The organism is Limnohabitans sp., from assembly GCF_031539105.1.
GTDB lineage: Bacteria > Pseudomonadota > Gammaproteobacteria > Burkholderiales > Burkholderiaceae_C > Limnohabitans.
In genome coordinates, this window is record NZ_JAVKLM010000035.1 from 1 (window position 1) to 53,882 (window position 53,882).

The 53,882-nt window shown below is 56.6% G+C and carries 63 protein-coding genes and 1 pseudogene (1 of these 64 running past the window's edge); 34 read left to right on the forward strand and 30 right to left on the reverse strand.

Going from position 1 to position 53,882, the window contains the following annotated elements; all coding sequences use genetic code 11:
* Positions 1 to 144: 144 nt before the first annotated feature.
* The 3 genes from groES to RMR24_RS09000 form a co-directional block, all read right to left on the reverse strand.
* On the reverse strand, positions 145 to 432 hold the full coding sequence (gene groES, locus RMR24_RS08990) for a co-chaperone GroES (protein ID WP_104796635.1): 288 nt from the start codon (positions 430 to 432) through the stop codon (positions 145 to 147).
* Positions 433 to 614: 182 nt separating this feature from the next.
* Positions 615 to 998, reverse strand: coding sequence for a hypothetical protein (locus tag RMR24_RS08995; RefSeq protein WP_310614741.1), 384 nt, complete (start codon positions 996 to 998; stop codon positions 615 to 617).
* Positions 999 to 1,098: 100 nt separating this feature from the next.
* Complete coding sequence (locus RMR24_RS09000; RefSeq protein ID WP_310614742.1) at positions 1,099 to 3,141, reverse strand: transglycosylase SLT domain-containing protein; 2,043 nt, start codon at positions 3,139 to 3,141, stop codon at positions 1,099 to 1,101.
* 13 nt (positions 3,142 to 3,154) lie between these two features.
* On the opposite strand from RMR24_RS09000, the gene RMR24_RS09005 reads away from it, so the two are divergent.
* Positions 3,155 to 3,730, forward strand: a complete 576-nt coding sequence (locus tag RMR24_RS09005; protein WP_310614835.1) for a 5-formyltetrahydrofolate cyclo-ligase — start codon at positions 3,155 to 3,157, stop codon at positions 3,728 to 3,730.
* Positions 3,731 to 3,761: 31 nt separating this feature from the next.
* Here the strand turns inward: RMR24_RS09005 and RMR24_RS09010 are convergent, their stop codons facing one another.
* Positions 3,762 to 4,652, reverse strand: coding sequence for a DUF6279 family lipoprotein (locus RMR24_RS09010; RefSeq protein ID WP_310614743.1), 891 nt, complete (start codon positions 4,650 to 4,652; stop codon positions 3,762 to 3,764).
* Here RMR24_RS09010 and glmU point away from each other — a divergent pair.
* From glmU to RMR24_RS09025, 3 genes are read left to right on the forward strand one after another with little or no spacing between them, the layout of a single operon-like run.
* Complete coding sequence (gene glmU / locus RMR24_RS09015) at positions 4,642 to 6,048, forward strand: bifunctional UDP-N-acetylglucosamine diphosphorylase/glucosamine-1-phosphate N-acetyltransferase GlmU (RefSeq protein ID WP_405023331.1); 1,407 nt, start codon at positions 4,642 to 4,644, stop codon at positions 6,046 to 6,048. The two genes, RMR24_RS09010 and glmU, sit on opposite strands and share 11 nt — an antisense overlap.
* Positions 6,049 to 6,096: 48 nt before the next feature.
* On the forward strand, positions 6,097 to 6,348 hold the full coding sequence (locus RMR24_RS09020) for a type II toxin-antitoxin system Phd/YefM family antitoxin (protein WP_310614744.1): 252 nt from the start codon (positions 6,097 to 6,099) through the stop codon (positions 6,346 to 6,348).
* Entirely contained in the window at positions 6,335 to 6,751 is a 417-nt protein-coding gene (locus RMR24_RS09025; RefSeq protein ID WP_310614745.1) for a putative toxin-antitoxin system toxin component, PIN family, read from the forward strand. The genes RMR24_RS09020 and RMR24_RS09025 overlap by 14 nt, the downstream gene beginning before the upstream one ends.
* On the opposite strand, the gene RMR24_RS09030 is transcribed toward RMR24_RS09025, so the two are convergent.
* The gene (locus tag RMR24_RS09030; protein ID WP_310614746.1) at positions 6,748 to 7,239 is read right to left on the reverse strand and encodes an Lrp/AsnC family transcriptional regulator; all 492 of its coding nucleotides are present in this window, start codon (positions 7,237 to 7,239) and stop codon (positions 6,748 to 6,750) included. The two genes, RMR24_RS09025 and RMR24_RS09030, sit on opposite strands and share 4 nt — an antisense overlap.
* Positions 7,240 to 7,374: 135 nt before the next feature.
* On the opposite strand from RMR24_RS09030, the gene glmS reads away from it, so the two are divergent.
* Entirely contained in the window at positions 7,375 to 9,312 is a 1,938-nt protein-coding gene (gene glmS, locus RMR24_RS09035; RefSeq protein WP_310614747.1) for a glutamine--fructose-6-phosphate transaminase (isomerizing), read from the forward strand.
* A 29-nt stretch (positions 9,313 to 9,341) separates the two neighbouring features.
* Here glmS and RMR24_RS09040 read toward each other — a convergent pair whose 3' ends face one another.
* The 4 genes from RMR24_RS09040 to RMR24_RS09055 are packed head-to-tail and all read right to left on the reverse strand — an operon-like array spanning position 9,342 to position 13,793.
* Complete coding sequence (locus RMR24_RS09040) at positions 9,342 to 11,765, reverse strand: xanthine dehydrogenase family protein molybdopterin-binding subunit (RefSeq protein ID WP_310614748.1); 2,424 nt, start codon at positions 11,763 to 11,765, stop codon at positions 9,342 to 9,344.
* The gene (locus tag RMR24_RS09045) at positions 11,762 to 12,256 is read right to left on the reverse strand and encodes a 2Fe-2S iron-sulfur cluster-binding protein (RefSeq protein WP_310614749.1); all 495 of its coding nucleotides are present in this window, start codon (positions 12,254 to 12,256) and stop codon (positions 11,762 to 11,764) included. The genes RMR24_RS09040 and RMR24_RS09045 overlap by 4 nt, the downstream gene beginning before the upstream one ends.
* A 13-nt stretch (positions 12,257 to 12,269) precedes the next feature.
* Positions 12,270 to 13,139: a xanthine dehydrogenase family protein subunit M gene (locus tag RMR24_RS09050; protein WP_310614750.1), complete on the reverse strand. Its 870-nt coding sequence runs from the start codon at positions 13,137 to 13,139 to the stop codon at positions 12,270 to 12,272.
* A gap of 9 nt (positions 13,140 to 13,148) precedes the next feature.
* Entirely contained in the window at positions 13,149 to 13,793 is a 645-nt protein-coding gene (locus tag RMR24_RS09055) for a carbon monoxide dehydrogenase subunit G (RefSeq protein WP_310614751.1), read from the reverse strand.
* A gap of 99 nt (positions 13,794 to 13,892) precedes the next feature.
* Here RMR24_RS09055 and RMR24_RS09060 point away from each other — a divergent pair, with 99 nt between their 5' ends.
* From RMR24_RS09060 to RMR24_RS09110, 11 genes are all read left to right on the forward strand, one after another.
* The gene (locus RMR24_RS09060; RefSeq protein ID WP_310614752.1) at positions 13,893 to 14,570 is read left to right on the forward strand and encodes a TetR/AcrR family transcriptional regulator; all 678 of its coding nucleotides are present in this window, start codon (positions 13,893 to 13,895) and stop codon (positions 14,568 to 14,570) included.
* 2 nt (positions 14,571 to 14,572) lie between these two features.
* On the forward strand, positions 14,573 to 15,031 hold the full coding sequence (locus RMR24_RS09065; protein ID WP_310614753.1) for a VOC family protein: 459 nt from the start codon (positions 14,573 to 14,575) through the stop codon (positions 15,029 to 15,031).
* Positions 15,032 to 15,074: 43 nt separating this feature from the next.
* Complete coding sequence (locus RMR24_RS09070) at positions 15,075 to 16,313, forward strand: ABC transporter substrate-binding protein (RefSeq protein ID WP_310614754.1); 1,239 nt, start codon at positions 15,075 to 15,077, stop codon at positions 16,311 to 16,313.
* Between the two features lie 69 nt (positions 16,314 to 16,382).
* A complete protein-coding gene (locus RMR24_RS09075) occupies positions 16,383 to 17,267 on the forward strand; it encodes a branched-chain amino acid ABC transporter permease (protein WP_310614755.1) in 885 nt (294 codons plus the stop codon).
* 4 nt (positions 17,268 to 17,271) lie between these two features.
* Complete coding sequence (locus RMR24_RS09080; RefSeq protein ID WP_310614756.1) at positions 17,272 to 18,252, forward strand: branched-chain amino acid ABC transporter permease; 981 nt, start codon at positions 17,272 to 17,274, stop codon at positions 18,250 to 18,252.
* Positions 18,249 to 18,995, forward strand: coding sequence for an ABC transporter ATP-binding protein (locus RMR24_RS09085; RefSeq protein ID WP_310614757.1), 747 nt, complete (start codon positions 18,249 to 18,251; stop codon positions 18,993 to 18,995). The genes RMR24_RS09080 and RMR24_RS09085 overlap by 4 nt, the downstream gene beginning before the upstream one ends.
* Positions 18,996 to 19,004: 9 nt before the next feature.
* Complete coding sequence (locus tag RMR24_RS09090; protein ID WP_310614758.1) at positions 19,005 to 19,709, forward strand: ABC transporter ATP-binding protein; 705 nt, start codon at positions 19,005 to 19,007, stop codon at positions 19,707 to 19,709.
* Positions 19,710 to 19,756: 47 nt separating this feature from the next.
* A complete protein-coding gene (locus RMR24_RS09095) occupies positions 19,757 to 20,236 on the forward strand; it encodes an SET domain-containing protein-lysine N-methyltransferase (protein WP_310614759.1) in 480 nt (159 codons plus the stop codon).
* A 16-nt stretch (positions 20,237 to 20,252) separates the two neighbouring features.
* Positions 20,253 to 20,633, forward strand: coding sequence for a hypothetical protein (locus RMR24_RS09100; RefSeq protein ID WP_310614760.1), 381 nt, complete (start codon positions 20,253 to 20,255; stop codon positions 20,631 to 20,633).
* Positions 20,634 to 20,642: 9 nt separating this feature from the next.
* Positions 20,643 to 20,855 carry a DUF3820 family protein gene (locus RMR24_RS09105; protein WP_310614761.1) on the forward strand — a complete coding sequence of 71 codons (213 nt, stop codon included), beginning with the start codon at positions 20,643 to 20,645 and terminating at the stop codon, positions 20,853 to 20,855.
* A gap of 74 nt (positions 20,856 to 20,929) precedes the next feature.
* Positions 20,930 to 21,121, forward strand: coding sequence for a hypothetical protein (locus tag RMR24_RS09110; protein WP_310614762.1), 192 nt, complete (start codon positions 20,930 to 20,932; stop codon positions 21,119 to 21,121).
* Between the two features lie 8 nt (positions 21,122 to 21,129).
* On the opposite strand, the gene RMR24_RS09115 is transcribed toward RMR24_RS09110, so the two are convergent.
* Both RMR24_RS09115 and RMR24_RS09120 read right to left on the reverse strand, forming a co-directional pair.
* A complete protein-coding gene (locus RMR24_RS09115; protein WP_310614763.1) occupies positions 21,130 to 21,525 on the reverse strand; it encodes a YkgJ family cysteine cluster protein in 396 nt (131 codons plus the stop codon).
* Positions 21,522 to 22,481 carry a class I SAM-dependent methyltransferase gene (locus RMR24_RS09120; protein WP_310614764.1) on the reverse strand — a complete coding sequence of 320 codons (960 nt, stop codon included), beginning with the start codon at positions 22,479 to 22,481 and terminating at the stop codon, positions 21,522 to 21,524. The genes RMR24_RS09115 and RMR24_RS09120 overlap by 4 nt, the downstream gene beginning before the upstream one ends.
* A gap of 121 nt (positions 22,482 to 22,602) precedes the next feature.
* On the opposite strand from RMR24_RS09120, the pseudogene RMR24_RS09125 reads away from it, so the two are divergent.
* Both RMR24_RS09125 and RMR24_RS09130 read left to right on the forward strand, forming a co-directional pair.
* Positions 22,603 to 23,880 (forward strand): annotated as a pseudogene (locus RMR24_RS09125) (malic enzyme-like NAD(P)-binding protein); the annotation flags it as partial.
* Positions 23,881 to 23,890: 10 nt separating this feature from the next.
* Entirely contained in the window at positions 23,891 to 24,112 is a 222-nt protein-coding gene (locus RMR24_RS09130) for an HNH endonuclease signature motif containing protein (protein WP_310614765.1), read from the forward strand.
* A gap of 6 nt (positions 24,113 to 24,118) precedes the next feature.
* Here RMR24_RS09130 and RMR24_RS09135 read toward each other — a convergent pair whose 3' ends face one another.
* A complete protein-coding gene (locus RMR24_RS09135) occupies positions 24,119 to 24,697 on the reverse strand; it encodes a lipocalin family protein (RefSeq protein ID WP_310614766.1) in 579 nt (192 codons plus the stop codon).
* Positions 24,698 to 24,718: 21 nt separating this feature from the next.
* A complete protein-coding gene (locus RMR24_RS09140; protein ID WP_310614767.1) occupies positions 24,719 to 25,279 on the reverse strand; it encodes a YggT family protein in 561 nt (186 codons plus the stop codon).
* Positions 25,280 to 25,336: 57 nt separating this feature from the next.
* Between RMR24_RS09140 and RMR24_RS09145 the strand changes: the two genes are divergently transcribed.
* Together RMR24_RS09145 and queC are read left to right on the forward strand one after the other, a co-directional pair.
* Positions 25,337 to 25,939, forward strand: coding sequence for a TIGR00645 family protein (locus RMR24_RS09145; RefSeq protein ID WP_310614768.1), 603 nt, complete (start codon positions 25,337 to 25,339; stop codon positions 25,937 to 25,939).
* Positions 25,940 to 25,987: 48 nt separating this feature from the next.
* Positions 25,988 to 26,701: a 7-cyano-7-deazaguanine synthase QueC gene (queC, locus tag RMR24_RS09150; RefSeq protein ID WP_310614837.1), complete on the forward strand. Its 714-nt coding sequence runs from the start codon at positions 25,988 to 25,990 to the stop codon at positions 26,699 to 26,701.
* Between the two features lie 14 nt (positions 26,702 to 26,715).
* Here queC and RMR24_RS09155 read toward each other — a convergent pair whose 3' ends face one another.
* From RMR24_RS09155 to gspG, 13 genes are read right to left on the reverse strand one after another with little or no spacing between them, the layout of a single operon-like run.
* On the reverse strand, positions 26,716 to 28,533 hold the full coding sequence (locus RMR24_RS09155) for an ABC transporter ATP-binding protein/permease (protein ID WP_310614769.1): 1,818 nt from the start codon (positions 28,531 to 28,533) through the stop codon (positions 26,716 to 26,718).
* A 6-nt stretch (positions 28,534 to 28,539) separates the two neighbouring features.
* Positions 28,540 to 29,442, reverse strand: a complete 903-nt coding sequence (locus RMR24_RS09160; RefSeq protein WP_310614770.1) for a 5'-nucleotidase — start codon at positions 29,440 to 29,442, stop codon at positions 28,540 to 28,542.
* Between the two features lie 3 nt (positions 29,443 to 29,445).
* Entirely contained in the window at positions 29,446 to 30,660 is a 1,215-nt protein-coding gene (gspF, locus tag RMR24_RS09165; protein ID WP_310614771.1) for a type II secretion system inner membrane protein GspF, read from the reverse strand.
* Positions 30,661 to 30,699: 39 nt separating this feature from the next.
* Positions 30,700 to 32,109, reverse strand: a complete 1,410-nt coding sequence (gene gspE, locus RMR24_RS09170; RefSeq protein WP_310614772.1) for a type II secretion system ATPase GspE — start codon at positions 32,107 to 32,109, stop codon at positions 30,700 to 30,702.
* Positions 32,110 to 32,112: 3 nt separating this feature from the next.
* Positions 32,113 to 34,263 (reverse strand): type II secretion system secretin GspD, encoded by a 2,151-nt coding sequence (gene gspD / locus RMR24_RS09175; protein ID WP_405023332.1) that lies wholly within the window; start codon positions 34,261 to 34,263, stop codon positions 32,113 to 32,115.
* 5 nt (positions 34,264 to 34,268) lie between these two features.
* Entirely contained in the window at positions 34,269 to 35,132 is an 864-nt protein-coding gene (gspN, locus tag RMR24_RS09180; protein ID WP_310614773.1) for a type II secretion system protein N, read from the reverse strand.
* 25 nt (positions 35,133 to 35,157) lie between these two features.
* Positions 35,158 to 35,661 (reverse strand): type II secretion system protein GspM, encoded by a 504-nt coding sequence (gene gspM / locus RMR24_RS09185; RefSeq protein WP_310614774.1) that lies wholly within the window; start codon positions 35,659 to 35,661, stop codon positions 35,158 to 35,160.
* Positions 35,658 to 36,854, reverse strand: a complete 1,197-nt coding sequence (gene gspL / locus RMR24_RS09190) for a type II secretion system protein GspL (RefSeq protein WP_310614775.1) — start codon at positions 36,852 to 36,854, stop codon at positions 35,658 to 35,660. Before gspL ends, gspM begins: the two co-directional genes overlap by 4 nt.
* A gap of 7 nt (positions 36,855 to 36,861) precedes the next feature.
* Positions 36,862 to 37,821: a type II secretion system minor pseudopilin GspK gene (gene gspK, locus RMR24_RS09195; RefSeq protein ID WP_310614776.1), complete on the reverse strand. Its 960-nt coding sequence runs from the start codon at positions 37,819 to 37,821 to the stop codon at positions 36,862 to 36,864.
* Positions 37,818 to 38,498, reverse strand: a complete 681-nt coding sequence (locus RMR24_RS09200) for a prepilin-type N-terminal cleavage/methylation domain-containing protein (RefSeq protein WP_310614777.1) — start codon at positions 38,496 to 38,498, stop codon at positions 37,818 to 37,820. Before RMR24_RS09200 ends, gspK begins: the two co-directional genes overlap by 4 nt.
* Positions 38,498 to 38,851, reverse strand: a complete 354-nt coding sequence (gspI, locus tag RMR24_RS09205) for a type II secretion system minor pseudopilin GspI (RefSeq protein ID WP_310614778.1) — start codon at positions 38,849 to 38,851, stop codon at positions 38,498 to 38,500. The genes RMR24_RS09200 and gspI overlap by 1 nt, the downstream gene beginning before the upstream one ends.
* The gene (locus tag RMR24_RS09210; RefSeq protein ID WP_310614779.1) at positions 38,848 to 39,351 is read right to left on the reverse strand and encodes a prepilin-type N-terminal cleavage/methylation domain-containing protein; all 504 of its coding nucleotides are present in this window, start codon (positions 39,349 to 39,351) and stop codon (positions 38,848 to 38,850) included. The genes gspI and RMR24_RS09210 overlap by 4 nt, the downstream gene beginning before the upstream one ends.
* Before the next feature lie 20 nt (positions 39,352 to 39,371).
* Positions 39,372 to 39,812, reverse strand: coding sequence for a type II secretion system major pseudopilin GspG (gene gspG, locus RMR24_RS09215; RefSeq protein WP_310614780.1), 441 nt, complete (start codon positions 39,810 to 39,812; stop codon positions 39,372 to 39,374).
* 49 nt (positions 39,813 to 39,861) lie between these two features.
* Here gspG and RMR24_RS09220 point away from each other — a divergent pair, with 49 nt between their 5' ends.
* Positions 39,862 to 40,329 (forward strand): type II secretion system protein N, encoded by a 468-nt coding sequence (locus tag RMR24_RS09220; RefSeq protein WP_310614781.1) that lies wholly within the window; start codon positions 39,862 to 39,864, stop codon positions 40,327 to 40,329.
* On the opposite strand, the gene ilvA is transcribed toward RMR24_RS09220, so the two are convergent.
* On the reverse strand, positions 40,330 to 41,907 hold the full coding sequence (gene ilvA / locus RMR24_RS09225; RefSeq protein WP_310614782.1) for a threonine ammonia-lyase, biosynthetic: 1,578 nt from the start codon (positions 41,905 to 41,907) through the stop codon (positions 40,330 to 40,332).
* Positions 41,908 to 42,032: 125 nt separating this feature from the next.
* Here ilvA and RMR24_RS09230 point away from each other — a divergent pair, with 125 nt between their 5' ends.
* The 3 genes from RMR24_RS09230 to RMR24_RS09240 all read left to right on the forward strand — a co-directional run bounded on the left by RMR24_RS09230 (position 42,033) and on the right by RMR24_RS09240 (position 43,275).
* Entirely contained in the window at positions 42,033 to 42,359 is a 327-nt protein-coding gene (locus RMR24_RS09230; RefSeq protein WP_310614783.1) for a type II toxin-antitoxin system RelE/ParE family toxin, read from the forward strand.
* Entirely contained in the window at positions 42,352 to 42,675 is a 324-nt protein-coding gene (locus RMR24_RS09235; protein WP_310614784.1) for a helix-turn-helix transcriptional regulator, read from the forward strand. The genes RMR24_RS09230 and RMR24_RS09235 overlap by 8 nt, the downstream gene beginning before the upstream one ends.
* A 150-nt stretch (positions 42,676 to 42,825) precedes the next feature.
* Complete coding sequence (locus RMR24_RS09240; RefSeq protein WP_310614785.1) at positions 42,826 to 43,275, forward strand: OsmC family protein; 450 nt, start codon at positions 42,826 to 42,828, stop codon at positions 43,273 to 43,275.
* A gap of 7 nt (positions 43,276 to 43,282) precedes the next feature.
* Here the strand turns inward: RMR24_RS09240 and coq7 are convergent, their stop codons facing one another.
* Complete coding sequence (gene coq7 / locus RMR24_RS09245; protein ID WP_310614786.1) at positions 43,283 to 43,912, reverse strand: 2-polyprenyl-3-methyl-6-methoxy-1,4-benzoquinone monooxygenase; 630 nt, start codon at positions 43,910 to 43,912, stop codon at positions 43,283 to 43,285.
* Between the two features lie 2 nt (positions 43,913 to 43,914).
* On the reverse strand, positions 43,915 to 44,262 hold the full coding sequence (locus tag RMR24_RS09250; RefSeq protein WP_310614787.1) for a BrnA antitoxin family protein: 348 nt from the start codon (positions 44,260 to 44,262) through the stop codon (positions 43,915 to 43,917).
* 395 nt (positions 44,263 to 44,657) lie between these two features.
* Here RMR24_RS09250 and RMR24_RS09255 point away from each other — a divergent pair, with 395 nt between their 5' ends.
* Positions 44,658 to 45,881, forward strand: a complete 1,224-nt coding sequence (locus RMR24_RS09255; protein ID WP_310614788.1) for a porin — start codon at positions 44,658 to 44,660, stop codon at positions 45,879 to 45,881.
* 102 nt (positions 45,882 to 45,983) lie between these two features.
* Positions 45,984 to 46,679, forward strand: a complete 696-nt coding sequence (locus RMR24_RS09260) for an OmpW family outer membrane protein (RefSeq protein ID WP_310614789.1) — start codon at positions 45,984 to 45,986, stop codon at positions 46,677 to 46,679.
* Between the two features lie 71 nt (positions 46,680 to 46,750).
* Here the strand turns inward: RMR24_RS09260 and RMR24_RS09265 are convergent, their stop codons facing one another.
* Positions 46,751 to 47,671: a LysR substrate-binding domain-containing protein gene (locus tag RMR24_RS09265; RefSeq protein WP_310614790.1), complete on the reverse strand. Its 921-nt coding sequence runs from the start codon at positions 47,669 to 47,671 to the stop codon at positions 46,751 to 46,753.
* Positions 47,672 to 47,777: 106 nt separating this feature from the next.
* Here RMR24_RS09265 and RMR24_RS09270 point away from each other — a divergent pair, with 106 nt between their 5' ends.
* The 8 genes in view from RMR24_RS09270 to RMR24_RS09305 are tightly spaced (at most 30 nt apart) and all read left to right on the forward strand, a layout consistent with a single transcriptional unit that may run on beyond the window.
* Positions 47,778 to 48,494: a substrate-binding domain-containing protein gene (locus tag RMR24_RS09270; protein ID WP_310614791.1), complete on the forward strand. Its 717-nt coding sequence runs from the start codon at positions 47,778 to 47,780 to the stop codon at positions 48,492 to 48,494.
* A 30-nt stretch (positions 48,495 to 48,524) separates the two neighbouring features.
* Entirely contained in the window at positions 48,525 to 49,559 is a 1,035-nt protein-coding gene (locus tag RMR24_RS09275; protein WP_310614792.1) for an amidohydrolase family protein, read from the forward strand.
* Positions 49,560 to 49,580: 21 nt separating this feature from the next.
* The gene (gene ligK / locus RMR24_RS09280; protein ID WP_310614793.1) at positions 49,581 to 50,264 is read left to right on the forward strand and encodes a 4-carboxy-4-hydroxy-2-oxoadipate aldolase/oxaloacetate decarboxylase; all 684 of its coding nucleotides are present in this window, start codon (positions 49,581 to 49,583) and stop codon (positions 50,262 to 50,264) included.
* Positions 50,265 to 50,290: 26 nt separating this feature from the next.
* Entirely contained in the window at positions 50,291 to 51,277 is a 987-nt protein-coding gene (locus tag RMR24_RS09285) for a tripartite tricarboxylate transporter substrate binding protein (protein WP_310614794.1), read from the forward strand.
* Positions 51,278 to 51,298: 21 nt separating this feature from the next.
* Positions 51,299 to 52,216: an amidohydrolase family protein gene (locus tag RMR24_RS09290; protein WP_310614795.1), complete on the forward strand. Its 918-nt coding sequence runs from the start codon at positions 51,299 to 51,301 to the stop codon at positions 52,214 to 52,216.
* Positions 52,216 to 52,674, forward strand: a complete 459-nt coding sequence (gene ligA, locus RMR24_RS09295; RefSeq protein ID WP_310614796.1) for a protocatechuate 4,5-dioxygenase subunit alpha — start codon at positions 52,216 to 52,218, stop codon at positions 52,672 to 52,674. The genes RMR24_RS09290 and ligA overlap by 1 nt, the downstream gene beginning before the upstream one ends.
* Positions 52,675 to 52,676: 2 nt before the next feature.
* On the forward strand, positions 52,677 to 53,555 hold the full coding sequence (locus tag RMR24_RS09300; protein WP_310614797.1) for a class III extradiol dioxygenase subunit beta: 879 nt from the start codon (positions 52,677 to 52,679) through the stop codon (positions 53,553 to 53,555).
* Between the two features lie 12 nt (positions 53,556 to 53,567).
* Positions 53,568 to 53,882: the 5' end (the start) of a Gfo/Idh/MocA family oxidoreductase gene (locus RMR24_RS09305; protein ID WP_310614798.1), read on the forward strand. 642 nt of this gene lie beyond the right edge of the window; only the first 315 of its 957 coding nucleotides appear in the window; it begins with the start codon at positions 53,568 to 53,570; its stop codon lies beyond the right edge, outside the window.

Below are 53,882 nucleotides of genomic sequence, written 5' to 3' on the forward strand. Positions count from 1 at the left end.
ACGACCCTTAGGGCCCAAAGTCACTTTGACCGCGTTGGCCAAAATGTTCACGCCTTCAACCATGCGTGCGCGGGCTTCGCCGCCGAAAATTACGTCTTTTGCTGCCATTTTGATATTTCCTTAAATTTCTGAATCAGTGAAAACTTATTCGACGACGGCGAAGAGGTCTTCTTCTTTCATCACCAACAGTTCGTCGCCAGCCACCTTGACGGTTTGGCCGCTGTACTTGCCGAACAACACGCGGTCGCCAACTTTCACTGACAGGGCTTTGATTTCGCCTTTGTCGTTGGTCTTGCCTGGGCCGACGGCCAAGACTTCACCTTGATCTGGCTTTTCAGCAGCTGAATCAGGGATGACGATGCCAGAGGCGGTTTTTGTTTCGCTATCGATACGTTTCACGATCACGCGGTCGCCGAGAGGACGAAGTTTCATTGCATCTCCAAATAAGAGCTAAGGGTTGAAATAGGTACTGGCTAGGCGCTGTTAGCACTCCCGGCCATTGAGTGCTAATTTTGGGCCATCTAGATGGATTTCAAGTGTTGAGCCCATGAAAAAAGCACCGACGAAGCGGTGCTTTTGGGTTGGCTGGCGCTGAGCGCCAAACTTTGGTGTGCTTATTCGCTGCGGCTTTGCGCGCAACGCACGTCAGCCATCACGCGGTAGTCGGTCATGGCGCTGTTCCACATGCGGGCTTCGCGGTCGGCTTTGAGCCAAGTCATGAACTGGTTTTTGCAGTATTTGCCAAAGACCACCAAGCTCACTAAAGCGGCGGTCCACAAAATAACCCAAGCGCCCAGCTCTTGGCCTTCTTGCGATGCATCGACGATGTCATAGATAGAGGCAACCAAGCTCAATGCGCCGAACAGCAGCAAGGCTGCGGCATAGGTGCTTTCTTGTTGCAGGCGTTGAATCACTTTGCCTGCAAAGGCGTAGGCGCGTTCAAAACGAACGACGCCGGGGTGGCTGGTGGTGTAGCTGAGGTTGACGAACGTGGTCATATCAAGTTCCTTTGTTGTCTGAAGTCAGACTTTGGTAAGGCTTGAGTATAGGGTTAACCCGAATCTTGACTTGTGTCTGGGGCCATTGCCCGTCAAGGATTTAAGGAAGTTCTAAGTTTTCAGCAGGCGCAGACGCCGAGCGTGGCCCCACCAGGCCCAGCTTGGCTTTGAGCGACTGAGGCTGGCCCGTGATGAGCGCGGCGTAGTTGGTGGTGTTGGACAGCACTTTTTTCACGTAGTCGCGTGTTTCGTTGAAAGGCACGTTCTCGGCCCAAATGGCGCCTTCTAGTACGGGGCCCGTGCCGTCGTTGGGCGCACGCCAGCGGCGTGAGCGACTGGGGCCTGCGTTGTAGGCGCCTGCTGCCAAGGGCATAGAGCCCTCAAAGCTGTCGAGCACCAGTTTCAAATAGCCGGTGCCAATGGCGATGTTGGTGTCGCGGTCACTGATTTGTTCGGGCGTGAAGTTGTTCAAGCCAATTTTCTTAGCCGTCCATTTGGCGGTGGCAGGCATGACTTGCATGAGGCCCGAGGCGCCGACATGTGAGCGTGCATCAGTGACGAAACGGCTTTCTTGGCGAATCAAGCCGTACACATAAGCAGGGTCTAGGTTGATGGTTTTCGCGCGCGCAATGACGGCGTCTTTGTGTGGCATGGGAAAGCGCTGCTCAAAGTCCATGCTCAAGCGCGTGCGTTCGCTGGTGTTGATGCAGCGGTCCCACACTTGGTTGTCACAGGCGTGTTGTGCGGCGGCTAGCAGTTCGCGGTCGCTCATCATGCCGGCTTTGCCTTGGGCGTCCACCAGGTTGGTGGCGTAGTTCCACTCGCGCACGCCTTCACTGCGCAGGCCCATGCCTATGGCATAGAGCGCGCGTTGCAACGAAGGGTTGCGGCGAGCCATGTCCATCTCTTCGGGGGTGGGTGCGGGAGGGCGGGCAGGGGTGGTGACTTTGCGACCCAGTTCCTCCAGCGCGAGTTGCTCGTAAAAGCCGCGCACGCTAGCAATGCTCTCGAGTGCCGCTGTGGCCTCTTGCTGTATCTGCGGCGTCACTTTTTTGTGCGCCAACAATGCGCGTGCGTGCCAATAAATCCAAGTGGGGTCTTTGCGTGCATCGGCGCTCATGGCGTTGATGGTGCTTTCCACCACGGTCCATTTCGGGGTGTTGCCTGCACGCAGTGCGGCGCGGGCTTTCCAGCCCAGCATGTCGTCGTTCAAGTCTTTGTCATGGGCCACACGCGCAAAGTAGCTGAGCGCATCGTCTTCCAAACGCATGGCCGCTTGCCTGCCAATCACGCCCCACACCCAATGGCGCTCTTCGGTGGTGAGGTAGGTCTGCCATTTGTTGCGCATCAGCTTATCGGCTTTGTCGGCGTCGGTGGTGGCCACTTTGATGAGGGCCATGACCACCAACTCTTGGCGCACTTTTTGTGGCGCAGCAATGTGTTTGGCCAAAAACTTCTCGGCGTTGTTGATGGCTTCGGGAGCCACGCTGGCCGCATCGGGGGCGACGATTTGCACCGCGTTGCGGGCAGTGCGTGGGCGGTTGTGCTCGACCATCAGGCGGGCTTTGCGCCAAATGTCGAGAGCGCTGAATTGTTTGGTGAAGAACAGACGGTCAGCGGCCAGTGTGCAGCCGTCGTCTGCCTCTTTCATGCCCATCCAGTTTTTACGCACTTCGTCGGCAATGCTGGCGCTGGCTTGTGGCCCTTTTTCCAGCAGCTCCACGGTTAAGAAGTAGCAGCGTAGCTCGCGGTCGTCGCGCATGCGGTAGTGAGGGTGCTCGTCTGCGAGGGTGGTCCAGTCGCGGCGCTGACCCAGCAGCAAAAGCCAGTCGTTGCGCAAGCGGTCTTCTTGGTAAGTGGCGGGGTAGCGGCCAAAGAAGGCGCGCACTTCTTGGTGTGAGGCTTCGTCTAGGCGAGCCTTGAGTTCCCAGTAAGCCGCCCAAGGCTCTAGCGTATGGCCTTTGGCTTGCGGCAGCAGCGCTGTCAGGCGTTTGCGGTCCCCACGCTTGAAGGCTTGCGCCATGTCGGTGATGACGGCGTCGGCTTGCGTGCTTTGAGACGCAGGTGCGGCCAAGCTGGGTTGAGCGGCGGCCAACGTCACGAAAACGCAGGCAAACAATGACACAATGACTCGAAATTTCATGCACGGATTATCTGTGGACAAAAAGACATTGCGCCAGCAGCTCATTGAAGAGCGTTTGAACTTGCCCGATCGGCTGGAACGCGCCGACATGTTGCAACGGATGATGCGCATTTGGTTGTTCAACCGCCCCGACACTGTGGTGGGTGCTTACTGGCCCATCAAGGGGGAGTTTGATCCCCTGCCAGCGCTGCACCGCTGGAAGGAAGACGGCGAGTTGTCAGAACAGCCCCAGCGCCGCCGCATTGGTTTGCCCGTGGTGGACAAGGCGCACAAAACACTCACTTTTCACGCGTGGTACCCCGGCTGCCCCATGGAAGAAGATGCGTATGGCATCCCTAAGCCCAAAGACACCGAAGTGATCGTGCCCACCCTGTTGTTTGTGCCTTGCGTGGGTTATGGGCCTGGTGGTTTCCGTTTGGGCTACGGCGGTGGTTTTTATGACCGCACCTTGGCCACCTTGCAACCCAAGCCATACACGGCTGGTTTGGGCTTTACCCATGGCTTTTTGCCCGACTTGATGCCCGAGCCGCACGACATGCCGCTTGACGCGCTGCTCAACGACAACGGGGTGGTTTGGCCGATGGGCTAAACCTTCAGCGTTTGTCGCTAGTTAGCGCTGTTTATTTTTGCGCCATCAAACTTTTGAAATCCGCTTCGTAGCCACGCAGTGCTTCTGCCAGCCGTTGCCGTTGTGCGGGCGTGGTGCTGTTATGCAGCTTGGCAAAGCCTTCGCAGTTCTCGTTCCACAGTTCACGGTTGTACGCGCGATAGCGCTCATTGGGTGAATTAAAGCTGCGTTCGGTCAAGCCGCGCAACAAAGCTTGCGCTTGTGCCGTGGCGCTGCCTTCTTGGGCAATGCGCTGAAAGGTTTGCAGGCTGTCCGCTTGGCGGCGTTCACGCTCGGCGTAGCTCAGCTTGGGATCAAAGATGGATTCACTCAGCCACTTGCGCAGTGCGTCGCGTTGCGGTTTATCGAGGTGCCCATAAAAGTCTTCAAGGCGGTTGGTGGCCAGCTTCGTGCGGTAGCGCAGGCGATCTTCGGCATTGGGGTCTAGCCAATCCTCTTTCCAGGTCTTGTTGGTCTTGTCGAAGCGTTTGCGAATGCTGACGAATTGTTCGGGTTTGAGTTGCGAGGTCAGCTTGGTGTTGGCGGGCTCTACAAAACGCAGCAGGGTGACAAAGCTGCTTTTCATATCCTCGGTCACCGCACACACTTGTGCGGGTGTGATGTCGTTGGGGACCATGGTCTGCATGCGTTTGAGCAAGGCCACGTATTCGGGCAGCTGTTGCTGGCGATGCCAGCGTTGCAAGTCGGTCAGCGCATCGCGCGTGAATTGCTTTTGGCTGTCTTGCAAATCGGCGTAGCTGTCGAGCCACCAGTAAATCACGTCATCGCTGTTGTTGTAGACCACTTTGATGGTGCTGCAAGCACTTAAGCTCACGAGTGCGGCCAGTGCTAGCCAGACAGAGGCATGGCGGATAATTCTGCGCAAGATAAGGATGAATGACATGAAGGCTTTGGATGTGGTGATCATGGCTGCCGGCAAAGGCACCCGCATGAAGAGCAGTATGCCTAAGGTTTTACACCGCCTCGCGGGTAAGGCCTTGGTGCAGCATGTGATCGACACCGCACGCGCCTTGAAGGCGCGCCACACCATCGTGATCACCGGTCATGGTGCGGAGCAAGTCGAGTCCGCCCTCACCAGCGCCAATACCGCAGACAAATTGCAATTTGCCCGCCAAATGCCCCAGCTCGGTACCGGCCATGCCGTGCAACAAGCCGTGCCTTTGTTGGCCAATGACGGCGTGGTGGTGGTGTTGTCGGGCGATGTGCCCTTGACACAAGCCGACACGCTGCAAGCCTTGCTCGACCTGTGCGATGGCAAACAACTCGCACTCCTCACCATCGACTTTGCCGACCCCACAGGCTATGGCCGCATTGTGCGCAGCCCCAGCGGCCAAGTGCACGCCATCGTCGAACACAAAGACGCCAACGCTGAGCAGTTGGCGATCCACGAGGTTTACAGCGGCATCATGGCTGTGCCCGCCAAGTTGCTCAAGCCTTGGTTGGCGCGCCTAGATAACAACAATGCGCAGCAAGAGTTTTATTTGACCGATGTGGTCAAGTTTGCCGAGGCCGACGGCGTGCCTGTGGTGGCCCACAAAATCAGCGATGCCGCGCAAGTGGCGGGCGTCAACAGCCCCACGCAACTGGCCGAGCTAGAACGCGCGTTTCAGCTGCGCCAAGCTCACGCTTTCATGGCCGACGGTGTGCGCATCATCGATCCCGCACGCTTTGATGTGCGCGGCCATTTGGTCTGCGCACAAGACGTGGAAATTGATGTGAACTGCATCTTCCAAGGCCATGTTTCATTGGGCCAAGGTGTGAAGATTGGCGCGAACTGCGTGATTGCCAACTGCACCATCGAAGCTGGTGCGGTGATTCATCCCTTCACCCACATCGATGGCGAAAAGCTGGGTGTGACGGTTGGCGAGGGCTCGCTCATTGGCCCATTTGCCCGCTTGCGCCCCGGCGCGCAACTGGCGGCCGAAGTGCACATCGGCAACTTTGTGGAAGTCAAAAATTCCACCATGGCCAAAGGCTCAAAAGCCAACCACTTAGCCTACTTGGGCGACGCCACCGTGGGCGAGCGCGTCAACTACGGTGCTGGCAGCATCACCGCCAACTATGACGGCGCCAACAAGCATCGCACCGTCATCGAAGCTGATGTGCATGTGGGCAGCAACTGCGTGTTGGTCGCGCCCGTCACCCTTGGCGCGGGCGGCACGGTCGGCGGTGGTTCGACCATTACCAAGAGCACCGAAGCCGGTGCACTGAGCGTGGCGCGGGGCAAGCAGGTGAGCATCGCCAACTGGAAGCGGCCTGAGAAAAAACCGAATCCCTGAAATTAGCACCAATCGAACGATTCATTCGTTTCGTGTTATATTTTATAGATGCAAACCTTTTCTGCCAACGAAGCCAAAACCCAATTTGGGCAGTTCATCGACCTCGCTCAGCGCGAACCCGTGCGTGTGATGCGTCGTGATCGCGTGGTAGGGGTCATGGTGTCGGCGCAAGACTACGAAGCTATGCGGGAGTTCTATGCCAACCGACTTCAACACACATTGGTCCACACGGCAGCGCAAGCAGAACGTGCTGGCATGACGCCAGAGCTGTTGGAAGAGTTGCTACGTGACGAGTCTTAACCTGGTCATCGACACCAACATCTTTATCAGTGCCGCGCTCTCATCAAAAGGTGCTCCGGCTAAGTTGGTTCAGGAGGCATTGGCGCATCACCGATTGGTGTTTTCGCAAGCTACGTTTGATGAGTTGCGAACGCGGCTTTTTCGTCCCAAATTTGATCGCTACATCAGCCTTGAACTACGTGAAAGTTTGCTGCACGATTTGAATGCGTCTGCGGTTTGGGTGGACATCGGTGAATCTGCCTTTTATTGCCGCGACCGCGATGATGACAAGTTCATCGAGACTGCGCTCAAGGCGCAAGCGCATTACCTGGTCAGTGGCGACAACGATTTGTTAGAGGTCGCACCTTTGCCCACCTTGCAAATCATTTCTGCCCAACAAGCGTTGGTCGTGTTGGGCATTTAGGACTGACGCAACAACGGCCAAGTGCTGGTGAACTTCGCCCGTTTGGTCGCAAAAAACGCTTTCACGTTGCGCACATTCGCGTCCTGCGTGAGCAGGCGTTGCGTGATGGCTAGGTAGTCGGGCATGTCTGCAGCTTGCACCACCAACACAAAGTCAGGGCCGGGTGACACACGCCAACACTGCTGCACGGCGTTGTCTGCGCAGGCGCGTTGCTCGAAGGCGTCTAGGTGCTCAGCCCCTTGCGCGTCTAGCGTTACTTCCACCAAAGCCGTTAGTCCGTGGCCCAGTGCATTGCCCAATTTGTCGGAACTCAGTATGGCAATTTGTCGCTCAATCCAACCTTCATCGGTCAGTCGCTTGACACGCCGTAGGCAGGTGGGTGGCGAGATTTTGAATCGTTCAGCCAAGGCCACGTTGCTGAGCGTGGCGTCGTGCTGCAAAGCATCAAGCAGCTTTAAATCTGTTGCGTCTAGAAATTCTTGTTTCATATGTTCTATTAATTTGAAATTAAATTCTAAAAAAATTAATATGTGGAATTTTCGTTCAAATAATAGAAAAATTAAAGAAGTAATTTCTATTCGAGTTGCTTAATATCTCGGCAACCCAATTTAGGAGTGATCTTTATGTGTGGCATCGTCGGCGCCGTTTCTACCCGCAACATCGTTCCCATCCTTGTGCAAGGTTTGCAGCGGCTGGAATACCGTGGCTATGACTCTTGCGGTGTCGCAGTGCACTCGGCCAGTTTGGGCGGCAAACAAGGCGCCATTCACGGTGGACTCCAACGCGCACGCAGCACGGCACGCGTGTCTGAGCTGATGGACCAAGTCAAGGCCGACCACATCGAAGGCGGCACAGGCATTGCGCACACACGCTGGGCCACGCACGGTGCGCCTGCGGTTCACAACGCGCATCCGCATTTCAGCCACGGCACAGGGGCTGGCGCCGGTGTTTACACAGGCGGCTCGCCAGCCCAAGTGGGTCAGAACGAGAAAGCCACCCCGAACAAGCCGGGGCGGGTCGCCTTGGTTCACAACGGCATCATCGAAAACCACGACGAACTGCGCGCCTCGCTGCAAGCCAAGGGCTACGAATTTTTGAGCCAAACCGACACCGAGGTCATTGCCCATTTGGTGGACAGCCTCTACAACGGCGATTTGTTTGAAGCCGTCAAAGCCGCCATCGTTCAGCTGCACGGCGCGTACGCCATTGCTGTGTTTCACAAAGACGAACCTCACCGCGTCATTGGCGCACGCGCAGGCTCGCCGCTCATCTTGGGCGTGGGCAAAGAGCACAGCGAAACTTTCCTCGCCAGCGACGCCATGGCCTTGGCCGGTGTGACCGACCAAATCGTTTACCTCGAAGAGGGCGATGTGGTGGACATTCAAATCGGCAAATACTGGGTGCAAGACCGCCACCACAAAGCCGTCACACGCGAAGTCAAAACCGTGCAGGCGCACAGCGGCGCAGCCGAGTTGGGGCCTTATCGCCACTACATGCAAAAAGAAATCTTCGAGCAGCCGCGCGCCATTGCCGACACGCTGGAAGGCATTGAGGGCATCACGCCCGAGTTGTTTGGCGACGGTGCTTACTCGGTGTTCAAAGCCATTGACAACGTGCTCATTCTCGCTTGCGGCACCAGCTACTACAGCGGCTGCGTAGCCAAGTACTGGATTGAAGCCATTGCCAAAATCCCTTGCCAAGTGGAGATTGCCAGCGAGTACCGCTACCGCGAATCGGTGCCCAACCCCAACAGCTTGGTGGTCACCATCAGCCAGTCGGGTGAGACGGCAGACACCTTGGCTGCGTTGCGCCACGCGCAAGGCTTGGGTATGGACAAAACGCTCACCATTTGCAACGTGTCCACCAGCGCCATGGTGCGCGAGTGCAAGTTGGCCTACGTCACGCGCGCGGGCGCTGAGATTGGCGTGGCTTCCACCAAAGCCTTCACCACGCAGCTGGCCGGTTTGTTCTTGCTCACCTTGGCCTTGGCGCAAACCAAAGGTCGTTTGAGCGATGAAGAAGAAGCCGCGCACATCAAAGCCATGCGCCACTTGCCCGCTGCCCTGCAAGCTGTGCTGGCGCTGGAGCCGCAGCTCATTGCTTGGTCGCAAGACTTTGCCAGCAAAGAAAACGCTTTGTTCTTGGGCCGTGGCACGCATTACCCCATCGCGCTGGAAGGCGCGTTGAAGCTCAAAGAAATCACCTACATCCACGCCGAGGCCTATGCCGCCGGCGAGTTAAAGCACGGCCCCTTGGCCTTGGTCACCAGCGCCATGCCCGTGGTGACGGTGGCACCGAACGACGCTTTGCTGGAAAAACTCAAAAGCAACATGCAAGAAGTGCGCGCCCGTGGCGGCGTTTTGTATGTGCTGGCCGATGGCGACACCAAGATTGAAAGCAGCGAAGGCGTGAACGTCATCCGCATGCCCGAGCACTATGGCGTGCTCTCACCCATCTTGCACGTCGTGCCTTTGCAGCTACTCAGCTATCACACGGCGTGTGCGCGGGGGACGGATGTGGACAAGCCGCGTAACTTAGCTAAGTCGGTTACGGTGGAGTAAGTTGGCAAGGGGGTATTTCGAATTGCTTTTCAAATATGCCCCAATGCTTTCAGAATTTTTTCAGGCGTCACGGGCTGTGACCAAACCTGCGCATGCAATGGACGCAAGGCGTCGTTGATGGCATTCACCACAGCAGCTGGGGCACCCGCAGTCCCGGCTTCGCCAGCACCCTTGGCACCTAAGATTGAGCTACGCGTGGGTGTTTCAACGTGGGCCACCACAATGTCTGGCATCTCCCCAGCCATGGGTACCAAATAGTCAGCCATCGAACCGTTTTGCATGAGGCCTTGATCGTCATACAGGCACTCTTCAAACAGCGCACCGCCAATGCCTTGAACAATCGCACCGCGAATTTGCTCATCCACCAGCTTGGGGTTGATGACGCGACCGCAGTCTTCCACCGCCCAGTGCTTGAGCAGTTTGACAAAGCCTGTTTCCACGTCCACCTCAACATACGAGGCTTGCACCCCGTTGGTGAAGATGAAGGGGTAATCGCGCTGCGCGTAATGGCGTGTCACCATCAATTCAGATGTAAAGCCTGCCGGCAGCGTGTCAGGGCGGTAGTAGGCAACCCGGCCCAGTTCAGCCAGTGGCAACAACTCTGCGCCAGTGACCGCATGTTTGACAACGCCATCCTCCAGCCTGAGTTCTTCCAAGGGTTGGTTGAGGATGGCTTGGGCCACCTTCAAAATGTTGGCACGCAAAGCCAAGCCAGCTAACAAAACCGCTTCACCGCCAACGCCTGCACCACGCGATGCCCATGTGCCACCGCCGTAAGGCACAGCATCGGTGTCGCCTGTGAGCAAGCGCACTTGTGCCATAGGCACACCTACGGCGTCTGCAGCGATTTGCGCATAAATGGCTTCGGTGCCTTGGCCTTGTTCGCCCACACTCACCATCACCGCCACACCGCCCGCGGGCTCTAAGCGAAGCGTCGCACCGTCTTGCGAGGAAATGCGTGCACCGCCCACGCCATAAAAGGCGGCGCTGGGGTTGGTCAACTCAATCAACGCCGCAAAGCCAATGCCGCGATAAATACCTTTTTGACGCAAAGCGGCTTGCTCAGCCAGCAAGGCGGGGTAGTCCATCAGCGACTCAATTTTGCGCAGGCATGCCTCATGCGACAGCACTTCCAGTTTGATGCCCGAAGCGCCTGTGGCGGGGTAAGCATCGTCTGGAATGACGTTGCGTTTGCGCATGGCCAGTGGGTCCATCCCCAACTTGGCGGCAGCCAAATCGACCAAGCCTTCAGTCACTGCGCAGGCGATGGGGTGGCCCACGCCGCGGTATTGGCAGGTGGGTGTTTTGTTCAAAAACACCACGTCGAGTTTGGCGCGATACGCCTTGTGCTTGTAGGGGCCGCCCGTGAGGTTGACCACTTGGTTGCCCTCAATGCCGCTGGTGCGCGGGAACATCGAAAACGGACCAATGCCCGTGGTGTCTTTGATTTCAAACGCCAGAATGTCACCCTCAGCCGAGGCTGCAATGCGTCCTTCAATGCGGTGTTCGCGCGCATGGATGTCACTGGTGAACGACTCAAGTCGGTCAGCCACAAACTTGATGGGGCGTTTCAGCAAGATGGAAATCGCCACGGTGGCAAAGTCATCCGGGTACGCATGCACCTTGATGCCAAATGAACCGCCCACGTCTTTGCAAATCACACGGATGTTGGCTTCGGTCAAATCGAATTGACGCGCATACAGGTCTTGCATCATGTGCGGTGCCTGTTGCGAGTGGTAAACCGTGAGTTGGGTGCTGGCAGGGTTGTAGTCTGCAATTTGGCAGCGCGGCTCTAGCGTCACACCCGTGTGGCGACCAAAGTCAAACGTGGCCTCTGCTACCACCGCTGCGTTAGCAAATGCCTCGTCTACGCCGCCGGTGTCTAGGCTTCGAGTGAAGCACAGGTTGTCGCCCAGTTCGGGATGAATCACGGCTGTGTTCGGGTCGAGTGCCGTGTTCATGTCCAGAGCAGCGGGCAAGTCTTCCCATTCCACTTGGATGTACTGCAACGCATCTTCCGCTTCTGCGCGTGTTTTGCCCACCACGGCCACCACAGGCTCGCCTTGCCAATGCATACGGTCAATGGCCATCGGGTATTGCGGTGCTGATTTGATGCCAGCCAAATGCGTGAGGGTGCCCACCCAAGGTTTGCAAACGGCTGCCAAGTCGTGTCCTGTGTAGACGGCCAAGACGCCAGGCATCATGCGTGCATAAGCGCTTTCGATGTGCACGATGCGCGCATGTGCCACCGGCGAGCGCCAATACACGACATGCGCCATGCGCGGCAATTCGATGTCATCCACATACTGGCCGCGCCCCTCGACCAAGCGCTCGAGGTTTGGGCGTGGAATGGCTTGGCCAATGTGTTTGGCGCCGGCCATCTCGCCTGTGAACGGTGCCGCGTGCGGCACGTCATGGCTGGCTTTGAGAAATTTATTTTCTGGGGCGTTCATGCGCTCACTCCTTGACGACGTGCAGCCAAAACTTCGCACACCGCATCGACGATGGCTTGGTACCCCGTGCAGCGGCAGTAATTGCCAGACATCCACTCACGCACTTGTTCGCGGTTGGCATTGGGCTGCTGGGTGAGCAGTTCGCTCGCAGCCATCAACATGCCCGATGTGCAAAAGCCACATTGCAAGGCGTTGTGGCGAATAAAGGCGGCTTGCAGATCTTTGATTTCACCGGTTTCGCTCAAGCCTTCAATCGTGTCGACTTGGCCGCCATCTGTTTGCACAGCCAGCGTCAAACAGCCGCGCACGATTTGGCCGTTGACCCGCACCGTGCAGGCGCCGCAAACACCATGCTCGCAACCGAGGTGAGACCCTTTAAGCCCTAATTCATCGCGTAAAAAATCAATCAAATGTGTGCGGGGTTGAACACCGCAGCGTTGGTTCTGGCCATTGACCGTGATGTTCACGGTGTGTGCATGTGGGGCAGTCATGGTCGATTCCTGTTCAAGCCACGGTGGCCGTCTGGTTCAAGGTGTGGAGTGCGCGTTTGAGCATGACACCCGCAAGGTGTGATTTGGCAGCGGCGCTGTGGGTCAAGTCGGCATCGGTCAGCATTTCGTCCTTCAGGCATTGCATTGCTTGCGTGATCAACGCATCGCTGAGCACTTGGCCTTCCAATAAGGCCTCGGTCTTCGTGCTGCGGTAGGGCTGACTCACGGCACCTAGCCATGCAAGGCGCACTTCGTGAAGTCCAGTGGCGTTGGTGCTGGCGGTCGCTGCAAGGCCCACCACGGCGTAGTCACCATGGCGGCGTGCGAGTTCGTCAAATGCAAAGGCGTGTGCGCCTGTGCGTAGAGGCAGCTCGCACGCGAGGATGAGTTCATCCTCTTGCAAGTCGGTGCTGTACAGGCCCGTGAAAAAATCTTGTGCCTTAATGCGTCGCTCGCCACGCGGGCCAACAGCCACCACTACACCATCAAGTGCCAGCAGACATGCTGGCCACTCAGCGGCTGGATCGCCATAGGCAATGGAGCCTCCAAAGGTGCCGAGGTTGCGAATGGCACGGTGCGCAATATGCGGCACCGCTGCGCTCAGCAAGGGCAGGTGTTTTTTGATCAAGGCAGAAGTTTCAATCTCGGTGTGCGTCACCATGGCGCCGATGCGCAAGACGTCACCCACACGCTCAATGCCTTTGAGTTCGTTGACCGCTTGCAGATCGATGAGGATGCTTGGTTCTGATAGCCGCATGTTGAGCGTGGCGTGCAGGGTTTGTCCACCAGCTAGCAATCTGGCTGCTTCGCCGTGTTCGGTCATGAGTGACATGACTTCAGCCAAACTGATGGGGCGTGCGTAGGAAAAAGCGGGCGCTTTCATGGGGATCCTTTATTTCAACAAGCTTGCGCCAAGCCACACGCCAATCGAGGTGGACACCACGCCTGCAGCAAACCAGAGCATGCGAATCTTTTCGAGTGCAAACAAGTCAGATGTTGGGGCTTGCGTATGTGTGTGTGTGTCCGTAGGCGAGTGATGCAAGCTGGGCAGTTGTGAGTTGGCAGTCATTGGCCGCGCGTCATGGCTGACAGGACCGCCATGCGCGATGTGATTTTTGAGAGCCGTGAAAAACTTTTCTGATAGTTGACGTGCCGAAGCATCGATCATGCGCCCGCCAATTTGCCCGAGTTTTCCAGCGATTGATGCCTTGGCTGTGTAGGTGAGTTGTGTGCCTTCTGGTGCCTCAGTCAAGGTGATGACTGAGCTGCCCTTCGCAAAACCTGCACTGCCACCCGAGCCTTCAAAGTTGAGGGTGTAGCCCTGCATCGGCACGATGTTGGTCATGCTCACCTTGCCCACAAACGTGGCACGCACAGGACCCATTTTGATGACCACGCGCGCCTGCATTTCGCTGGGCGACAGAGCTGTGATTTCTTCGCATCCTGGAATGCAAACACGCAGCACTTGCGGGTTGTTGAGTGCTTGCCAAACCACGCTAGGTGGTGCGGCCAAAATCACGTTGCCTTGTAAGTCCATGGGGGTCCTTTTTTGTTTGAACAAGCTCTGCGGGTTTGTCCCGATTTGTGGCTTATTGACCAAGCGTTAAATTAGATATGAATATCAATCAATGTTGTGATGCCTTCCATTCGGAAAAACCCTAGCGCCCAACAAGCCCCAGCGCCTGTTCGCCGCCGCATGCCACCCGGAGAGCGTGAGCAGCAGTTGGTGGACGGTGCCATTCGGTTTTTCTCGCGCCACGGTTTAGATGGTCAGCTGCGAGACTTGGCGCGCGAATTGGGCATCACCCACACATTGCTGTATCACTATTTCCCCACCAAACAAGCGTTGCTAGAGCGCGTCTACAAAGACATTTTTGAGGGCCGATGGCGCGGCGAGTGGGAGACCTTGCTGGACGACAAACGCATTGAATTGCCCGAGAAGTTAACGCGCTTTTATGTGTCCTATGCCCAGGCAATTTTTAAGCCAGAGTGGGTCAGGATCTTTGTGTATTCTGGCTTGAGTGACCGATTCATCACTGACCGTTACTTTGCGATGTTGCATGAAAAGCTTTTCCCACGCATTCACCGCGAAACTTTGAAATATGTGGGTAGCCGTTCACGCAAGCCACCGTCAGCGCGCGCGATGGAATGTATTTTGGGTTTGCATGGCAGCGTCTTCTACATGGGTATGCGACGCTGGGTCTATGGCTTTGATCCAAACTTAGACATCTCGGCATCCAGCGAAATGGATGCCTCTTACATTGAAGACCGAGTCATGGCCTACTTGGCCAGTGTGCAACCTACGAAAGCTTAATCATGACCCTTGCGCTGAATCATTTCTCTATCCGCACCACGGACATGGACCGCACCCGCACTTTTTACGAAGCTGCACTGGGTTTGACAGTGGGCCCTCGGCCTGCTTTTCCCTTCCCCGGAATTTGGCTCTACAACGGATCACATGCCGACATGGCCAACGCCATGGTGCATGTGATTGGGATGGACCTGAACGATCCTGAAGGACTCAAACAGTATTTGGGTGATCGTGACATCAGCAGCCTGACTGGCTCAGGCGCCGTGGATCACATTGCCTTGTTTGCCACAGGGTTGCAGGTTAAGTTAGAGCATCTGGCCAAGCTCGGCATCGCTGTGCGCGAGCGCACGGTGCCCTCGATTGGGCTCCATCAACTCTTCTTGGATGACCCCAATGGGGTGGTGATTGAACTCAATTACCCTGCGGCAGAGAAGGCGGCGCTAGACGCCAGTCGGGCCTCGTAATCGACGATGAAGTTATCAACTAAACCAAACTGAGGAGACAAGCATGACAGAGTCAACCAACCTAGGGCGTCGGACATTGATCGTGGGTGGCGCAGCAGCAGTAGTGACACCAGCGTGGCTGAACTTGGCGCACGCGCAAAACACCCCAATCAAAATCGGTTTCCCCGTGCCGCTGACTGGCGCTTTTTCTGCCGAGGCGCAAGACCAAGTTCGCGCGGCTGAAATCGCCATCAAAGAGTTCAACGACAGTGGCGGTTTCAATGGCCGCAAAGCTGAACTTTTGGTACGTGACGACAAGCTCAACCCAGGCGAGGCTGCCACGCGTACCCTTGAGTTGATTGAAAAAGACAAAGTTGATTTCGTGGTCGGTTCTTTGTCAGCCGCCACACAGCTGTCGATCAACGCTGTTTGCCGCGATCGCAAAATCATCTTCAACTCCATCAGTCAGTCTGACGCCATCAACGAGGCCAAAGACTGGAGCCTCTACACCTTTCATGAAGCACTGAACCCTCACCTCACCGCAGGTGCCGTAGGCCGTTACGCCTTCCCAAGGTTTGGCAAAAAAGTGGTGTACCTCACGGCCGACTACGCCTATGGTCATGAAATGGTGCGTGGTTTTCAGCGTGCGGGTCAGTCTTTGGGTGTGCAAACTTTGGCAGACATTCGTCATCCGATTGGCGCTGCCGATTACTCTGCTTTCTTGCCTCGTATTCAAGCGCTCAAGCCCGATATCTTGGTGTTGTGCAACTTCGGTCGCGACTTGGTGAACTCGGCCAAGCAAGCCACCGACTTTGGCATCAAAGCCAATACCAAAATCATTGCGCCCGTGTTGCTGTACACCGCACGACAAGCCGGTGGTGCTGAAGCCTTTGAAGGTATCTTGGGTGGTACGTCTTATTACTGGGGCATGGAAGACAAGATTCCGGCAGCCAAGGCGTTCAATGACAAGTTCCGCAAAGCCAACGGCGGTGCTGTCCCGTCGGATTACGGCGCCTTGGGTTATGCCGGTGTGCGCTCGGTGTTGCAAGCCGTGCGTGAAGCCAAGTCCACCGAATCACTGAAGGTCAGCATCGCGTTGCGTCAGCTGCGCTACAACTGGTACAAGGGTGATCAGTTCTACCGCAAGTGCGATCACCAGTCTGTGCAGTCGGTGGTCATCGTCGAGTCGAAATCTAAGAACATGAAAGACAAGTACGACGTGTTCAACGTGTTGTCGATCGAAGCCGCCGAAGAGAAAAATCTGCGTACCTGTGACGAAATGGGTCACAAGATTTCAACTTGATCTTCATCGTTTAGGCTCTTCCCGCAGCCTTAAGGCTGCGGGCCTATTTCTGTTTTGTAAGTGAACTTGATGTTTGACATCTCACCTCAACTCTTTGCGTTACAACTGATGACCGGTATTGCCTTGGGCGCTGTGTATGCGCTGCTGGCCATCGGTCTATCGTTGATTTTTGGCATGCTGACCGTAGTTAACTTTGCCCATGGCGCGTTCTTCATGGTGGGCGCTTTCTTAGGTGTTTACAGCCTGAGTGTGACGGGCAGTTTTTGGTTCAGTTTGTTGTTGGTGCCCTTAGCTACGGGGGCCATTGGTCTTCTGTGCGAGCGGTTTTTAGTGCGTCCGCTTTATGGCCGCGGTATTGATTACCCTCTGCTGCTGACTTTTGGTTTGTCGTATGTGCTGATTGATGTGATGCGTTTTGTCTTTGGCATTGAAGGCTTGCCCAGTTCAACACCTGCCGCACTGCGTGGTGCAGTTGACTTGGGTTTTGGGCATTTCCCTTTGTACCGTTTATTCTTGATTGCAGCCACCGCTCTGATTGTGTTGGTCCTGTGGCTTTTCATTGAGAAAACCCGCTACGGCTTGATCATTCGGGCAGGTTCTCGAGACTCTGAAATTGTCAAAGTCTTAGGCATCGACATCGCCAAAGTGTGGTTGTTGGTGTTCGGCATCGGTACGGCCATTGCAGGTTTGTCGGGTCTACTTGCCGCGCCCACGCGCGCAGTCAATCCAGAAATGGGAATTCCTATCTTGGCTGAATCGTTCGTGGTGACGGTGGTCGGCGGTATGGGTTCTTTGCCGGGGGCTGTGGTGGCGGGTTTGTTGGTAGGCGTAGTCTTTGCCATGACGTCGTTGCTGGCACCCGAGTACGCCGAGTTGTCTATTTTTGTGCTCATGGCCGTTGTCCTTTTGTGGCGACCCCAGGGCTTTTTCGGCAAAGCCGGTTTGATGAGCTAACCCTATGAACGCTTTGATTGATCTGGCACGCGTGCACCGCGTCGCGGCCGTGCTTTTATTCTTGTTGGTCTTTCCGTTCTTGATGCCTTATGACGCTTTGTCCGTCAACATTTTGATTTTTGGTTTGTACGCAGTCGGTTTCAATTTGTTGTTCGGCTACACCGGCATGCTGTCTTTTGGGCATGCGGCGTTTTTAGGCGTGGGCTCATATTTGGCTGGCATTGCCGTGGTCAGTGGCGGCTGGCCTTGGTGGGCGGCGATATTGACGGGCGTGGTGGGCGCAAGTTTGGTCGGCTTAGTGATGGGCTACATGGCCATTCGCACCCGCGGCATTTACTTCAGCATGGTCACGTTGGCATTGGCGCAAATCATCTATTACGTTTTCTACAAGGCCGATGGTTGGACCGGTGGTGAAAACGGTCTGCGCGGCGTCAAAGTGGAGACGATCGACCTCATGGGTTTGAGCATCGATTTCATGGACCCATTGAACAAGTACTACGTGATTTTGGTTTTTGTCGCCTTGGCCTTGTGGTTTGTCTCCAGGGTATTGAACTCGCCTTTTGGCGCGGTGATTGAGTCCATTCGAGAAAACGAAAAACGCACGGCTGCTTGTGGCTATGACGTGGCACGTGCGAAGCTGTTGGTGTTTGTGTTGTCGGCTGCCATTTGCGGTTTGGCGGGCGCTTTGCGTGCCTTGCATTTGTCTGTGGTGCCGATTGATTCGTTGCACTATTTGCAAAGCGGCCAGGCGGTCATGATGTGTTTGCTAGGCGGCATGGGCACTTTCTTTGGACCGTTTGTAGGGGCTGCCGTGTTCTTGTATCTTGAAGACGTGGTGACCAACCTCACGCGCTACTGGATGGGCGCTGTGGGCTTGGTGTTCATGGTGTTTGTTTTGTTTTTCCCCAAAGGTGTTTGGGGTACGTTCTTGGACGGTGTGGTGCGTTATCAAAAGCGCAGCTCAAATAAGCAGGAGGGTGTATGAGTACCAACCCAATCCTTGAAGTTCGTCACGCCACCCGTGATTACGGCAAATTCCGTGCACTCAACAATGTCAGTGTGAGTTTTCAGCCAGGGGAGTTGACGGCCATCATCGGTCCCAATGGCGCGGGAAAGAGCACGTTCTTCAATGTGATCAGTGGCGGTGTCCCTCCCAGCTCGGGGCAAATCTTGTTTGAGGGGCGTGACATCAGCCGTGTGCCAGCGCATGCATTTGCCCGCATGGGGATTGCCAAGAGTTTTCAAATCACCAATGTTTTCAAGCAACTCAGCGCCCATGAAAACGTGCGGGTGGCGCTACAAATGCAAGAGACCAAATTTGAGCTTTGGCGATCGCGTGCGTCTTATGTTGGTCTGATCGACGAGGCAGATGCTTTGCTTGAGCGTGTGGGCCTTGCCGATGTACGCAACAAACTGGCCGCTGATTTGGCGCATGGCCAACAGCGCAGCTTAGAGGTTGCCATGGCTTTGGCGTGTCATCCCAAATTGTTGTTGATGGACGAGCCAACAGCGGGCATGTCGCCTGAGGAAACCACGGTCATGATGGACCTGATCACACAACTGGCCCAAGAGCGCACCGTGATTTTGGTGGAGCACAAAATGAAAATGGTCATGGGTCTGTGTAAGCGCTTGATCGTGTTGCACCACGGTGAGTTATTGGCTGAAGGCACGCCTGATGAGATTCGCCAGAACTCAGAAGTCAAGCGTGTGTACCTAGGCCAGCATTAAGGAACAAACATGTTGAAGGTTGAGCAACTTAACGCCTGGTATGACCACAGTCATGTGATTCAGGGATTGGACTTCCATGTGGCGCGTGGCGAAATCGTCACCCTCATGGGACGTAATGGCGCGGGAAAAACCACAACCTTGCGCAGCATCATGGGCTTGTTATCCAAGACACGCGGCCAAGTGATGTTTGATGGTCATGACCTTTTGAGCATGCCTTCCCACCAGCGCTACCACTTGGGTTTGGCCTACGTGCCAGAAGAGCGGCGCATTGTTCCGGGCTTGACCGTGCTTGAAAACTTGCAACTCGGATTGCTGGCGAGTGCGCAGCGCGGCGAGATGAACGCCATGATTGACGAGATTGCACAAACTTTTCCGCGCCTCAAGGAGCGCTTGCACCAAGAGGGCACCTCGCTCTCAGGTGGCGAGCAGCAAATGCTGGCCATCGCGCGCGCCATGATGGCCAAGCCGCGGATGATTCTGCTGGATGAACCTTCCGAGGGCATCATGCCCATCTTGGTGGATGAGATGTTTGAGCTCTTTGCACGCATGAAGCAGCAGGGCATTACCATTTTGTTGGTTGAGCAAAACGTGGAACGCGCCTTGGGTATCTCAGACCGCGCCTACATTCTTGACCAAGGGCAAATCGTGCACCACGGCAAGGCCACCGACTTGTTGGCAGATGCTCAGATTCAGGAAAAATACTGCGCGGTGTAAAGCAACGAGGACATGGTTGTCAACCTAGTATGCTTTTGGGCATGCCCATGCCTAAGCTCAAAATCCAGTCCAGCCTGCCAGATTTGAATCAGCCTCCAAGGTTTGCGGTGTTTCAGTCCGAGGTGCACGGCAAAGGCGTGTTTGCTTTGTGCCCCATGGCCGCAGGTGAAAAAGTCATCGAATACGTGGGTGAAATTATTTCCATGGCCGAGGCATTGCGCCGTCACCCGCACGACCCCAGCAATCCCGAGCACACGTTTTACTTTCACATCGACGACGCGCGCGTGATTGATGGTCTTCACGGAGGCAATGCGTCGCGTTGGATCAACCACTCTTGCCAACCCAATTGCGAGCCTGTGGAAATCAAAGGCCGTGTGTTTATCCAAACCCGCCGTCAAGTGTGGCGCGGGGAAGAGCTGACCTTCAACTATGGGTTGGTGAGTGACGAGCCTTTGACCGATGCGCTCAAAGCCAGATACGCCTGCCGCTGCGGCGCGAAGAAGTGCAAAGGCACAATGCTGGCCTAAGCAAACAATGAACATGATGAACCAAATGACAGACGCGCCAGCGCAATGGAACAAGGCTTGTAAAGCCTTGGACGAAGAGTTTCAACTCAGCGCCAGTGAATTGCCGACGATAGAAACCGCGCAGGCTTTGTTTTTGCAGCTGGTGGGGCGTCGCGAGATTTCTCAAGAAGCAGCCAACGCGCTGATGTTCAGCTTGTATTTTTCGGGCTACCTCAGCATGTTGGTGGCGTTCAAGGAGCAGTCCCCCAGTTTTGAAGTGCCCGATTATTTGCACACGCATCCCGTGCTGGAGGCGTCTAACCGTTGGGCCCAGCAAGCGGTGGACGGCCATTTGTTGTTGCAGTTGGCGCAGCCCATCATTCGCGACACGCAAGACTTGCTAGATGCCTTGAACTAAGCCCGTGCGATGAACCCAGAGGATTTGCAAAAGCTGGTCACGCTGCGCATGCCGTTTGGCAAACACCAAGGCACGCTGCTGGCCGACCTGCCTGGTAACTACCTGAACTGGTTTGCGCGTGAAGGTTTTCCCAAGGGCGAAATTGGCCGCTTGCTGAACCTCATGCACGAGATAGATCACAACGGCTTGAGTGATTTGCTGACGCCACTCAGACAGCGCTAATTAGTCATACGCCAATTGGCGTATTGATGTAGGGCGCAATGCCCTAGAAAATCAAAAGAATTGATTTTGATTTTATGAACGACACATTGAAAAAAGACTTAGAGCAGCAGGTTCAAAACTTATACGGACCGTTAGAGGCTGCCAATATTGCTCTGTACAACAGCAACAGCGTTGAGGATGCACGGGTGGTGCAAGCTTTAGAGGAGCAAATCAACACACTGGTTGATGCATTGATTGCCATAGACGCCCAAGAGCTTCAGCGCTGACCCTCTTCTTAGCGCACTGCCCCATAGGGGCAATACCCCGGCCTAGGCCCCACTTGCGGATGCAGTCGGCAGGTGTTGGGCCTTTTTTCATACACATTGCAACGGCGTGTTTTGGCATCTAAGTTTTGGCAATCGCCATTGGCGCGGCGCGACAGGGTGAAGATGCTGTTCTTGAAATTGAAGTGTTCGATCACACCCATTTTTTGCAGGCGTTTGGCGATTTGCTTAGGCTCTTCGTGTTCCGCTTCAAATGGGTCCACCAGCTCTAGGCGAACCAAGTCGGGCAGCTTCACCTCCACGGGCATGGTGCAGCAGTTGGCGGCGCAGGTGCTGCACAGGCCATTGCGATAGCGGGTCCAGGTGTCGCAGTTGTCCACGTTGACGATGGCGATGTGAGACCTCATGCTGCGTTCTCCAACGACTCTGGCAAACGCGGCATTTGGTACGCCAACACTTTGAGCGAACGCTCGGGCGAGACATCGGCAAACGTCGCAGGATTCGCCACACGTTCAACAAATTTCAGTTCGGGAGCCAGCTCTTGCATTTGGTCTTGTAAGAAGGCCAAGCCTAGTTCGGGTGCATTCAAACACAGCAGCGCATAGCCGCCTGGGGCCAACAGTTCAGGCAAACGTCGCATGAGCTTGGCGTAGTCTTTGGTGGCAATGAAGCTGCCTTTTTGGTAGCTGGGTGGGTCGACGATGACCAAGCCATAGGGCCCGCTGCGCGTGATCTTGCCCCACGTTTTGAAGATGTCGTGCATCAAAAAAGTCGCACCCGTGCTGATGCCGTTCAAAGGATGGTTTTGCTGGCCGATGGCCATCGCACCGTGGCTCATGTCCACGTTCACCACTTGCTTGGCGCCCGCCTGCAGTGCCACCACCGAGAAGGCGCAGGTGTAGGCAAACAGGTTGAGCACCTTCAGGCGTGGCTGATCAGCTGCATAGTCGCGCACCATCTTGCGCACCCAGTCGCGGCCTTCGGCCATGTCCAAAAATAGGCCGTGGTTTTGGCCTTTGAGCACATGCACGCGAAAGCTAGCGCCGTTTTCGGTCACCACATGCGGGTCAGGTACGGCGCCGCTCATCAATCGGGTTTCTTGGTGGCCTTCGGCGCGGCATTGAAACACCCAGTTCAGCGGCTGGTCGGGCGCAATTTGTGCCCAGCGTGTCGACAGTGCGACACCGATCGTGCTGAGTTCTTCGTCACTCACCGATTGAAAACTGGTCAACACCAGCACAGGCGGGAATGCATCAAGTGACCACTGTTCGCAGCCCGCAAATAGGCCGCCACGCCCGTGGAACAGGCGTTGTGCGTCGGTGGGCATGGCCATGGCGGCGATGACATTGAGCAAAGGTTGCATGGCGTGATGTTCGTGATTCAGGGCAAGAGTGCGTAAGTGTAGGCACTTGCCCGTGAAGCCCTAGGGGAAAGGCGCTCGCGTTAGGATGTGGGCCCTTTTAAAAATACAACGGACTCAAGACATGACGCCAGCAGAACAAGAACTACGCACAGCCGCACTTGACTACCACCGCTCGCCCACCAAGGGCAAGATTCGCGTGGAGCCAACTCACCCGCTGGACAACCAGCACGACCTGAGCTTGGCTTATTCACCTGGTGTTGCGTACCCTTGTTTGGAGATTGAAAAAGATCCACAAATGTCTTACGAATACACCAGCCGTGGCAACTTGGTTGGCGTCATTACCAACGGCACCGCGGTGTTGGGCTTGGGCGACATCGGCGCCTTGGCCGGCAAGCCTGTGATGGAAGGCAAAGGCTGTTTGTTCAAAAAGTTCTCTGGCATTGACGTGTTTGACATCGAACTCGACGAACACGATGCCGACAAATTGGTTGACATCATCGCCGCCATGGAGCCCACCTTTGGTGGCATCAACCTCGAAGACATCAAAGCGCCTGAGTGCTTCTACATCGAGAAGAAACTGCGCGAGCGCATGAGCATCCCCGTCTTCCATGATGACCAACACGGTACCGCCATCATCTCGGCTGCCGCCATGTTGAACGGCTTGGAGCTGGCAGGCAAAGACATCGCCAACATCAAGATCGCTGTGTCGGGCGCAGGTGCTGCAGCCTTGGCTTGTTTGGATGTGTTTTTGGGCTTGGGCGTGAAGGCCGAGCACATCTTTGTGTGTGACTCCAAAGGCGTGATTTACGAGGGCCGCCCCGGTGGTTACGACGAGTCCAAAGCCCGCTTTGCACAAACCACCGATGCACGCACCTTGGCCGATGCGGTCAACGGCGCTGACGTGTTCTTGGGCTGCTCAGCCCCCGGCGTGTTGACGCAAGACATGGTCAAGACCATGGCTGACAAGCCGCTCATCTTGGCCTTGGCCAACCCCGAGCCAGAAATTCGCCCTGAATTGGCCAAAGCCGTGCGCCCCGATTGCATCATTGCCACCGGTCGCTCGGACTACCCCAACCAAGTGAACAACGTCTTGTGCTTCCCGTACATCTTCCGTGGTGCTTTGGATTGCGGCGCGACCAAAATCACCGAAGAAATGAAGATTGCCTGCGTGCGCGAAATCGCTGACCTCGCCAAGCTTGAAGTCACCGCCGAAGTGCAATCGGCTTACCCCGGTTTGGATTTGACGTTTGGTGTGGACAACATCATTCCTAAGCCATTCGACACACGCCTTATCCAGCGCATCGCGCCTGCGGTGGCACGTGCCGCTGAAGCTTCGGGTGTGGCCAAGCGTCCCATCAAAGACTTTGACGCTTACGCCAAAACCTTGGCAGCTTGGGTGAAGTAAAACTTTGAGCCGCCTCAAGCTCACCCGCGACAAGATTTACAAAACGGTATCGCGCCAATTGCATGGCGTGGTGCCGTGTTGGGTCTGCGGGGGGCATGTGGCGCACGCTGACGCCACGCTAGAGCACATTCAGCCGCTGAGTGAAGGTGGCAACAGCCACCAAGAAAACCTAGCCATCAGCCACGACTGCTGCAACAACTTGCGGCATGCCAAAGCCAAGGCGTGAGTTGCTTTAGCGCTGTGGCGTGCGCTCTAGTTTTTGCACGTCAAAGTGCTGCGCTTTGAGTCGCTGCAGCAAGGCGTCATAAGCCTTGGCGCGCACCTGTGGTGAGCGCGATAGCACCCACAGGTATTCGCGTTTGGCGTCGCTCACGGCGGCCAGCTGGTAGTCGGCATCGAGTTCAATCACCCAGTAGTCGCCCCACACCATGGGCAGCCAGCTCAGCCATGCAGGCGCAAAACGCACTTGCAGTTTGGGTGAGTTGGTGGCACCTAATTGAATGGCTTTGCCCAATGCGTCGATGGTGCTGCCGTCAGCCGTGGCGCAGCTGTTGAGTACCTGCACCGAGCCATCGGTTTGCGCCAAATACTGAGCGCGTGTGTTGGCGGTGCATTTGGCTTGGAAGCGGTTGGGAAACTTGGCAATCTCATACCAAGTGCCCATGTAGCGAGGCACATCCAAAGTTGAGATGGTGGCGACGGGTGGCAAGGCCGCAGGCGTTGCGATGGTTTGTGCGGCAACTTTGAGTGAAGCCAGTTGCAAAGTGGCGACTGCTAAGCCAATGAGCATCCATGAACGTTTGAGCAGCATGACAACCTCTTTGTGATGTGTTTAAAAAGCCACTTGCGCACGCAAGCCGTGCAGCACGATTTCAGCGATTTGAATCAACAACAACAAGGCGATAGGCGACAAGTCCACCCCGCCCATCTGTGGCAACACGCGACGAATCGGGATGAGCAACGGCTCGATCAGCTGCGCCAAGACATAACGAATTTCAGCAGCTGCGCTGAACCAAGACATGAGCGCGTAGCCAATCACCATCCACATCAAGCTCGACAAAATCACGCTCAGCATTTCAAAGCCTGCGTTGACAACCAAACCCAGCCACTCCGAGGTGGCGCCCGCCATGATCCAAAGCAGCGAATGTTTGGCCAGCAGCACCGCATAAGCGGCCACCAAACTGGCCGTGTCCAAGCGACCCAGTGCTGGCACATAACGGCGCACGGGCAGCACGATCCAATTGGTGACGGCAAACACAAACGGCGCCAGCGGGTTGCCCCCGCTGCGCGACAAGTTGATGCCCATCAAGTGCATGTACATGCGCAGCAAACAGGTGCCCGTCACCAGGCCGACGGCGAAGTGCAGGACTAAAGAGAAAATTTGTAACAGCATGGCTGGAGTTTAGGCGGGCTCAGGCAAAATTTGCGCATTCACCAAAGATTGTTCTGTATGAAACAAACCCCTGCCTTGCCGCGTTTTATTTTTGCCAGCCGCTGGTTGCAGCTGCCTTTGTATTTGGGCCTCATCGCGGCGCAAGGCGTGTATGTGTTTCATTTTTGGGTGGAGTTGGTGCACCTCATCGAGGCTGCGTTTGGCAGCCAAGCTGCGCTCGACGCCTTGGTCACCAGCATTGGCTACAAAAACGGCATGACGGTCACGCACCTGAGTGAGTCCATCACCATGCTGGTGGTGCTGGGTCTGATTGATGTGGTGATGATCTCTAACTTGCTCATCATGGTCATCGTGGGTGGCTACGAAACTTTTGTCTCGCGCATGTACCTCGAAAACCATCCGGATCAACCTGAATGGTTGAGCCATGTGAACGCCTCGGTGTTGAAGGTCAAGCTGGGCATGGCCATCATTGGCATTTCGTCCATTCACTTGCTCAAGACCTTCATCAACGCCGCCAACTACGACGAGAAGGTGTTGATGTGGCAAACCATCATTCACATCACTTTCTTGCTCAGCGCGTTGGCGATTGCGCTGACTGACAAACTCTCGCACGCGGCACATACCTCGCCCCACCCATCGCCTGCCTCTTCTTCGCACTAAACACAACGTACTAAGCAGCACGCCACTTACATGCAATTACGCAATCCTATTCACCGCAACGCACTCGTTCTTTTTTCGGGTGGGCAAGACTCCACCACCTGTTTGGCCCATGCACTGTCGCAATACGAGCGCGTGGAAACCTTGGCGTTTGACTACCGCCAACGCCATTTGGTGGAGCTAGAAGCACGCATGCAAGTGCTGGCCCAAGTGCGTATGCAGTTTCCACAGTGGGCCCACAAGTTAGGCGAAGACCATTTGCTTGACCTCGGCGTGCTGGGGCAGGTGAGCGAAACATCGCTCACGCGCGACATGGCTTTCAAGATGGAGGCCTCCGGTTTGCCCAACACCTTTGTGCCTGGGCGTAACTTGTTATTCCTCACCTTGGCTGCGGCGTTGGCCTATCGCCGTGATTTGGATGTCATCGTCACCGGCGTGTGTGAAACCGATTTTTCAGGCTATCCCGACTGTCGTGACGACACCATGAAAGCCATGCAAATTGCGTTGTCACTCGGAATGGATCGCCGCTTGCTCATTGAGACCCCGTTGATGTGGATCGACAAAGCGCAGACCTGGCAGTTGGCCTATGACCTTGGCCAAAAAGCACATGTGAATGGTGGCGATCAACTGGTAGACCTCATCGTGGAGCACACCCACACCTGCTACATGGGTGACCGCACGCACCGCCACGATTGGGGCTATGGTTGCGGCACCTGCCCTGCATGTGACCTGCGCGCTAAAGGGTGGGAGCGCTGGAAGGCCTGAGCTTTGTTTGCGTTTTATTCCGCGACCAGCACAAATTTGGCGGCGCTGCCTTCTGGCGCAGGCACAAACTGCCACACCGTCTCGTGGTGGCTCGCGACACTGGGGCGGTGGGCGATAGACACCAAACCGCCGCCTTCTTCGCGCACCATCGTCAGCAGCTTTTCGTAAAGCTTTTTTTCAGCAGCTTCATCCAAAGCGCTGGTGACCTCGTCTGCAAACACCCAGCGTGGGCGTTTCAGCAGCACACGGGCCAAAGCCAAGCGCTGCTGCTCGCCACCCGACAGCTGTTGTGTCCAATGGCCAGCCACGTCAAGGTCGTTCGCCAAGTGCGGTAGCAGCGCGTCGTACAGCGCGTTCTTCAGGGCTTCATCGGTGTAGTGCTCGGCACTGTCGGGGTAGGCCAGCGCTTGGCGCAAAGTGCCTTCGGGGAAGTAGGGGCGCTGTGGCATGAACACACTGCGATCGGGCAACACCACGGGGCCGTAGGTAATGGGCTCGCCATGGCGGTCGTGTGTGGGCGAGGTGACGTGCGGCCAAATGCCCGCCAACACGCGCAGCAAGGTCGACTTGCCGCAGCCCGAGGGGCCACGAATCAGCACGGTGTCGCCTGCGGCTGCGTTGAGCGAGGTGTCGGCCAGCAGCACATCGCCATTGGGTAGCGAAATGGTGAGCGGTGTGGTGTGCAGGGCGTTGATGCCAGTGTGCGTGGTCGTGTCTGGCTGCGCTGCCTCATCCACTTTGATTGCCAACATCTGGTCTTGAAAACTCGTCAAACGCATCGTGGTGGCTTGCCACGACGCCAAGCGGCTGTAATTGCTGATGAACCAGCTGAGCGACTCTTGCACTTGGCCAAACGCCGACGAAATTTGCATCAACTCGCCCAGCTGAATCGCACCACTGAAGTAGCGTGGTGACGCCACCAACATGGGGAACACCACCGCGGCTTGGCCGTAGCCTGAGTTGAACCAGGTGTAACGCTTTTGCACGCGCAGCAAGCGCATGAAGTTGTCCAGCACCTGTGCAAAGCGTTCTTGCAATGACATTCGCTCCACACGGCCACCACGGTCAAGCGCAATGGCTTCGCTGTACTCGCGCACACGCATCAGGTGGTGACGAAAGTCGGCTTCTAAGCGTTGCTGCGTGAAGTTGAGCGATGCCATCGAGCGGCCAATGACGTGGCCGATCAAGCTGCCCGCGAGTGCGTAAGTCAAGGCCATCCACACCATGAAGCCGGGGAGGTTGTAGGTCTCGCCCATCACCTCAAAACTAAAGCCGCCAGAGAGCCCCCACAAGATGCCTACAAAGCTCAGCAGCGTTACGGTGGCGTCGAGCAAGCCCAGCGACAAGCCCACGGTATCCGCGGTGAACTGCTGCACATCTTCTTGAATTCGTTGGTCGGGGTTGTCTGTGCAGTTTTGGCTTTGCAACTCGAGCTGGTAAAACACATGACCCTTGAGCCAGCGTTGCAAATAGTCGCGCGTCATCCATGCACGCCAACGCACTTGCAGCAATTGCGTGAGGTAGAAGCGGTACACCGCCACGATGATGAAGCATGTCGCCAGCATAGCGAACACCCCGAGCTGATGCCAAAACACAGCGGCGTCGCGGTTTTGCAGCGCGTCGTAAAACACGCGGTTCCAGTCGTTGAGCAACACCATCAGGTACACCAGCCCCAAGTTCAAGCTGATGCAAGCGGTCAGTAGAAAACGTGCACGCCATTTCTCTTCAGACTTGAAATAGGGCAGCGACAAGGCCCAGACGCGGCTGAGCTGCAAGCGGCTTTTTTGCCAATTCGTTGCCACGTTGTTGGTGACGCTTTTAAATGCGTTCATGTGTTTTCAGACTTCGGTGTTGCGCACGCCGCTGGCCACATGGCCTGCCGGCACGTGGCGGGCAGCCGATTCGATGTGGCCGGTTTGGTCGTCAAAGAAAAAATCGGGTTCAAACTCGCGCAAGAACTCGCCTTTTTCAAGGCCGCCCAAGAACATGGCTTCGTCTACCTCAATGTTCCAGTTCATCAGCGTGCGAATCGCGCGTTCGTGCGCGGGGGCGCTGCGTGCCGTGACCAGCGCGGTGCGGATGCGCATGTGCGGTGTGCCCGCCTGTTGCAGCACCTGCAGGGCCAAGAGCAGAGGCTTGAAAGGGCCCGCTGGCAAAGGCTGTGCTGCATTGTTTTTTTCGTGCTGTTGAAACGCGTCCAAGCCTTGGGTTTGAAACACGCGCTCAGCCTCGTCGCTGAACAACACCGCGTCGCCGTCAAAGGCAATGCGCACTTCGTGTGGGTTGGCCTCTGACGCGTGTGCTGAGTGCGGGTACACCTGCGCGGCGGGCACGCCTGCATCGAGCGCCGAGCGCACGTCAGACAAGTGTGTGGACAAAAACAAGTTGGCGTTCAGCGGACGCAAATAGCGCCAAGGCGATTGCCCGCGTGTGAAGCTGCCGCGCTGAATCGGCAAACCGTAGTGCTGTGCCGAACGAAACACACGCATGCCGCTGACAGGGTCGTTGCGCGAGAGGATGACCACTTCCACGCGTTGCGCTTCAGAGGTGTTGAATGCCAACAGCTTTTGCACCAATGAAAACGCCACGCCAGGTTTGGCGGGGGTCTCAAGGCGGTCGAGTTGCAAGTTCATGTAGGCGCGGTCGTCGCCTTGCTCAAAAACTTGGTTTTCTTCTTCGAAGTCGAACAGCGCTCTTGAAGAGATGGCAACGACCAATTTGCCGTCGAGAGAAACACCCATGAATTACCTCACCCACTGATTGAGTTGAATGATGGGCAGCATCACTGCCAACACGATGAGCATCACCATCGCGCCCATCGCCACGATGAGCAAGGGCTCCAGAATCGTCGCCAGTTGTAAAGCGCGGCGTTGCACTTCTTCACTCAGCTGTGCCGCGGCGCGTTGCAGCATGGTGGGTAGTGTGCCGGTTTGCTCGCCCAAGCGCGAGAACATGACCAGCAAGCGCGGAAAGCGTTTGTGCTGTGCCAGCGCCGAAGCCAGTGGTGCACCTTCACGCACCAGCACCAAGGCGTCTTGGGCGTCGCGCTTGAGCGCGGTGTTGCTCAGCGTGTCGGCGGCGGCTTGCAAGGCTTTCAAAATCGGCACACCCGCGGTGGCCAGCATTGCCAGCGTGCTGGCAAAACGCGCCGCGTTGTAGCCGCGAGCCAAGCGGCCAATGAGGGGCAACTGCAACCATGCGGCATCAAAACGCAAACGCAGATCGTCTTGTTTCAAGGCCATACGGCTACCCACGCTAAGGGCTGCGACCCATAACAAGCCCCACAACCAAAAGTCTTGTACAACGCCGCTCAAGGCCAGCATGAAACGGGTCAGCGCGGGCAGTTGTTGCTGGTTGCTGCCAAACACTTGTGCCACTTGCGGCACCACGTAGGCCAGCAAAAACAACACGATGACCAATGCCACCAAGCACACGATGGCGGGGTAAAGACCAGCGGCCAACAGCTTGGCGCGCAAGTTTTGTTGTTCTTGCAAATCGTCGGCCAAGCGCTCCAGCACCAGCCCCAAGTGGCCGCTTTGCTCGCCCGCGCCAATCACGGCGGTGAAGATGGCGCTGAACTCGCGTGGGTGTTGGCTGAGTGCTTTGGCAAATGGGGCACCTGCATTCACCTCGGTGCGCAGGGCAGATACCAAGTCGCGCTGGCGGGGTGTTTCGGCTTCGTCGCTGAGCGCTGACAACGCACGCTCCAATGGCAAGCCCGCATTCACCAAGCCAGAGAGTTGGCGTGTCCACACCGCCAAAGCTGTGGTGCCAAACACTTTGCTTTCCCAAATGACGGTGTTCAAACCGCTGCTGGTGCGTTGCACGGGCTCGACGTTGAGGGGCACCAAATCTTGTGCGCGCAACTGGCTGCGTGCGGCGCGTGCGGTATCGGCCTCCAGCACGCCACGGCGCGTTTGGCCTTGGGGGTCTAGGGCTTCAAACGAGTAGGCGGGCATGGTGGGTCGGGCTAAGTTGCAGCGGATGGTTGCAGAGGTTCAGTCGCGCGTCACGCGAATCAGTTCTTCACGGGTAGAAATGCCTTGGCGCACCAAGCGCTCGCCGTCGTCACGCATCAGCGCCATGCCGTTGCGCAAGGCTGCCTCGCGCAGCTCCGCTTCACTGGCTTGGTTGTGGATGAGGGCGCGTATGTCGTCGTTGGTGGTGAGCAATTCAAAAATGCCGGTTCGGCCTTGGTAGCCGCTTTGGCCGCAGGCGACGCAGCCCATGCCGTAGGCTTCTCCACGGTTATCGCGGCAGTGCGTGCACGTCTTGCGCAGCAGGCGCTGCGCCAACACGCCCAGCAGCGAGGAGCTGAGCAAGAAGGGCTCCACGCCCATGTCGGTCAAGCGCGTCACGGCGCTGGCGGCATCGTTGGTGTGCAGCGTGGCCAACACCAAGTGGCCGGTGAGCGAGGCTTGGATGGCAATTTGCGCGGTCTCGTAGTCGCGAATCTCACCAATCATGATGATGTCTGGGTCTTGGCGCAGGATGGCGCGCAGGGCCTTGGCAAAGTCCAAATCAATCTTGGGGTTCACCTGCGTTTGGCCCACGCCGGCCAGCTCGTATTCAATTGGGTCTTCCACCGTCATGATGTTGTTGCGTGTGGCGTCTAGCCCTTGCAGCGCCGCATACAGCGTGGTGGTTTTGCCTGAGCCCGTGGGGCCGGTGACCAAGATGATGCCGTGGGGTTGCTTGACCAAGTTTTCAAAGCGTTGCAGCGTGTCGCCTTCCATGCCCACCGCTTGCAACGTGAGTTTGCTCTCTGTCTTGTCGAGCAAACGCAGCACGGCGCGCTCGCCATGTGCACTGGGCAAGGTGGACACACGCACGTCAATCGCACGTTGGCCCAAGCGCAATGAAATGCGACCGTCTTGCGGCAAACGTTTTTCGGCAATGTCCAACTCGGCCATGATCTTCAAGCGCGAAATGAGGGCTGCATGCAAGGCGCGGTTGGGTTGCACCACTTCGCGTAGCGTGCCGTCGACACGAAAACGCACGCTGCTGTGGCGCTCATACGGTTCGATGTGAATGTCGCTCGCGCCATCACGTGCGGCTTGCGTCAGCAGCGCATTGAGCATGCGGATGATGGGCGCGTCGTCTGCGGCTTCGAGCAAGTCTTCCACCGCGGGCAGTTCTTGCATCATGCGGGTCAGGTCAGCGTCACTCTCGACTTCGCTCACCACCGCCGCGGCGTTGCTGTCGGCTTGTGCGTAGGCTTCGCTGATGCGTTTGGCCAATGTGGCTTTGTCGGTGTACTCAAACGACTGCACGGCGTGACGGCGGGTGATCTCGCTCCACGCGCTCAGGTCGGGCGCGTCGCTGTGCCACAGCGTGAGCGTGCGGTCATCGTCCTCCAGCAACAGCTGGTGGGTGCGAGCAAAAGCGTAGGGCAGCGGGCGGCGCATGGGTTATTTCGCGGGGGTAGATGCAGAGCCAGGGGCTGTTGCGGGCAGCGGCGGCAACACAGGGGCGCTGCCAGCGCCAATGATGGGGTTGAAGCCGGGCTGTGAACTTTGCTGCAAGCCCATCATTTGTTGGTAACGGTTGTTGCTGAGTGCGTCAGAGGCCGCTGCATCGCGCACCACCACAGGACGCAAGAACACCATCAAATTCTTTTTGGTGCGGCTGCGGCTTTCGCTTTTGAACAACCAGCCCAACACAGGAATGTCGCCAAACAAGGGTACTTGGCTCGCACCGCCTGAATATTCATCTGACAGCAAGCCGCCCAGCACGATGATGGAGCCATCGTCCACCAACACATTGGACTCAATGCTGCGCTTGTTGGTGATCAGACCCGCGGTGGATGAGCGCGTGTAGTCGATGCTCGACACCTCTTGGAAGATGGTGAGTTTGACGGTGCCGGTTTCGCTGATTTGTGGTTTGACCTTGAGTGTCAAACCCACGTCTTTGCGTTCCACAGTTTGGAAGGGGTTGACCGAGCCATTGCTGGTGTTGTTGTTGGTGTATTGGCCGGTGACGAAGGGCACGTTTTGGCCCACGACGATCTTGGCTTCTTCGTTATCAAGCGTGAGCAGCGTAGGCGTAGACAACACATTGCCGTCACCGTTTTGTTGCAAGAAAGTGGCCAAGCTGCTCAGCACATAGGTGCCGTTGATTTGCTTTGCACTGCCGATGTTCAGTCCACCACCTAAAGCACTCAAGGCGGTGGCTGCGCCACCTGAGACGCTCAAGATATTGCCTTGTCCCACTGTGGTGGTGATGGGGTTGTTGAAGTTGGTGCCGATGATGCCCACCGTGCCGCCCTTTTGGCCGTTGGCGGTTTGCCACTGAATGCCCATCTCTGCTGCTTTGTCAGCGTTGACCTCAGCAATCAAGCTCTCCACCATGACCTGCGCGCGGCGTTGGTCGAGCATGTCAATCACAGCACGCAGCTGACGGTATTGCGGCTCGGGCGCTGTGATGATGAGCGAGTTGGTGGCTGTGTCGGCTTGAATTTGCCCACCGGTAGCCGAGCCTGCAGAGGCGGTGGTGCTTCCCAATGTGCTGCCTGTCGTCATGGGTGACGAGGGGTTGGTGGCCATGGGAGATACGCCCGCACCTGTGGCCATGGCGCTGCCTGCATTGGCCGTGGCTTGTCCGCTCACGGCGGCACGCAAGGTGGTGGCGAGTTTGGTGGCGTCGGCGTTTTTCAAATACACCACATGGATGTTGCCGCTGGCGCTGGCGCCGCTGGGCTGATCAAGCTTGGCCACCAATGACTTGACCAAGGCCACGCGTGCCGGGTTGGCTGCACGCACGATGAGGCTGTTGCTGCGTGGCTCGGCCAGCAAGGTGGTTTTGTATTCGGTGCCCGTTTGCCCCGGAGTGGCGGCCGCTGCACCTGCATTGTTGGCGTTGCCCGACTCGACCAAGCGCAACACCAAAGGTGCCAAGTCCACCGCAATCGCGTGCTTGAGCTGAATCACCTCCACGTCGCTGGCGTTTGACACATCCAGCGTGGCAATGATGCGGGCCATGCGCTGCAGGTTGTCGGCGTAGTCGGTGATGATGATGGAGTTGTTGCCGGGGTTGACGTTGATGGTGTTGTTGGGGCTGATGAGTGGACGCAGCACAGGCAACAAATTATTGGCTTGCTCAAAGTTGAGTTTGAAGATGTGCGTGACGATTTGGCCGCTGCCCGACCCACCTTGGCCACTTTGAATTTCTTGCACATTGCCGCCTTGCAGCTTGGCATCGGCCTCGGGCACGATTTTGTACAAGCCTTTGGTCTCCACCATGGCAAAGCCTTGCAAACGCAACGCGGCCAAGAACTGGCTCCACGCTTCGTTGGCCGACACGGGCAGCTCGGTGGTGAGGTTGATCGTGCCTTTGACGCGCGGGTCGACCACCAAGTTGCGGTTGGACAGCGTGGCCAAGGTGCGTGCCACAGACTCGATCTCGGCATTCACAAAGTTGAGCGTGATGGGCTCTGATGACGCTGCTTTTTTGGCAGGTGGCGCAGCGTGTGAGAGCGACAAGCCCAGCATGACAGGGGCAAAGCTCAAGCTCAGCGCAAGCGCCAAGACAGAGGGTTGGAAGAAATTGCGTTGCTTGGCCATATGCGTTAACCCATTTTCAAAATCGACTTGGCACCTTGGCGTTGGCCAAGGATGTTCAATAAATTAGAGAGCGCGGCTTCAGCATCAGGCGCGGCCGAGGCTTCGCCTGTAAAGCGCACATGCCCATTCACTATTTGGCCGCTGCCTGTGAGTTGCAAGCTGCCTTCGAGTGTGTCCAGTGTGAGTGCCATTGTGTCGCCGCCTTGCACGCGCACGCGGTAGGTGCCCAAGGGGCGCAAGGTGGACAGGCGTGTGGACAGCTGCTGCATTTGCAATTCGGCTTGGCCTTGCAGCTGCCCTTGGTTTTGTTCTTGGCTTGGTGCCTTGCCGGCTTGGTGTGTCCATTGCAGCTGCGTGGTGTGCAGCTGCATTTGGCCTTCGGGCTGAATGGTGTTCCACGGCGCGCCCAAGCCCACCAGCCAGCTGGCAGGCCAGTTGGACGTGTGGTCGCTGACCTGCACGCTCAGGCCACGCCATAGGGGCGACACATCGACACGCACGGGTTGTGGTGTGCAGCAGGCCGAGTCGATCGTGGCACTGAGCGCGAGCTGAAAGTTGGCCAAGTCAACACGGGGGCCAAGCTGCCACGTCACGCGCGTGGGCAGTGCGGTGGTGTTGGCGGGGTGCGCTAGGTTGGCCGATGCCGCGCTATTGAGCGGACCTTCGTTGAGCACCCACTGCGCCGAGCCGTTCCACACCGTGCCTTGTGCATCTGGCAGCAACACACGTTCGCCGCTGGCTTGCTCGATGGCTTGCGTCAGCCAATGCGCGGGGGCTTGGGTGATGAAAGCCAGTGCCAATCCCAAGCCCGCGCCCATGCATGCCCAACGGGTGCTGGTGCGTGTGGTGGTGGCGAGGTGGCGTTGCATGTGTTGGTGCTGTGTTGGCTTGTCGTTAGCGCGCCGCTGCACCACGAGTAGGCAAGCTTAGAACTAGGCTGCCATCCCACACCACAGCCGAGTTAGCGGCATTGCTGCGCGTCAAGTGAGCTTCCACAGGCAATGCTTGCGCCTGGCTGCGTGCTTGCGTCAACCAATTGGCTAAGGTGGGTGCGGGTACCGATTTGAGTTGCACCGACACGCGGTCGCCCTGCACGTTGAGTTGCATCAGTGCGCCCGGTGTGAGGCTTTGCAAACTGCGCAGCGCTTCGTCACGCGACAGCGGTGTGCGCGTTTGCAGCGCCTGCGCTTGGTGTTGCAGGGCCAACATGTGAGCCTGCTGCTGGCCAATTTGGGCACGGCGGTTGTCGCTGTCACGCAAGGTGTTGAGCGCTGGCGCGATGGCGATTGACCAAAACAGCCACACACCTAGCAATGCACCGAGCACCGACACACCGCGTTGTTCGCGTGGGCTCAAAGCTTGCCAGCGAGAAAGGGTTTGTGCGCGAAGTGCTTTCATTTCGTGCCCTCCGCTTGCAACACCCAGGTGTCATTGCCGTCTTGGCGCAGGCTCAGGGCTTGCGCTTGGAGGCGTGCCACACCTGCGGGGTTGTTGTCGAGCGCCACACCTTGCACGCGCAGCATGTGGTTGGCGTAATGAATTTGCTGAGGTGTTTGTCCTGCGGGTAACGCGCCTGCTAAGGCGGCTAGCAAAGGCTCAAGGTCGGTGCTGGAAGCCGTGCCCGATTTTTGTTGCAGGGCATTCACCTCGCGCTGCATTTGCAGCGGTGCGTCGATGACCAAGGTGACCGTGGGAAAAGTGGTTTTCAAAATACCTTGGAGCGAGGCTTGTTGCGCGTTCAAAGCGTTGCGCTCTTGCCAAGCCAAGGCGTTGAGCCCCAGCACTTGCAGGGCGACCAAAGCCAACACGCCCCAGCGCACGGGCTTGTATGCGGGTGCATGCAGCAAGGTTTGCCACGCGGCCAGCACTTGGCGCTGTGCGCGTTGGGCGCGGCCTTGTGCCCATTCGCCTTGCGCCAAATCCCAGTTGGACTGGCTCGACTTGACCCAACGCTGCGCTGCGCTTTGCAGCATGGGTTGGCGTTGCAGCGTGCTTTGCACGCGGGCCACCATGGCGGGCTCGGCTTGAATTTGTAAATCGTCTTGGCTCAGTTCGGCAAAGGCACGCCAATGCGCCGTGTTGGGGGGCAGCAGCGTCACGCCGTGCGCATGGCAAAGCAGGCTTTGTGAATGTTCGGGCTCGCCCATCACTTGCAGCACGGGTTTGTCTGTGGGCGACAGTTCGGGCACGATGCGTTGCACCGTCAGGCCTGCGGCTTGCAGTGGTGCCAGTGCCTCGCGCAACCATGGTTTGTCGCACACGGCCACCAAGGTTTCGCCACCCAAGCGGGCGGTTGTTTGGGTATCGGGCGCAAGCACGATGTGCAGCTGTTGCGGGTCGTCCAACAAGCGGTCTTCCAGCAAACCTTGCAACACGCTTTGCAAACGCGGGCCGTGGCTGGCGGGTGGCAGATGCACGCGCAGCCAAGCCAAACGGCTGTGGGGCACCACGGCCACCACCTCGCCTGCGTGGGCCGACAAAGTAGCTGCAGCACCCGTGGCGCTGCGTTGCACACTGTGTCCGTCCGAATGCACATGGGCATAGCCTGCTGCGGCATGGGCGGAGGTGTGGGGCAGGGCGATGATCAACATAGAAAAATCATTGTAAAGAGCTCACGTGTCGCCAAATGATCTTCAGATCGCTGGCATCGCGCTGCACCAAAGATCGCTCTTGCAGCACCGTTTGAGGCATGCGCAACCGCCCCATCACTTCAAAGTAACGTGTGTTCACGCTGTGTGTGCCCTCTAGGCTAACGGTGCGACCCAAGGCTTTTTGAAACGCTTCTACGCTGGCCCAGTGCTGGCGCTCGCGTTGTTGTACCAAGCGTTGCGCGTCTGACAAGCTCAAGCCCGGCACGCTGGCGTACAGCACTTGCAGGCTGGCGGTGTTGAGGTTGACCGGTGTGCGCACAGGCAACACGGTGATGTGGGGACTGAGGGTTTGCAGGGCTTGAGGCGATAAGCCAAACCAGCTGAGTTGGCTCACACGTTGCGGCATGAGCGGTGCGCTGCTGTTTTGTTTTTGTGCTGCCAGCAGGCCTTGGGTCAGCAGGCTGAGCTGGGCGGGTGGCACGCTCAAGACGTCAAACAATCGCTCAAATACAAGAACCGTTTTGGCATCGAGTTGCTCGCCTTGCAGCAGGTTGGCCACATTCAGGCGGCCTTGCAGATCTGTGATGGCGCCAGACAGCAGCACGTTTTGCGCGAGTTTGTCATCGTCCACCGTGTTGCTTGTGCCCCTCGTTCCATCAGGCAGTGCGGCCAAAAAGCTAGACAAACGGGCCTCTTGCAGCGGCACAGCCCAAGGCTCGGCCAAGTGGTCGGCCGGCGCGTTGGCGTCGCCCGCACGCGCGTCTTCGCGCAAGATGACGCGTGCCCAGTCGAGTGCACCCGTCAGCAGCCAACGCGCTTGCGTGCGTTGGCGCTCGGCACCTTCGACCTCGATGGATTTCCATTGCTGCCACAAGGCGCCTGCGGCAAACGTGGCTACCAACGCCACGGTGAGCATGGCGGCCAGCAGCGCTGCGCCGCGTTGGTGGGTGTGCGCGACGTGCTTCATGTTTTGGTGTTGCTGAAGTTGGGCCGCACCCAGTCTAGGGTGATGCGACCGCGTACGCCGGTGCTGGCGGGCAGGTCGATTTGCAGGCGTATGGCGTCGGGCAACACGCCTTGGCCTGATGCGCTGCTGCTTGTGTCTGTGTTGCCAGCGCTAGAAAGTGGGTTGGTCCACGCGTTGCCACGGAAGTAGGTGATTTGCCATGCTTCTAGTGGGATGAGTGCGGTTTCAAATGCCGCGTCGTCAGCGCTTGCGTTTTGCCCCCAGCGTTCGGCGTTGGCCCACGCTTGTTGCAGCGCTGCGCGCGTTTGCAGCGGTGCCGATTGCCAGCGCAGCCATTGGTTGTTGCGCTGTGTCCAAGCCACCACCCACAGGCCAGCATCTGCACCATCGGCACGCCAAGCGGTGGCGCGGCGTGTGATGCGCAGCGTGCGGCCATCCCACTGCACGCCTGCATCGGTGATGCTGGGCACAGGCTGCACGGCATTGAGGTCGGCCTGCCATTGGGCCAGCACAGTTTGCAGCACAGCGGTTTTGTCCACTTGCGCTTGCGTGATATCGCGGCTGCGCATGAGGCTATCCAAGCCACGCCAGCTCAATCCCGCCAGCACCGCCATGAGGGTGATGGCGATGAGTAGCTCGATGAGTGTGAAGCCGCGTTGACCCTTGGTGCGTGCCATCAGTAACGCCCCAGCACGGTGGTGATGTTGAGCACGGGCGTGGCTGCATCAAACACCTGCGCGTCCACGCGACGAAACGCGGGGTTGGGCGTGGTGCGCACGGTCAGCGCCACTTCAAAGTTGCGCTCGGCTTGCGGGCAAGGCACGCGTGAATCGCCCACGCCAGGCAGCTGCTGCGACAGGCGCAACTGGTTCAGTGCGTTGTCAGCGCATATTTGAGCCAGCAGCACATCGGCTTGGCGCTGCGCGTTGCGCGTGAGTGCACCGCTGACCTTGAGCCCGCTCATGAGCGCGACAGATACGATGGCGAGTGCCACCAACACTTCAATGAGTGTGAAGCCGCGTTGTTTCATGGCGTCACTCGAAACGGCTGCAAACCATCGGTGCCGATGTTGAGGCTAGGTGTTGGCTTTGCACTGTTGGAAGTGGCCAAGCTCAGTGTGATGCGAGCGGGGGCGAGGATGGGTTCAGGCCCGAGCACGACCAAATTGGCAGGGGTTGCATTGTTGGTTGATGCCGCGTCTGAGGAGACAGCCGCTTGTGTGCCAGCGGAAAGCCATGTTTCTGTCCGCATTGCCATGGGGTTGGCTGAGTTGCCACCTTGTGTGGCGCTGGGTGCCAGCGTTGGTCGAATCACAAACCCCTCTGGCGTGGCCTGCCAGATCAGCGCAACGCCGCTGGTGCGCGACTGTGCGCGTGCAGCTTCTAAAACAGCGACCAATCGTTGGGCCTCACGCTCGAGTTGCGTTTGGCTGCTGTCACGCAGTGACAAGCTCACACCGGCCACGCTGAAGCCGATGATGGCCAGCACCACCAACAGCTCCAACAAGGTGAGTCCATGCTGGCGCTGCATGATGGGCTTTGCGAACAGCTTTACTGCCAGCTGCCGAGGTCGGCGTTTTTGCCTTCGCCGCCGGGTTGACCATCAGCGCCGAGTGACAGTACATCCACTTCACCTTTCACGCCAGGGTTCATGTATTGGTAAGGGCGGCCCCATGGGTCATTGGGCAGCTTGTCGATGTAAGGTTTCCAGTTCAGCGGTGTAGGGCCCGCGGTGGGCTTGACCACCAAGGCGTTCAGGCCTTGCTCTGCTGTGGGGTAGTTTTGGTTGTCCAAGCGGTAGAGCTTGAGGGCTTGCATGAGGTTGCCCACGTCGGTTTTGGCGGCGGTCACGCGTGCGTCGTCGGCACGGTTGAGTACGTTGGGCACCACCAGCGCAGCGAGCACGCCAATGATGGCGAGCACCACCATCAGTTCAATCAGTGTGAAGCCGCGTTGGCGTTTGGTTTTTGGGGTGGTTGGCAGGGTGTGCATGGCGGACATTTCAATCGTTCTCAGTTCAATGATGAATCATAATCCGCGCATGCTTAGCCAACGCCCTTCATTTGCCAACGTCTTTAGCGTGTCGTCGCGTGTGGTGTTGCCTATCGCCTCGTTGCTGGTGTGGGGCGCTGTGGCATTTAGCGCGGTCACGTGGGGTTTGCGTTGGTCGGCCACGGGCGCTGCGCCTAGCAACGCCACGGCTGCTGCGCAAGCTTTGCCCGAAGTCGATGCGTCTGCCGCTGCCCGCAGCTTAGGGGCTACGCCTGTGCAAGCCATTGCTGCGCCAACTTTGGCCAGCCGTTTTCAGCTGCAAGGCGTGATGGCGGGTGGGCCCAATGCAGGTGCTGCGCTGATTGCGGTGGATGGCAAAGCGGCCAAGCCCTACCGTGTGGGGGCTTTAGTGGCCGATGGTTTGCTGTTGCAATCCGCCGAGGGACGTCGCGTGACTTTGGGTGCCGCGATGGACGGGCCGCAAATCTTGGTTTTGGAATTGCCGGCTAAGAAGTAATCAGCGCTGCAAGAACAAGCGATAAGCCGGGTTCAGCGTCTCTTCCACAAACGGATAGCCCAGCGCCTCTAAGAAAGCGGTGAACGCTTTGTTGTCAGCTTTGGGTACTTGCAAGCCCATCAAAATGCGGCCGTAGTCTGCGCCTTGGTTGCGGTAATGGAATAGGCTGATGTTCCAGCCGGGACGCATGGCCAGCAAGAACTTCATCAACGCGCCAGGGCGCTCCGGAAATTCAAAACGCAGGATGCGTTCTTCGTGTGCGAGCGACGAGTGGCCGCCCACCATGTGACGCAGGTGCTCTTTGGCCAGCTCATCGTGCGTGAGGTCAATCGCATCGAAACCGTTCTTGGTGAAGTGACTTGCGATTTTGCTGCTCTCGCCTTTCACGCCCGTGGTCAAACCCACAAACACGTGGGCCTTGGCTTGGTCGCTCATGCGGTAGTTGAACTCGGTCACATTACGGGGGGATTTGCTGCCGCCAAAGCTGGGCAGCTTGCCAATCAGCTCGCAAAAGCGGCGCAGGCTACCCGGCTGCTCGGGGATGGTCACGGCAAACAAGGCTTCGCGTTCTTCACCCACCTCGGCACGCTCGGCCACAAAGCGCAAGCGGTCGAAGTTCATGTTGGCGCCACACAAAATGGCGGCGTAGGTTTCGCCCTTGGTTTTGTGCTCGGCCACATATTGCTTGATAGCAGCCACGGCCAATGCGCCTGCTGGCTCGACGATGCTGCGGGTGTCTACAAACACGTCCTTGATCGCGGCACACACTGCATCGGTGTCTACGGTGATGTAGCTGTCGACCAAGTTTTTCGACACGCGGAAGGTTTCTTCACCCACCAGCTTCACGGCGGTGCCGTCAGAGAACAAGCCCACGTCGTTGAGCGTGACGCGTTTGCCTTTGGCTACGGACTGCATCATGGCTGACGAGTCGTCCATTTGCACGCCAATCACTTGGATGTCGGGGCGCACCGCCTTGATGTAGTTGGCCACGCCGCTGATCAAGCCACCGCCGCCGATGGCGACGAACACAGCGTCTAAACGCCCTTGATGTTGGCGCAACATTTCCATGGCAATCGTGCCTTGCCCAGCAATCACATCGGGGTCGTCAAACGGGTGCACAAAGGTCATGCCGTTTTTCTTCTCGAGCGTGAGCGCGTGGGTGTAGGCGTCTGAGTAGCTGTCGCCGACCAACACCACCTCGCCGCCCAACGCTTTGACCGCTTCAATCTTCACGCTAGGCGTGGTGGTGGGCATGACGATGATGGCCTTGGTGCCTAAGCGCTTAGCACCCAGCGCCACGCCTTGGGCGTGGTTGCCGGCCGAGGCGCAAATCACCCCCTTCTTCAACTGGGCTGGCGTGAGGTGTGCCATTTTGTTGTAAGCGCCACGCAGCTTGAAGCTGTGCACAGGCTGCTGATCTTCACGCTTGAGCAGCACGGTGTTGTGAATGCGGTGGCTCAGGTTTTTCGCCACCTCCAGCGCAGATTCAACGGCCACGTCATACACACGGGCGGTCAAGATTTTTTTCAGGTAATCGGCGGGCTGCAGCGCGCGGGGCTTGGGGGTGCGGGTAGACATGGGGTGATTGTCTCTTAAGCCGCGGGTAGTCAATCGCTGAGTGACGCGCGCTCTTTCCACGTATGTTTTATTTCAAAGTAGCGGTCCATTCGTGATTTTTAAATATTGCACACGTGCTATAAAATATGAACTATCAAATATTATTTTTTGCTGCTTCGGTGCAGGCATTGATTGAAAAGTGGCCGGTGGGCATTTATGCCAGTTTCGTGCGTATTACCGAGCAAATGGTATTGAGCGGGCCAAATCTCGGTATGCCTTACACCAAGGCCATGGGAGACGGCATATTCGAAATTCGAGCACGAGGTGCAGAGGGAATAGGACGGGCGTTTTTTTGTTGCATGAAAGGACGACAGGTTGTGATCTTGCATGGTTTTGTGAAAAAGACCCAAGCCACGCCGATCAAAGAATTGCGACTAGCGAAACAACGAATGAAAGAGGTGTTGAATGACTAACGTAAACCAAGAAAAATTCAAACCTGTCGTTTTTAACCCGAAGAAAACGGCGGCCCAAAGGCGCGCAACTGACTCCGCGTTTCAAAAAGCCTACGACGCATTAGAGGATGAATTTGCTGCATTGGCCGAGTTGCTTAAAGCTCGCAAAGAAGCAGGCTTAACCCAAGCTGATGTCGCAGCGCGTATGGGTGTCAGCCAGCCAGTGCTGGCGCGTATTGAATCCAGCCTTGGCAACCGCAACCATGCACCATCGCTCAGCACCCTGCGCCGCTATGCGCAGGCATGCGGCAAGCGCTTAGTCATCCGCATGGTCTGATTCGTAGGCGAAAAAAAACCCCGAGTTTTGCAACTCGGGGCTGAATCCACTTTTGAGGGTGGAGGAGACAAGCCTCAAGTGTAAGCAATTTTCATTGCGCCGCAACATTTCGCAGACAATGACAGCAACAAATTTATCGGAGAAACACACATGGAATGCACCGTCAGCTGGACCGGCAACTCTGGCACTCGCTCAGGCATGGGCTTTATTGCAGAAACAGGCAGCGGCCATGTGGTGGCCATGGACGGCGCACCCGACGCAGCCAAGCCAGAAAACGGCGGCCAAAACTTGGCGCCCCGTCCTATGGAACTGTTGTTGGCGGGTACAGGCGGTTGCACAGCGTATGACGTGGTGCTCATCCTCAAGCGTGGTCGTCATAACGTGCAGGGCTGCAGTGTGAAGATCATCAGCGAACGCGCCATCGAAGACCCCAAGGTGTTTACCAAAATCAATATGCACTTCACTGTCACGGGCCAAGGTGTGCCAGCTGTGGCCGTGGAACGCGCCATTGCCATGAGCCACGACAAATACTGCTCAGCCAGCATCATGCTGGGCAAAACGGCGGAAATTACCACCAGCTTTGAGCTGGTTGAGATTTAAAAAAACTTTAAACCCGATGCGCCACTGTCGTCATGACCTTGGCTGCTACTTGCATCAAGGCTTTGAAAGGCGCGGGCAGTTCGGCAGCACCTGCCGCTAAAGCCTCTTTGGCGTGCTGTGCTTCGTCAGCTTTCATTTGCGCCACGATCGCTCGGCTAGCGCCATCATTGACGGGCAGCAGGCCGAGGTGGCTTTCTAAATGGGCCTCAACTTGACGTTCGGTTTCCACCACAAACCCCAGGCTCATGCGGTCGCCGCCCAGCTTGGCTGCGGCGTAGCCAATAGCAAATGAGCCTGCGTACCAAAGCGGATTGAGCCAGCTGGGTCGTCCGCCCAGTGCTTGCAGGCGTTGCTCGCACCAAGCCAAGTGGTCGGTTTCTTCGTTGCAAGCCGTGGTCAGGTGCTGACGTAATGCGTCGTTTTTTGTGGCCAAAGCTTGCGCCGTGTAAAGCGCTTGGGCGCAGACCTCGCCCACGTGGTTCACGCGCATCAGGGCAGAGGCTTCGTGCTTTTCAGCATCGGTCAGTGGGGCAGGGGTGGGCACCTCGGCCGCCCACATGGGCGTGGGGCGGTTGGCGTGGTGGCGGGCAAACACGGTGCGCAAGGCGCTGTCGGCGGCGATGAGTAATTGGTCCATTTTTAATGCTGAATTGGGTGTTCGGTGATGAATTGTCGTAGCGCAGCATTGACGCGCGTTTGCCAGCCTTTGCCTGTTGACTTGAAAGCCTCTAACAAATCGGCATCCAAACGTATTGCTGTAAATACCTTAGGTGCTTCTGCGCGTGGCCTACCGCGAGGACGTTTCTCAGCCAAGAGAGCCGCATAAATTTCAGGGGGCAGAACGTCGCTGGCTGGTTGCGCATTTGCAAACCATTCATCATCAAGCTCTCGCGCATTGGCATCTTGAGCAATGCCTGCGCGAATGGCGTCATCCTCTGGTTCAGAGGGTGTAAGGATGGTTTGGATAGACTTAATTTTTGTTGGCATAGCGTGATACCTCTCTTGCATTGGCTTTACGCATCAGCCATCGCAACCCCGTGCTTGACTTCACTCTTTTCGTGATCGAACTCGTAAAGCATTTTATAATTTATTGTATAAACAAAAATAAAAAATACAAGTTCCCACTATCACTTCAAATGCGTGGTGCAAGTGAAAGCCTCACTCAGAAAAGCACCAAGCCCAAGCCGTCGAAACATCGACATACCAAGGGTTTGCGAGGGTTTGGTGAAATATTTGTTGCAACAACGCAACGTAAATGACGATTTTTTGGCACTTGTCACACTTCAACCCACAAGCGTCTGGTTCAATACGTGCAACTTCCCGAAAACGGAGGTTAGCTCTGGAATCCCAGAGAACCTGTTCAAACCTTGGAGAACCTTGAAATGAAAAAAACCCTCGTTGCTATCGCAGCATTGACCGCAGTGTCAGCATTCGCCCAATCTTCTGTTGTTATCGACGGTTACTTCGACCGCGCTTTCACATCTGTGAACAACACCAACAATAACTTGGATGCCAAGTCAGTTGGTTCTAACGCAGGTACAACTACCGTTGGTATCAAGGCTCGTGAAGACCTCGGTGGTGGCTTGTCTGTTGGCGGCTCCGTCAACACCGACTGGGCTGACCTGGGCGGCGCACAGCAAAAAGATGCAATCGGAACTGCTCAACGCGGCGGTTTTGCTAACAGCCAGTCTTTTGTTGACGTGACTGACGCCAAGCTGGGCACATTGCGTTTGGGTGCTCCAAACAGTTTCACATTGACCAACGCCACTGCAGTTGCTCAGCCAGGCTTCTCAACAGCTATTGGCTCTGCTTACAGCTCAAACTTTTCAACTGTGAACGGTCTGGGAACCGGCAAGACTGATAACGGCGGCATCGTTAACGCATCTTCCGACATCAAAAACAGCGCCGCAACTGCTCAAGCAGGCGTGACTGCTGGTCAACGTGCTATTCGTATTGCTAACACTGTGCAGTACTCGTCACCAGCTATGTATGGTGTTACTGCTCACGTTGGCTTCACACCAAAAAACAACAACGATACTGGCGCTGGTACGGCTGCCACTTTCAACACGTCGTCTGCTACAGCTAACACTGCAGTCAAAGCATATGGCAACACAGTTGGCGTGACAGAGTATGCCTTGCGTTACACACAAGGCCCAGTGGATGCCATGTACACAAGCATCAAGTACTCAGTTGGCAACAACATTATTGGTGCTGGTGGTTCTGTAGCCACAACAGCTTTAGCTGCTAATTTGACCAACACACAAAACCTGTTGGGCGCTACTTACACAGTTATGCCTTCACTGAAACTCCACGCTGGTTTCGGCAATTTCTCTTCAAGCAACGATGCTTACAAAGGTAAGAGCACACAGTACGGTGCGACTTACACAACTGGCGCTTGGGACATCGCCGGCCAAATGGCTAAAGTTGATGACCAATCAACAAACGATGCAGATCGTAAGATGACTGGTTTGGGTGTGAACTACAACTTGAGCAAAACAGCTCGCGTTTACGCTCGCTACGACAACATCAACTACGCTTCAAACAAAGCAGCCTTCGAAGGCTCAGCTCAAAAGCGTACAGCTATCGGTGTCAGCAAGTCCTTCTAATCCCCCTGCTGGCTTAGCCAGTTAAGGATTTAAAAGACCTAAAGCCCCATCCCTTGCAAAAGTGGTGGAGCTTTTTACTAATAAAAAATATCGGAGATAAAAATGAAAACAATTTCAAAAATTTCTTTAGCTTGCGCCTTGCTTGTTGCTGCATCGGGTGCATTTGCACAAAAAGCCGGTGACAACATCATCAGCGCGGGTTTGGCTTCTATCAACCCAGATACTCAATTAGGTCACATAACTAATACCGGTGCAACCCAAGCTGCTGTGAATGGAGCAACTGCAAAAGTTAGTAGCGAAACGACACTCTCATTGAGCTGGTTGCATATGTACACCGACAATGTGGGCGCCGAAGTCACTATTGGTATTCCACCAACTATGACTCAAGATTTAACAACCCCTGCCACAGGCGCACATCCCGGTGCAGCAAAAATTCAACTTCAGTCTCCTGCGGTTGTGGCCAAGTATTTCTTTGGCTCAACTCAAGATCAGTGGCGCCCATATTTGGGTCTTGGCGTCGCGCATGTTTCGTTTCATAAAATAGAAACTAATGCTGGTGATACGACCGTTCAGGCCTTAAGCCGTAATGGTGCTTCGTTGAGTTCTTCTTGGACACCTGTTTACAACGCAGGCGTTATTTACAACATTGATGACAAGTGGAGTATCAGTGGCTCTGTTTCATATTTGCCAGTCAAAACAACAGCTACTTTTGTGGGTGCAACTGGATATGGATCAACTACTGGCGATGTAAAGCTCAACACCACCGACTACGTGGTTCGCGTAGGCTATCGCTTCTAATCCCCCCGCTGGCTTAGCCAGTTAAGGATTTAAAAGTCTCAAACCCCACTGTGGCAACACAGTGGGGTTTTTTAATGGGTGGTTTGCAACGCATTGGCAACCACCTCTTGCATCAGCTGCATGGCGGCCTTGTGCGTCGCCGTCATTGGGCGGCGTGCTGACCACACCAGCATGAGCTGGCTCATGAGCTTGGGTTTTTCCACACGATGCGTGGTGAAGTCTTCGGGCTTGGCAAAGTTGCTCAGCGTGTAGGCGGGCAGCACGGCGTAGCCCATGCCTTCTTTGACCAGTTCCAAGATGGCGTTCAAGCCGTCAATTTCCAGCACGATGTTGGGCTTGCAGTTGAGCCGCAGCATTTCGGTGTCAATCAGCAAGCGAAACGCGTTGGGGCGGCTGGGCGCGATGAGGGGCAGCTTGGCCAAGTCGGCCAGTTGCACCACAGGCTTGAGCGGGGCGTTGCCTGTGAGAGGCTTGCTTTTTTTGCCTGCAATCAACACCAGTGTGTCTTCGTGCAAGACCGTCATGTCCAAATCGGGCGAGGGAGCTGGGTTGTAGAGCACGGCCATGTCGAGGCGGCCCGCACGCAAGCTTTCCACCATCAACACCGAGAAGCCTTCGGTCAACGACAGCTGCGCATGGGGCAAGGCTTGGCGAAACGCCATGGTCAGCGGCACAGTCACCAGCTTCGACAAGCTAGGCGGCAAACCAATCGACACGCGTCCTGCCAATGCGCCGCGCACCGAGCCCAGCTCTTCTATGGCCACCGCCACTTGGTGCAAGATGCCGCGTCCGTGCTCGAGCAGCACCAAACCAGCCTCTGTCACGGTAACGCCGCGGCCATTGCGCATCAACAAGTTTTGGTGCAACTCCACTTCCAAATGGCGCACATGGCGGCTGAGCAAAGGCTGCGGAATGTTCAAGGCAAGTGCGGCTTTGGTGAAGCTGCCCAGTTCGGCCACGCGCACAAATGATTCGATTTGTTTGAGTTCCATAGAATTCTCTATTTTGTATAACCTATTGTCTGTTATTTAAAAACGTTATAACAGCTAGTTGCCAGTTTGAGCCTTGTTTCTGGGGTAAATCTCTAGAATCGTTCACATGCAAACATCTTCTTCCACTCTTGTGCTGCGCGGTATTTCGTCCATGGCCACCAAGGCCTTGCTGGCTGATTTGACCCAGGCTTACCTTGCCCAAACCGGCGTGTCGGTGCACATCGAGTCTGTGGGCGGTGTAGATGCCGCCAAGCGCGTGCAAGCGGGCGAAGCGTTTGACATGGTGCTTTTGGCGTCTGATGCCATCGAGCGTTTGATTGCCTCTGGCCATGTGCAAACCGGCTCACGTTGCGACTGGGTGCGTTCGCCCGTGGCAGTGGCCGTGCCCGCAGGTGCTCCACATCCTGATTTGAGCAACGAAGCAGCCGTCAAAGCGGCGGTGTTAGCCAGCCCGACGCTCAGCTACTCCACTGGCCCAAGCGGCGTGTACCTAGAAAAATTGTTTGAGCGTTGGGGCATCGCCGACGAGGTGAAAGCCCGCATCGTGGTGCCGCCACCTGGCACACCTGTGGGCGCGTTGGTGGCTAGCGGCAAGGCGGCTTTAGGTTTTCAGCAGTTGAGCGAACTCATTGCTTTGCCCGGTATCGATGTGCTGGGCACTTTGCCAGCTGATGTGGCGTTCATCACCACGTTCTCGTCGGGCATTCCTGTGGGCATCGCGGGTGATGCTGCCCGTGTGGCTGCGGTGCAATCGTTTTTACAGTTCTTGGCTTCGGCTGGCGTGGAAGACGTCAAGCGCAAGCAGGGCATGGACTGGCTTTAAATTTTAAATTTCATTTTGTAAGGGGTATTCATGTCTCTCATCATCGACGTTCATGGTCACTACACCACCGCGCCCAAGGCTTTGGAAGAGTGGCGCAACCGCCAAATCGCCGGCATCAAAGACCCAGCGTCTATGCCAAAGGTGTCTGAGCTCAAAATCAGCGACGACGAGTTGCGCGAAACCATCGAGACCAACCAACTCGCCAAGATGAAAGAGCGCGGCTCTGACATCACCATCTTTAGCCCACGTGCCAGTTTCATGGCACACCACATTGGCGACTTTCAAGTGTCATCCACTTGGGCTGCCATTTGTAACGAGCTGTGCTTCCGCGTGGCTGAGCTCTTCCCCAATAACTTCGTGCCCGCGGCCATGCTGCCCCAGTCGCCCGGTGTGGACCCCGCCACGTGCATTCCAGAGTTGGTGAAGTGCGTGGAGCAATACGGCAACGTCGGCATCAACCTCAACCCCGATCCATCCGGCGGCCACTGGACATCGCCGCCTTTGAGCGACAAGTCGTGGTACCCCATTTACGAAAAAATGGTCGAGTACGACATTCCCGCCATGATTCATGTGTCGACCAGCTGCAACGGCTGCTTCCACACCACGGGCGCGCATTACTTGAACGCCGACACCACGGCCTTCATGCAGTGTTTGACCTCAGACTTGTTCAAAGACTTCCCCACCTTGAAGTTCTTGATTCCTCATGGCGGCGGCGCTGTGCCTTACCACTGGGGTCGTTTCCGTGGCTTGGCGCAAGAACTGAAAAAGCCCTTGCTGTCTGAGCACTTGATGAACAACATTTACTTCGACACCTGCGTCTACCACCAGCCGGGTATCGACTTGTTGACCAAAGTGATTCCGGTCAAGAACATCATGTTTGCCTCCGAGATGATCGGCGCGGTGCGCGGCATCGACCCAGAAACTGGTCACTACTTTGACGACACCAAGCGCTACATCGAGTCCACCCTCAACCTCAATGCCGACGAGCGCCATCAGGTGTACGAAGCCAACGCACGTCGCGTGTTCTCGCGCTTGGACACCAAGCTCAAGTCGCAAGGCCGTTAATCCATTCTCAGGAGATTTCATATGTACGAACTCGGCGTTGTGTATCGCAACATCAACCGCGCAGACCGCGCAGCAGCTGACGGCTTGGCCGCATTGGGCTCGGCCACTGTGCACGAAGCCATGGGCCGTGTGGGATTGCTCAAGCCCTATATGCGCCCCATCTATCCCGGCGCGCAAGTGTCGGGCACAGCCGTGACCGTGCTCTTGCACCCCGGCGACAACTGGATGATGCACGTGGTGGCTGAACAAATTCAGCCCGGCGACATCGTGGTAGCCGCCATCACGGCCGATTGCACCGATGGTTACTTTGGCGATTTGTTGGCCACGTCTTTTCAAGCACGCGGCGCACGCGCCCTCATCATCGACGCCGGTGTGCGCGATGTGAAAGAGCTGCAGCGCATGAACTTCCCCGTGTGGAGCAAAGCCATCAGCAGCAAAGGCACCATCAAGGCCACCATTGGCTCGGTCAACATTCCCGTGGTGTGCGCTGGCATGTGGGTCACGCCTGGTGATGTGATCGTGGCGGACGATGACGGCGTGGTGTGTGTGCCCGCTGCACGCGCCGCACAAACCTTGGCTGCCGCGCAAAAACGCGAGAGCTTTGAGGGCGAGAAGCGCGAAAAGTTGGCTTCAGGCATCTTGGGCCTGGACATGTACAACATGCGCGAGCCCTTGGCAGCTGCTGGCTTAAAGTACATCGATTAATTTTGATGAACTTGAAAGCTTGTCACATGACCCACGCCTCTAAGCGCCAACTGTTTGCAGCTTTGGCGTTGGGCGTTTTGGCGCTGTGCGGTTTGCCCGCACACGCCCAAGACTTCCCCACCAAACCCGTGCGTATCCTCACGCCGTTTCCTGTGGGCAGTGGGCCTGAGGGTTTGCTGCGCTTGGTGGCTGACAAGCTGTCGCGCACCTGGGGCAAGCCGGTGGTGGTGGAGAACAAGCCGGGCGGCAATGGCTTCATCGCGATTGACACTTTCAAGCGCGGCGCCACCGATGGCCATGATTTGATTCAGCTCGATGGTGTGCATTTGTCGGCATATCCGTATCTCTTCAAAAAGTTGCCTTACGACGCCAAGACCGATTTCGAGCCACTGTTGCCCTTGTTCAAAACGTATTTCTTTATAGCGGTGGCCACAGACAGCCCCTACAAAACCGTGGCCGATTTGGTAGCAGATGCTAAAGCCAATCCGGGCAAGCTCAACTACGGTTCGTGGTCGGTGGGCAACCCTGTGCACTTGGGCTCGGCTTTGTTTGAGTCGGTCACCGGCACAGACATGCAGCACGTGATCTACAAAGAAACCAGCATGCTCTACACAGGTGTGGCCAATGGCGAACTGTCGTTTGCCTTGGGCACCAACGCCACGGCAGGTGCCATGCACCGCGCTGGCAAGCTGCGCTACTTAGCCGTGGCTGCACCCAAGCGCGTGAGTGCGTTTCCCAACGTGCCCACCATCGGTGAATCAGGTGGCCCCGTAGGTTTTGAAGTGAGTGGCTGGACCACCATTGCGGCCCCCAAAGGTTTGCCCAAAGCGCTAACTGACAAGATTCAACGCGACATTGAAAAAGCCTTGGCCGAACCCGATGTGCGCGAAAAGTTTGCCACCTTTGCCTACGAGCCTTTCATCTTGAACCGTCAACAGTTCAACGCCTACATCCAAGCGGAGTCAACACGGTTTGGCGCCATCATCAAAAAAGCACAAGTCTCTTTGGACTGATGCAACACGAAAAGGAAAGACATGGAATTTGAAAAAACACCCGGCTGGATGGACTGGTACACAGGCCCCGCCAAACCAACATTTAAATTGCCTGCGGGTGCGGTGGATGCTCATTGCCATGTGTTTGGCCCCGGCAACGAGTTTCCTTATGCGCCAGAGCGCAAGTACACACCGTGCGACGCATCCAAGGCACAGCTCTATGCTTTGCGCGACCACCTGGGCTTTGCCCGCAACGTGGTGGTGCAAGCCACCTGCCACGGCGCAGACAACCGCGCCATGGTGGATGCCTTGACCAGCTCTGGCGGCAAAGCGCGTGGCGTGGCCACCGTCAAGCGCAGCGTGACCGAAGATGAGTTGCAAGCCATGCACGATGCAGGTGTGCGTGGCGTGCGCTTTAACTTTGTGAAGCGCTTGGTCGACTTCACACCGAAAGACGAATTGCTTGAAATTGCCAAGCGCGTGCAAATGTACGGTTGGCATGTGGTAATTTACTTTGAAGCCGTTGACTTGCCCGAGCTGTGGGACTTCTTCACCGCTTTACCCACCAACGTGGTGGTGGACCACATGGGTCGTCCCGATGTGACAAAGCCTGTAGATGGCCCTGAGTTTGAGCTGTTTGTGAAGTTCATGCGCGAACACAAAAACGTGTGGAGCAAAGTGACTTGTCCTGAGCGTTTGTCAGTGTCTGGCCCCAAGGCGTTGAATGGCGAGCAAAACGCATACCAAGATGTGATTCCATTTGCCAAGCGGATCGTGGACGAGTTTCCAGACCGCGTGATTTGGGGTACCGATTGGCCACATCCCAACCTCAAAGACCACATGCCAGATGACGGCTTGTTGGTGGACTTCATCCCGCACATCGCAACCACTGAAGAAAAGCAACGCAAGTTGTTGGTCGACAACCCAATGCGACTCTACTGGCCTGAGGAGACTTTTTAATGGCACTCGACAAACCCTACACCGACGTTCCCGGCACCATCATTTTTGATGCCGAGCAATCGCGCAAAGGCTACTGGCTCAACCAGTTTTGCATGTCGCTCATGAAGTCAGAAAACCGCACGCGTTTCAAAGCCAACGAGCGCGCCTATCTTGACGAGTGGGCGATGACTGAAGAACAAAAGCAGGCCGTGTTGGCACGTGATTTGAACTGGTGCATGCGCACTGGCGGCAACATTTACTTCCTCGCCAAAATCGGTGCGACCGATGGTTTGAGCTTCCAGCAAATGGCGGGCTCCATGACCGGCATGACCGAAGAGGAATACCGCAACATGATGATCCATGGTGGGCGCTCGGTTGAAGGCAACCGTGTGATTGGAGAAAACGGCGATGCACAAGCCCAGAACCAACCTCAAGGTGCAGCAGGTAAACAAGCGCGCGAAGCCGCAAAGAAAGCATAACCATGGCAAAAATTACCGCATCCGTTTACACCTCACATGTGCCCGCCATCGGCGCTGCACTGGATCTGGGCAAAACACACGAAGACTACTGGAAACCAGTTTTCGCTGGCTATGACTTCTCGAAGCAATGGATGAAAGACAACAAGCCAGACGTGATCTTCTTGGTCTTCAACGACCACGCCACTGCTTTCAGCTTGGACATGATTCCCACCTTCGCCATTGGCACAGCAGCTGAGTACACACCTGCTGACGAAGGCTACGGCGCACGCCCTGTGCCCAAAGTGAAAGGCCATCCAGAGTTGGCTTCGCACATCGCGCAGTCGGTCATTCAACAAGACTTCGACCTCACCATCGTCAACAAAATGGACGTGGATCACGGGCTGACCGTTCCGCTGTCTTTGATGTGCGGCGAGCAAGACCCTGTGAAGGGCGCTTGGCCTTGCCCCGTGATTCCGTTTGCGGTGAACGTGGTCCAGTACCCCGTGCCCAGCGGTCAGCGTTGTTTCAACCTCGGCCAAGCGATTCGCAAAGCGATTGAGAGTTACGACGAAGACATCAATGTGCACATCTGGGGCACAGGCGGCATGAGCCACCAGTTACAAGGCGCGCGTGCGGGCCTGATCAACCGCGAGTGGGACAACAACTGGCTAGACCAGATGATCAACGACCCCGTCGCTTGCGCAGCTACACCGCACATCGACTATGTGCGCGAAGCCGGCAGCGAAGGCATTGAGCTGGTGATGTGGCTCATCGCACGCGGTGCGATGTCGGACATCCAAGACGGCAAAGTCACAGGCCCCGCGCCGAAACTGGCGCACCGCTTCTATCACGTGCCTGCATCGAACACTGCTGTGGGCCACGCTATTCTTGAAAACGCATAAGAGTAAAACAACATGAGCAAAACCATCAAAGTCGCCCTAGCTGGCGCTGGTGCCTTCGGCATCAAACACTTGGACGGCATTCAAAACATCGACGGCGTTGAAGTGGTCTCGTTGATTGGCCGTGAGTTGCCCAAGACCCAAGAAGTCGCTGCCAAATACGGCATCCAACACGTCACCACCGACTTAGCCGACAGTTTGGCCTTGCCCGAAGTGGACGCCGTCATTCTGTGTACCCCCACCCAAATGCACGCCGCACAAAGCTTGGCTTGCTTGAAAGCAGGCAAGCACGTGCAAGTGGAAATCCCCTTGGCCGACAGCTGGAAAGAC

Bases quoted from the DNA above. Each gene is read 5' to 3' on its own strand.
- groES (WP_104796635.1), bottom strand. From the start codon at position 432: ATGAAACTTCGTCCTCTCGGCGACCGCGTGATCGTGAAACGTATCGAT.
- RMR24_RS08995 (WP_310614741.1), bottom strand. From the start codon at position 998: ATGACCACGTTCGTCAACCTCAGCTACACCACCAGCCACCCCGGCGTC.
- RMR24_RS09000 (WP_310614742.1), bottom strand. From the start codon at position 3,141: ATGAAATTTCGAGTCATTGTGTCATTGTTTGCCTGCGTTTTCGTGACG.
- glmU (WP_405023331.1), top strand. From the start codon at position 4,642: ATGAATGACATGAAGGCTTTGGATGTGGTGATCATGGCTGCCGGCAAA.
- RMR24_RS09010 (WP_310614743.1), bottom strand. From the start codon at position 4,652: ATGTCATTCATCCTTATCTTGCGCAGAATTATCCGCCATGCCTCTGTC.
- RMR24_RS09020 (WP_310614744.1), top strand. From the start codon at position 6,097: ATGCAAACCTTTTCTGCCAACGAAGCCAAAACCCAATTTGGGCAGTTC.
- RMR24_RS09030 (WP_310614746.1), bottom strand. From the start codon at position 7,239: ATGAAACAAGAATTTCTAGACGCAACAGATTTAAAGCTGCTTGATGCT.
- glmS (WP_310614747.1), top strand. From the start codon at position 7,375: ATGTGTGGCATCGTCGGCGCCGTTTCTACCCGCAACATCGTTCCCATC.
- RMR24_RS09040 (WP_310614748.1), bottom strand. From the start codon at position 11,765: ATGAACGCCCCAGAAAATAAATTTCTCAAAGCCAGCCATGACGTGCCG.
- RMR24_RS09045 (WP_310614749.1), bottom strand. From the start codon at position 12,256: ATGACTGCCCCACATGCACACACCGTGAACATCACGGTCAATGGCCAG.
- RMR24_RS09050 (WP_310614750.1), bottom strand. From the start codon at position 13,139: ATGAAAGCGCCCGCTTTTTCCTACGCACGCCCCATCAGTTTGGCTGAA.
- RMR24_RS09055 (WP_310614751.1), bottom strand. From the start codon at position 13,793: ATGGACTTACAAGGCAACGTGATTTTGGCCGCACCACCTAGCGTGGTT.
- RMR24_RS09060 (WP_310614752.1), top strand. From the start codon at position 13,893: ATGCCTTCCATTCGGAAAAACCCTAGCGCCCAACAAGCCCCAGCGCCT.
- RMR24_RS09065 (WP_310614753.1), top strand. From the start codon at position 14,573: ATGACCCTTGCGCTGAATCATTTCTCTATCCGCACCACGGACATGGAC.
- RMR24_RS09070 (WP_310614754.1), top strand. From the start codon at position 15,075: ATGACAGAGTCAACCAACCTAGGGCGTCGGACATTGATCGTGGGTGGC.
- RMR24_RS09075 (WP_310614755.1), top strand. From the start codon at position 16,383: ATGTTTGACATCTCACCTCAACTCTTTGCGTTACAACTGATGACCGGT.
- RMR24_RS09080 (WP_310614756.1), top strand. From the start codon at position 17,272: ATGAACGCTTTGATTGATCTGGCACGCGTGCACCGCGTCGCGGCCGTG.
- RMR24_RS09085 (WP_310614757.1), top strand. From the start codon at position 18,249: ATGAGTACCAACCCAATCCTTGAAGTTCGTCACGCCACCCGTGATTAC.
- RMR24_RS09090 (WP_310614758.1), top strand. From the start codon at position 19,005: ATGTTGAAGGTTGAGCAACTTAACGCCTGGTATGACCACAGTCATGTG.
- RMR24_RS09095 (WP_310614759.1), top strand. From the start codon at position 19,757: ATGCCTAAGCTCAAAATCCAGTCCAGCCTGCCAGATTTGAATCAGCCT.
- RMR24_RS09100 (WP_310614760.1), top strand. From the start codon at position 20,253: ATGAACCAAATGACAGACGCGCCAGCGCAATGGAACAAGGCTTGTAAA.
- RMR24_RS09105 (WP_310614761.1), top strand. From the start codon at position 20,643: ATGAACCCAGAGGATTTGCAAAAGCTGGTCACGCTGCGCATGCCGTTT.
- RMR24_RS09110 (WP_310614762.1), top strand. From the start codon at position 20,930: ATGAACGACACATTGAAAAAAGACTTAGAGCAGCAGGTTCAAAACTTA.
- RMR24_RS09115 (WP_310614763.1), bottom strand. From the start codon at position 21,525: ATGAGGTCTCACATCGCCATCGTCAACGTGGACAACTGCGACACCTGG.
- RMR24_RS09120 (WP_310614764.1), bottom strand. From the start codon at position 22,481: ATGCAACCTTTGCTCAATGTCATCGCCGCCATGGCCATGCCCACCGAC.
- RMR24_RS09135 (WP_310614766.1), bottom strand. From the start codon at position 24,697: ATGCTGCTCAAACGTTCATGGATGCTCATTGGCTTAGCAGTCGCCACT.
- RMR24_RS09140 (WP_310614767.1), bottom strand. From the start codon at position 25,279: ATGCTGTTACAAATTTTCTCTTTAGTCCTGCACTTCGCCGTCGGCCTG.
- RMR24_RS09145 (WP_310614768.1), top strand. From the start codon at position 25,337: ATGAAACAAACCCCTGCCTTGCCGCGTTTTATTTTTGCCAGCCGCTGG.
- RMR24_RS09155 (WP_310614769.1), bottom strand. From the start codon at position 28,533: ATGAACGCATTTAAAAGCGTCACCAACAACGTGGCAACGAATTGGCAA.
- RMR24_RS09160 (WP_310614770.1), bottom strand. From the start codon at position 29,442: ATGGGTGTTTCTCTCGACGGCAAATTGGTCGTTGCCATCTCTTCAAGA.
- gspF (WP_310614771.1), bottom strand. From the start codon at position 30,660: ATGCCCGCCTACTCGTTTGAAGCCCTAGACCCCCAAGGCCAAACGCGC.
- gspE (WP_310614772.1), bottom strand. From the start codon at position 32,109: ATGCGCCGCCCGCTGCCCTACGCTTTTGCTCGCACCCACCAGCTGTTG.
- gspD (WP_405023332.1), bottom strand. From the start codon at position 34,263: ATGGCCAAGCAACGCAATTTCTTCCAACCCTCTGTCTTGGCGCTTGCG.
- gspN (WP_310614773.1), bottom strand. From the start codon at position 35,132: ATGCAACGCCACCTCGCCACCACCACACGCACCAGCACCCGTTGGGCA.
- gspM (WP_310614774.1), bottom strand. From the start codon at position 35,661: ATGAAAGCACTTCGCGCACAAACCCTTTCTCGCTGGCAAGCTTTGAGC.
- gspL (WP_310614775.1), bottom strand. From the start codon at position 36,854: ATGTTGATCATCGCCCTGCCCCACACCTCCGCCCATGCCGCAGCAGGC.
- gspK (WP_310614776.1), bottom strand. From the start codon at position 37,821: ATGAAGCACGTCGCGCACACCCACCAACGCGGCGCAGCGCTGCTGGCC.
- RMR24_RS09200 (WP_310614777.1), bottom strand. From the start codon at position 38,498: ATGGCACGCACCAAGGGTCAACGCGGCTTCACACTCATCGAGCTACTC.
- gspI (WP_310614778.1), bottom strand. From the start codon at position 38,851: ATGAAACAACGCGGCTTCACACTCATTGAAGTGTTGGTGGCACTCGCC.
- RMR24_RS09210 (WP_310614779.1), bottom strand. From the start codon at position 39,351: ATGCAGCGCCAGCATGGACTCACCTTGTTGGAGCTGTTGGTGGTGCTG.
- gspG (WP_310614780.1), bottom strand. From the start codon at position 39,812: ATGCACACCCTGCCAACCACCCCAAAAACCAAACGCCAACGCGGCTTC.
- RMR24_RS09220 (WP_310614781.1), top strand. From the start codon at position 39,862: ATGCTTAGCCAACGCCCTTCATTTGCCAACGTCTTTAGCGTGTCGTCG.
- ilvA (WP_310614782.1), bottom strand. From the start codon at position 41,907: ATGTCTACCCGCACCCCCAAGCCCCGCGCGCTGCAGCCCGCCGATTAC.
- RMR24_RS09230 (WP_310614783.1), top strand. From the start codon at position 42,033: ATGAACTATCAAATATTATTTTTTGCTGCTTCGGTGCAGGCATTGATT.
- RMR24_RS09235 (WP_310614784.1), top strand. From the start codon at position 42,352: ATGACTAACGTAAACCAAGAAAAATTCAAACCTGTCGTTTTTAACCCG.
- RMR24_RS09240 (WP_310614785.1), top strand. From the start codon at position 42,826: ATGGAATGCACCGTCAGCTGGACCGGCAACTCTGGCACTCGCTCAGGC.
- coq7 (WP_310614786.1), bottom strand. From the start codon at position 43,912: ATGGACCAATTACTCATCGCCGCCGACAGCGCCTTGCGCACCGTGTTT.
- RMR24_RS09250 (WP_310614787.1), bottom strand. From the start codon at position 44,262: ATGCCAACAAAAATTAAGTCTATCCAAACCATCCTTACACCCTCTGAA.
- RMR24_RS09255 (WP_310614788.1), top strand. From the start codon at position 44,658: ATGAAAAAAACCCTCGTTGCTATCGCAGCATTGACCGCAGTGTCAGCA.
- RMR24_RS09260 (WP_310614789.1), top strand. From the start codon at position 45,984: ATGAAAACAATTTCAAAAATTTCTTTAGCTTGCGCCTTGCTTGTTGCT.
- RMR24_RS09265 (WP_310614790.1), bottom strand. From the start codon at position 47,671: ATGGAACTCAAACAAATCGAATCATTTGTGCGCGTGGCCGAACTGGGC.
- RMR24_RS09270 (WP_310614791.1), top strand. From the start codon at position 47,778: ATGCAAACATCTTCTTCCACTCTTGTGCTGCGCGGTATTTCGTCCATG.
- RMR24_RS09275 (WP_310614792.1), top strand. From the start codon at position 48,525: ATGTCTCTCATCATCGACGTTCATGGTCACTACACCACCGCGCCCAAG.
- ligK (WP_310614793.1), top strand. From the start codon at position 49,581: ATGTACGAACTCGGCGTTGTGTATCGCAACATCAACCGCGCAGACCGC.
- RMR24_RS09285 (WP_310614794.1), top strand. From the start codon at position 50,291: ATGACCCACGCCTCTAAGCGCCAACTGTTTGCAGCTTTGGCGTTGGGC.
- RMR24_RS09290 (WP_310614795.1), top strand. From the start codon at position 51,299: ATGGAATTTGAAAAAACACCCGGCTGGATGGACTGGTACACAGGCCCC.
- ligA (WP_310614796.1), top strand. From the start codon at position 52,216: ATGGCACTCGACAAACCCTACACCGACGTTCCCGGCACCATCATTTTT.
- RMR24_RS09300 (WP_310614797.1), top strand. From the start codon at position 52,677: ATGGCAAAAATTACCGCATCCGTTTACACCTCACATGTGCCCGCCATC.